Genomic DNA, 56,338 nt, shown 5'->3' on the forward strand with positions numbered 1-56,338 from the left:
TTACCAGCTTCACCGCCTCGATCTTGAACTCGCGGCTGAACTTCCGTCTCGTCATATCCACTCTCCAGTTCCTTGGTCACGATCTTATCTTCGTGTCCACGAAACCGGCAGCAGGCCATCATCGCATCATGGGCAACCATGCCATGCTGCTGGAGAAGCACACGGCTGTTCGCAAGGGCCGAATCCGCGACGGCAAGGTCATGGTCATGCGCTCCAATTTGCGCTGGTGCTCCGATGGGCTGGAGTTCACCTAGTGGAACGCCGAGGTCGTTCGCCTCGCTTTCACCATCGACGCCTTCGACCACGAGATCATCGCCTGGACGGTGGTCGTCAATGCAGGCATCTCCGGCTTCAATGTCCGCGACATGATGGTGGAGGCTGTCGAGAAACGCTTCGGCGCACCCCGTGCCCAAATGCTATCGAGCATCTCTCGGCCAATGGCTCGGCCTATACAGCGCGGGACACGAGGCTGTTTGCCAAGGCGCTCAATCTGACGCCCTGCTTCACGCCGGTCACCTAATCCTATGGCGCGAGTGCCGGAACGCGCATCGTGTCAAGGCGTCCCGGGCCGCCCCGGTGCCGCGCGAAGAAAGAAATACCCCACTCCATTATTGGAGCGGGGAAATGGTCAGAACAGGTTGAACTGACGATCGCCCGGGTTCTTGATCGTGTAGATGGCGCGAGCGGTTTCGATGGTGCGCCTGCCGGCAAAGAGCGGCGTCTCGGCGACATGATTGACGATGTGCCAGCCACCCCAGATACGGAGTCCTGACGCGGTATGAGCGACAGAAAGCCGAGAAAGGCTGCCGGAACCCCCGAAGATACCGAGCGCGATTTCAAGCGCGGCGGTGAGCTCCTCGTCGGTCATGCCATTTTCCATCTGTTTGGAATATCGTCTGACCAAAGAACGAGTGGCAATCCTGAACACCTCGATCCTGTCGGCCTCGGTGAGCGGCTTGTTGGACGGACGCCCTGACGGCTCCTGCGGTTGCGACTTGTCCCCGTCCCCAAGTGCCGCTCGCTCCGGCGACAAGCTGCGTTCAGGCAGCCCGGAGTCCTCCTGAGGATGGCCGGTGGCATCTGACGGTGTATTCCCCGCCTCCGGATATGCCATCAGTATTCCTCCGCCAGCATGATGGTCAGCACGCGAACGGTTTTCGTGATGTCGGCCGGATCCTCGGAGCCATGCAGCATGTCGGGCGCATAGGCATCGATCTTCCAGAACAGCTTCTGGCCGTCAAAGGCGAAAGCGCCCAAGTCATGCTCGCCATAGGGATCATTGTCAGCATCAAAGCGATCGTCGTCGGAAATCGCTTTCAGCAGGGCTGCCGTTTTCAGTTCATCGCCGTCGAGCAGGGCCTGAACTCCGACGGTCATCAGCATGCGTCCAGGAACCATCGGATCGCGCTTGCGCATCCGGTCGTTGAGGTCCCGGATTGTGGTAGTCCTGTTTTCGCCGGTTTCAGTCATGATGGATTGTCCTTTCCCGTTTGCCGCGTCCGAACCATTCGGGCGCGTCGGCCGGGAGGGGACAGGGAAGTGGCTCAGGGGATTCCCGACCAGCCGGAAACAGAAAAAGGATGCGCAATTCCAGCTGGAACAGCGCATCCATGTTGGACCTGGCATCGGAACTAGTGAACGGCACCGAGGCCCCATTCCGTCAATCCTGGGGATTCCAGATGATCACGAAATCGTCCTCGCTGTCGGATCCGGCGGGCCGGCCGAGATTGGCGTAGAGGGTCCGGTTGCCGAACTCCGGCACCGCGAAGGAGATCGACAGGTATTCGTTGCCGCTGGAAATGGCGGTCCGCCACCAGGCGGCCCCGATCTCGATATCGCCGGCCATGATCTGGAAGTCGGGCTGGTTTTCAGCGGACTTGCGCTTCGGGAGAAAGAGGATGTTGGCACGAATGGACAGCGTGGAGAGCTGGCCCTTGAAGGTACCGTCGGCTTGTCTTGTCACACGACCAATTGCAGGCATGGCTTTCGCCTCCTTTTGATGGAAGATCACGTGGGAAGGGAAGTGGTTGGGAACTGCCAAGGAACTGGCTGTTATCAGCCTACCATGCCCGCGAGGCCTGTTTCGGCTGCGCAATAGAAACGGCCAGCTGTCAAGTTTGCTGGAAATGATGATCGGACGCAGGCCTAAGGAAGGGAAGCGGCGCAGGAACGCGAGGCTTGCTGATGCTGCCGACGGCACAGCAACTGGATCGACCCATCGGCCGCATCGGCAACAACAATGCCGGCACGATGGTCCAGACTTGAAATCCAAACCAGCGAACAAAACGGAATCGTTCGCTTCACATCAGCCAAAGCGGCCGCCCAGAGCAGCAGCAAATTTTCAAGCCGGCAGGGAAGACGCAGCAGAGCTATGGTGATCAGCTCGGGAAGGACCGAGGCGCCAAGAAACGCGCCCTCCCCAAGGGTCGCACAAGATCTGTTTTGCGACCCAAACGCCAGGGAAGGGCTCAACAAAGCCAGATCCTTGTCTGGATCTCGACAAGATTCGGTCGGATCAGATCGCCTGGAACAGCGCCAGCAGCACGCCGATCGCGCCGACGGTCATGCCGGTCTGCGTGAGCGCAACGCGCCAAAGATCCGACTTGGTTGCCAGCGTCTCGCGCGCTTCGGTGCGCGTCAAAATCTCGCGTGCCAATGGCTCGGCCTTGTCGCGGTCGATACCGGCGTCGACCAGCATATTCAGGATGTCGATGGATGTCGTTTGCATGGATTGCAGTTTGAATTCTAGCACACATGCCTATATTCGGCGAATGCGGTGACCTGAAGCTTTGACTGGCATGGCGACGGCTTGATCGGATAACAATCAGACTCGAGCCCATCGGGTTCTCTGATATTGAGAAAGACCCGGATGGTCATCCGTCGACGCGGACCAAATACTAAAAAGCAAAAAACCCTCCGGATCCTGTCCGGAGGGTTTTGTCTGTCGAAGGGTCTCCCCTCCCCTACGCCATGTGCAGATGCTCGCAGCCAAGCGTATCCATCAGGCCGGAGAGCATTTCCAGTTGCTCCGGTCGGATGCTGTCGGTCAGAAAGCTGACGACATTCGTGATACCGTTCTCGGCAGCCAGCATGACTTCCAGCGGATCACGAGCGAGGAACAATTCCCCCTCTTCCCCGCTTGGGAGCGCTTCCAGCGCATGGGCGTTGAAGATGATGTCCCAGGGCTTGAAGCCATTGGGAAAGATCAGCGCCGGACTTTCAGCCTTTACGGTCTGACCGCAATAGGCCACCAGCGTTCCGCTGCGATCATGAACAGGGATGGTCAGCCGCCCGCGCATGATCCCCTTCGGCGCATAGCCGGCGCCAAAGTCCGTGCAGGTCTGCGGAGACAGGCCGAGTGCCTGCACCGCTTCGTGCTCGACCTCAAGATAGGTCAGAGGCTGGAGGCTTCTGACGGCCTCCTTCGTCCTCTCCCGGGGAACTGTCAAACCGCCAGCATTTCCGCCGTTCTCATCCTGCGAGCCGCTTCCCTCCCCCGTCCTGCGGGAAAGGTCTTCAGCTGCCGCTTTCATCGAAAGGCCGCGGATATGGGACACGAGCGCGATCACATCACCACCCGTCCGTCCACCGAAACAGTAGAAGGCCGATTTGGCTGGCGTGACCACCAGCGCTCTCGGGCCGCCGCTCCTGCAAGCCGGGCATGGCCCGCGCCATTGCCCGCCGGATTGTTTCATTTCCAGCCCGAGGTCGGGCAATACACCTTCAATCCGCACGCGCTGCTTGAGCGCGGCGAAGTCCACGAATGGCATGGTCGCCTCCTGCAATGATTGGATTTCAAGGAACCGGATTGGTCTGGGTTCAGTCTATCATGGCCATGGCTGCAAAGGTCGCCGGACCACGGATCCCCGCGATGTCAAATCAGAGGCGTTGAGACAAAACCGGCATAAATATCAATATGTAACGCAAATGTGATCAATGAACATGGCGTACCGCCGGGTGTCATCCGACACCATGGCTGCGTATAGCGCACGGTTACCGGAACAGTTCCTGCTGATAACTGGGATGTCCTTCATGGAAAGGAGGACAGCCATGGATCCGACCAAGCAAACCGACTGGACCTGGTACCAGACCCGCATTCTCGATCACGAACTGAACGTCGCAGCCATGATGATTGCCAACCGGCTCTTCCCTGCTGGTTTCGATGTCGCCGAGGATGCGCCCGATACCTACGAGAAGCTCAAGGCGCTGTTTGAATCGGGGAAGCGCTACGTCGTCTATTCCGGTGGATCTGACCGCACGATTTTCGGCGATCCGGAGGTCAACTTCCACTTCCGCGCCTGGCATGACTGGTGTCATTGGAAGGGAGCCCACGAATTCACCGTGCGCGGAGAATATGACACGTTCCGGATGCAGCACTGCCACCTCGTCGCGATCTACGGCGACAACGCCATGACAAAACGGTGGCGGCGTATCCTGTTCGCCGACATTGTCGGCCAGAAGCTCCATGAAAAGCGAACCGGGCAATTCCCGGAGGATCAGTTCAGCTTCGTGAAGGCATGTCTCGAAGGCGGCATCCATGGGGCCTCTTTCGGCGTGCCACGATAGAGCTGCGCAGAACCCTGACTACCGTGCCGATGCCCGACAGGATTGGGCGTCGGCATTCCATTTTCTGTAAGGCAGATTGTGAAACGGGCTGCAGGCAGTCGATCGGTACGCAATGGCGAATGCCTGAAAAGCGTCCAAACAGTGTCCTGGCAGGCATGACCCCTTAGCCCCAGGGTGCCTTGAAGCTGTCAGCAACCGAAGCCGCCACGAGGGCGTTTCTCTCGTCAGGTGTTCTGTCGAAAATGTTAGAGGCAACCGTCGTTGACGACCGGAACGAAGATGTGCGCGTCGAGCGCAACAGCATCACGCGCGAGAGACCCAGGTAGGGTCAACTTCATCAGAAAAACAAGGATGATGAAGATGAAGTCACGGTTCGATAGGCCGGCAAATGTTTCCCCCTGGTCAGCTATGTGTTTCGCTGTATGAGGATAGGCCATGGGGATACAGGCGGAACGATCGTATCCCCCTACCCTGTCCGCAGCGGATTCCACTTCAGATAAAAAACAAGCCCCCGGGTTCGAGGGCTTGGTAGTCTTCAATGAACGCGTTCGCAGATGCCGTCGATCAACTTGTGCAGTTGGGCGGCGGTTGCCGGGTTCTCGGCGATGCGGCCTTCAAGGGCATGGGTTGCCGCGTTGAAGAGCCGGTAGGCGGAGCGGTCTCCCCAATCGAAATCCGGGGTCTCCCACTGGGTTGCGACATCGGCGATCCTTTGGACGTTGATGATGCCGCTTCGGTACATTTCCATGATCCCGTGATCCGCCATCGCGTCGGTCAGAGGCGTGTTTCGATAGGTCGTGAAGCAGCGATGCTGCGCCTCCCTTTGATCGGCAAGCGGCTCGATGATCTGCATGATGAGTGATGGCAGGTCCCTGACAGCATTCACGGTATGCCGGCGCATGACCGTGTTCTCGCCGATGAAAGCGAGATTGTCACAGACGAAGACGCGACTGCCGAAGGAAATGCCGACCGGGAACTTCTTGTCGTTCGAGTTGCGCAAGCCAACCGTGTCTTCGTAGTCACCGTACTGGCTGCGCAGCGATAGCAGGCCGAAGAAACGCAGACCGTCGTCCGTCAGGCCGTAGTGCTCCTCGGTCACCTCGTGACCGTAGAAGGACAATGTGTGGCGGACCAGGTCAACGACGCGGTGATGCGGGATCGGGACATGCGACTTGGTGGCCGGTGGTGTTTCGACCATGCGGAGGTGTTCATAGGGAACCTCCTCCGCTCCGCAGTGGAGCATGAGTGTCATCGGATTCCTCCTGTTTCAAAGAACGGATTGGATACCCATTCATTCTACCGCGCCGGACAGAGCCGGCGCGGCTTCGAGGTGGATAAACCGGATGAAATCGACCGGCGGCTCGGTGTCCGGAACCCGTGCCCCTTTCCCCCATTCAATTTTGACAGAAGCCGGGATCGGTGGGTTAGGAAGTTGCCGTCGCAAACGCCAACGCAATGCAAGAGTTCGAATGTTATGTGGCCGCCGGGATGGTGCTGACCGCGGCCTTATGCTGCCAGCCATCGAACTAACGCAATGGCGTTGGGAACGGACAGTCAGATATCGGGATGCAACCTTGTGGAGGCAGCCATAGGTTAAATGCCGGTCGCGATGGGGGCTCCAAAGCCAGTGAAGATCCCGATGGCTTACGGGAAAACTATAGGAGGCTGCGGTTGAGATTATGTCCTGGAAGTAGCGATGAAGGGCTGTACACCTACCAGGTCCATTCGAGCTTGAGCGCCTGATGCGGTTTGGGCTTGGCGATATCCCACACGATCGACTTTTGACTGTACAGGTTGATGATGCGAGCCGACGTGTCGGCTGGTTTCTCAGTTGCGCCTTCGACGATCTTTGACGCAATCAATTTCGGGGGGCGCTCCGCTGGGAAGTGGACTTGAAGGATGAGGTGTCCAGTCGGATAGGTGAATTCCTGCGTCCAGTGCTCATGCGGGCGTGTGAACGAGCCAAGCAGGTCGGCCGAATACACATTCGCGAAATGCTCACCGCAGCTGACCGAGCTGCCAAGATTGATCTGCGAGACATAAAAGCCACGTTCCACAACGGTGTCGACGATCGTGCCGCACATCGTGACAAAGCCCGCCGCAACATGCTCCGCGGTCACCGCTTCCTGGTAAGTCGTCGTGGTGTGATGTGCGACGAAGAATGTCGTCTTTCGATATCGGGCTCGACAGCCTGAGGCGTCGAATAGAAACAACTGAACCAGGGTAAAGACCGAAGACAGCTCGCCAGACGAGTTCGGAGCATCTGATCCGCGATTCCAGGGTAGTTGTCGCGAGACGGGCTTGAGCGCCCAATAGGTGCCGGATCGGATTTGGTCGCCGGCGTAAGCGGCGATCGCAGCGGCAATCAGGGCGAAAAAGGCAACAAATGCCGCCAACGCATTTCCCGCGACGATTTCATAGACCCTTTCCCATCCATTGACCATTCCTACAATTATGGCGCACTTCCCGATTGGAAGTGCGCCACAATCCACAGCCCTCTGAAAGACGAGGGTTCGGCGACTTATCCTTTGCCGCCACCGCTAAATGCCAGAACAATGCTCATTGAAGTATCCTCTGTTCGAACGTCACGGGTGAATCCTAGTTGATATTCCACTAATGACGCAAGTCGGTTAGTTGATTTTCGACTAAACACCCAGTGAACGTATTGAGGCTGCCAACTACCAAATCGGAGGTCGGGCATGCCTCGAACACTTGGTCGGCCACGTCACGAAGCCTTGCGGAGCTTCATCGTCGAGCAGCGAGAGCGAGCGGGCCTCACACAGCACGAAATGTCGGCGAGACTCAAACGCCCCCAATCATTCATCGCCAGCATCGAGACTGGCCAGCGTCGGGTCGATGTGGTCGAGCTGCTTGATCTGGCTGAAGCCATTGGATTTGATCCGCACGATGCCGTGCGAAGGCTCTTGAGCGTAGCAGCCGATTAAGTCGGGTACCAACGACACGTTTAGATCGTTGCTTTGGAAAAGGCTGTTTCCGGTTGCTTTCTGGCGGCTTGCAAGCGTTGCAGGCCCAAGTGCACATTGATTGCGGCTCGCATAATCGAAGAACCCATCTGTCTTTGGCGATTCACGGGCTTGATCCTGCAATTGACCGAGACCAACAAAGGCAGAATTGAGAACGCATTTTCGCAGGGCAGCTTCGGGGCTGTGGGGAGACTAGCTGGTTTCGTCCAGCTTTCGAGAAAAGCGGCCATTCGAATTCATAAAATGCATTGGCGCTTTCGGCCCTATGCGGACTTCCGTCAGGTCGGTCATGTCGCGACGCACCTTTCGCATTCCTGCCATGCGTGCTTCTTGCAGCATTTCCAGGGAGCAATTGTCGGCAATGCGGACAAAGCGGACATTCGTTCCGAGAGCATCGACTTGCTGCCAGAGGCAAGCAACAGGCGGTGGCCACTATGGCCTCGCTTTGTGTCCTACTCTGCCGCCCGCCTCACCGCGACGCTGGTCGCGCCGACTACATCGGCGCCCGATCGGAAGTAGAGATGGGCGCGGTTAATGGCGGGGTCGTCGGCAATGGCACCGCCGGTGCCGATAGCGAGAATCTGGAAGAAGCGGGTCTCGCCATTGGTCGCCGTGATGTTTAACGAGGGGGCATAACTGGAGATGCACGCCCCGCTGCTGTTCGTTTCGCAGATGAGAAGGTTGGCTGCCATGTTCGGGTCCGGCCCGTTGTCGGCCTGTTCGGTGACCTGAACTGTAACAGCACCGGTAGCACCGATGTTTACGACGGCGGCAGCGGCGATGTTCTGGGCAGCCGTGCCCGAAGCTGGAATGGTGATGTAGCCGTCGTTGTTGAGCGTGGAGACAATCGCCACCATGTCAGGAAGGGGCAAAGACGATGCCGTGAAAGCAAACGTGTTGACACCCCAAAGTATTTGGACCGGGTCGGCGTTGGCGCAATCAAAAACTAGAGCCAAATTCTCGCTCACTGCTGCATTGGCATCGATGGCGAAATAGAAGCCTTGGGCTCCCGATGTTGGTATATCAACCGGTGTATTGGGCGACCCAGTCGGCGCATTGCTGATGTCGGTTGTTTGGTAAAGGAAGGAGGATATTCCCGCTGGCGCGCCGTCCGGCAGACCAAACGAACAATCGAGGGCTGTATTCGCACCGGCATTGAGGATAGTGGAAAAGGCGGTTACTGGCCCGGCGCCAGTCTGCATCGCCCTAGCGTTAGGCAAGACGGAAGCGACGATAAAGGTCTGCGGCAAACTCGAAAATACGTAAGCCGAACCCGCATCAATTCCACCTGTATTGTCATCATAAAACGCACCAACAATTGTCGTGCCGCCGAATATTGCGACCGAATAGCCAAACGTGTCAAATTGTTCGGCATCCGAAGCTAGCAGCTTATGCTTCTCCTCCCAGCTTGTGCTACTACGTTCGAAAACATATGCCGAGCCCGAATTGGTGCCAGCGTCACTATCCCCAAGCGCTCCTACAACCAGCCTGTCCCCGGAGATCCCTACCGACCAACCAAACTGATCCAATTCGGCAGCATCGGATGCTACTAGCTTGGTTTGCTGGCTCCAAGTTGTAACGTTTCGTGCAAAAACATAGGCTGACCCGGAACGATAGCCGCCGTCACCATCAGCCCACGCACCAACCACCACTGTATCGTCTGAGATCGCGACCGAAATCCCGAACTGGTCCTCTGTTGCCGCATCGGAAGCCCTCAGTTTGGCTTGCTGGCTCCAATTCGTTCCATCCCTTACGAAAACATAGGCAGAGCCTTCATCAAGGCTCAAAATGTCGTCTCCGTACGCGCCCACGACAACCGTATCGCCTGAGATCGCAACCGCAGAGCCAAAAAGATCTCCATATGTACCAACCAAAGGCGCAAGTTTCTGCTGCTCTGACCAGGTCGTTCCACTGCGCACAAACACATATGCAGAGCTTGCCGAGGTGGAATACGTGCCCACCACCGCCGTATTACCGGCGATCGCAACCGACCAACCAAACTGGTCATCTGTCGCCGCATCGGAAGCCCTCAGTTTGGCTTGCTGGCTCCAGCTAGTTCCGCTCCTGACGAACACATAGGCCGAGCCGGAACCGCTGCCGCCATCGTCGTCCGCATTAGCGCCAACCACCACCGTGTCGCCCGAGATCGCAACCGACCAACCGAACGTATCGTATGCCGTCGCATCGGAAGCCGTCAATTTGGCCTGCTGAGCCCAACTCGTCCCGCTGCGCACGAACACATAAGCCGAACCAGAATAGCTTCCGCCATCGCCATCCGCATGAGCCCCGACCACCACTGTATATCCCGAGATCGCCACAGAATAACCGAATAAATCATTCGCCCCCGCATCGGAAGCCGTCAGCTTCTGCTGCTCATTAGTGACCACCGGATCGATCGTGACCGGATAGACGGCGTTGGTGTCCTCGACCGAGAGGGTCAGTCTGGCATCGTCAAGCTGCATCTGCGACGGCAGTATGCGGCCCGTCGCATCCCAAACCTTCAACCCGCCATAAGTGAGCCGGACCGGCTTGCCGGTTTCGTTATCCGTGCCGGTCAGCGTCAGGATGTTGTTGGCGAGACTTGGCGTCAGCGCTCCGTTCAGCGCCAGTTCGACATTGAACGGCGCACCTTCATCGGAACCGGAAGACGCCGGCGGTTCGGCCAGCGTGAAGCCCTGTTCCAGCCCGGACTTGCGGTTGACATACCATTCCGTCACAGGCCCACGGACATATTCGACACGAATGCCGTCTTCCTTAGGACTCGCTGCTGGAAGCGGCTGAAGGTCTTCACCGTAACCCCACCCGGAAATCTTCATGCCAAAGGATGTCTGAAGCCCTCTTGGATGGATCGAAACGCCGTCCTGGCCGAACAGCGTCCGATAGCCCTGATCCGGGTTGTCGGCTTCAAATTCTCCTTCCGCTTCGGAAGGCAGGTCAACCGGCTTCGCTGTGTATCGATCCGCCTGGATGAGGTCTAGAAACGTGTTGCTCGTCTTTTCAGGCAGATCGGCAAGGGTCTTGGCGCCAGCCCCGCCAATTTCTGTGTCTTCCACTTTGTCCCATTCGGCAAGCGGTCCAGCCAATACGGCGCCGATGATATCGCCATCGGGCGGCGAAATGTTCGCGGCTCGGGATGAATTGGAAGGGAGGAAAGCTGCGAAAGCAAACAAGCCAGTCAGCACGACTGCGCTTAAGGACCATCTGAAATACGGCATGGTGGGCTTCCAGAACAACGGACCAACTCAACCCTCCCTGGCGAGAGGGAAACAAGAAGGTCTAACCCAAATAAACCGCCACAAAAAACGCGACGGCCAGCACCATCTTGAACGCAGACATCAGACCCAAACGAAATATTCGGTACCGTATAGAGCTTGTCAATAACAAAAGAGATCAGAGAGTTGGTGGCGCGTTGTGTCTGCAAATGAATGTCCGTCGCGGACTCAACGCTGAAGTTGCGCAGCAATGAAATTGGGCAGAAACCGAAATCGCTTAACTTCTGAGTGCTGTGGTTGAAACATGACAGGGCCAGTGCATTTGGACTGTGGGGAAATCATGGAACTGTAGCACGGTCTGTGGCAGCTTCATCTCATGTTTGAGTTCCGAACACTTGCCGATGACCATCCCGACCTCGCGTTTTCTCCGCTACTTCGGGGCGCGCTCCTGACCCTGCAATATGCGCAGAAACACGGATCAATCGGTCTGACCAAAACCAAAGCCTTCAAGCGCGTCTTCGTCCATTTTGCCGTCGAACATTTCGACTGGCCAGGGAAGAGCGCAGACGAGATGTTCCGCTACAACAAGGTGATCAATGAGTACGAGTTTCCCCCGATTGAGGTTCTTCATTTCCTGCTGATTTCGCTGCGCCTGGCACGTCACATCAAGGATGAGTTTCGGCTGACCAAGCGTGGCAAGGAGCTGGCACAAGCCCCTGGCCAGCTGTTTGCAGAGTTGATCCCCTACTTTGTGCTCCAGATTGATCACGCTTCCCATGCACGCTTCGAAGAACGACCCGTCGGAAAATGGGACGTGTGGATGAACGTGATCAACGTCGAGGCCGATCATGGTACGACCGAGGCTGCCTTGTTCAAAACCTTCTACGGCGAGCCACAAGATTGGCACACTGCAGGATGGCAAGAGTTGACAGTGTTTTCATCTTGCGTTCTTCGACCGCTCGAATGGGCGGGATTGCTAGTGGAGACGCGTGAAGACAACGTTGGCAACCAAGTGTGTCATGTGTTCAAGACCCCGCTCTGGCGTAGCGCGATCAAACTCGACACCGACGAAATGCTGCGACCAATGTCCGTTCAGTGAGAGAGCTCTTCGCTGCTCCCAAGACGCGACGCGGCTGGCCTATAAGGGGCCGTGAGGAGACGGTCTGCCCTCGGTGGCGATAACGGGTAAAGCGGACATTGAATCTTGCGATCCGCTTTTTCCCTAACGGCCCACAGGTGACGTTCATCGCCTCATCGATCAACGGCTGCAAGCGGACTGTTGGCAAACGAGGTGCAATTCCCGACATGTATGTTTTCCAGAACACAGCCGGGGAACGTTTTTATACGGCTACCGGTGCATTGCCTGGACTTCTTCCTCCAAAGGCGCGTGTGGCCGCGCTTGCGGCCGAGACGACAGCCTTGATGAGGTGGCCGTCATTGGCCTCATCCAAACGGCTTCTGACGCAGGCGAGGCCCATGGTTGCTATGACCTTGCCGTGCCAGTCGAACACCGGTGCCGCGAAGCCTGCCGTGTCAACCTCGAATCCGCCGAAGGACCGTGCATAGCCAAGTTTCCGCGCCTCTTGTATGCGCCGTCGCAACTCATCGCCGGAAGCCGTTTCATCAGTGTAGCGCCGATCTGAGGTCAGGGCGAGGAGAGACGCCGCTTCTTCCGGCGGCAGATGCGCCAGATAGACGATTCCTGAGGCAGTTGCGTGAAATGGCAGGACCTGCGTCGGGTCAATCCAGACACGGGTCGACCGGTTGGGTTCACACAAAGCGATTGTGGTCAGCCCCGCGTCAGAAGCCAGAGAGGCGTGACCGGACTCGCCCGTTTCTTCCGACAGCCGGTCGACGATGGGTTGCAGGGTCGATATCATCGGGAATGACGTCTCGCGGATCCGCGCCAGACGCAGAATTGCCGTTCCCAGACGGTATTTCCTTGTCTCGGGATGCTGCTCCAGCAGTCCGCCTGACGCGAGCGAATTGAGCACACGCATCGCAGTCACCTTATCAAGACCCGACGCCCTTGCGATGTCGACAAGGCGAAACTCCGGTGTCTCTGTCGTGAACAGATTCAGCAATTTCATGGCCTTGTCGATCGTCTTCATCGACTGGGCGCGCTTGGGCGCGGCGGCTTCCATGGCTTGACGTCCCCCCACAATGAATTCTTGACAGCGTCTAGCATCAAGGTAACAATAAAGTCAATACAGTTGATAATAATGAAACACAATGGGAGATCAAGATGAAGAAAATAATCGGTGCGGCCGTCCTCCTGATGGCCTCGGTAAGCACGTCCACCATGGCCATGGCGGAATATCCCGAGCGTCCGGTGTCGATCATCGAACCCTGGCCGGCAGGTGACGTGGATGACCAGCTCCTGCGCGTCATCGCTGAAGAATTCACCAAGGAAACCGGCGTTCCGGCCAAGGTGGTGAACCGTCCCGGTGGTTATGGTCTGGAAGGGGCGGCTTCGGTGCTGTCATCGCCCGCCGACGGCTATACGATCGGCAGCTTCCTGATCGACATTCCCACCAGCTATCCGGTGCTTGGCATTGCGCCCTATGCGCGCGAAGACATGGAAGTCATAGGGCTGAACTTGAACTTCCCCTTCATGCTGGCCGCCCGCAAGGACGCGCCCTACAACAATCTGGCCGAACTGGCTGCCTATGCCAAAGACAATCCGGTCAGCTTTGGGCATTTCGGGTTCGAGACGATCCCTGCCCAGCAGACGTTCGAGGCCGCCCGTCAGCTGGGCTTCGAATTCAGCACCGAAACAGGCTATGATATGACGGATTGCACCACGCTCGCCAACGGCGATGCTGACGTCATCAATACGACTGTAGCGCTAATCCTGGCTTGCAAGGACGATATCAAGGTTCTGGCCGCCTATACCGAAAAGCCGCTGTCGGTTTTCCCGGATGCGCCCTTGCTGAGCGACCAGATGACAGGTGCGACCTTTACCCTTTGGTCGGGCATTTTCGTACCCAAAGGCACCCCGCAAGAGGTGAAGGACAAGCTTGCCGGTATTATCGAACGTGCAATGCAATCCGATGGCGCTAAGCAGATTGCCGAAACCACCGGTGCAGAGGTCTATTGGCAGGGCGCTGCCGAAGCCCAGGCCCGGATCAACGCCGATTATGAGTCGGTGAAAGAGCTCTTTGCCAAGATGAAGAAGTGATCCCCTTTTTCAGAAAGAGCTGAAAGCCGTGCGGCCCGGTGCGGGCCGCACGCGGTTTCGTTCAACCTGGAGAGGCGCAGATGACCGATCACATCGACCACGTCCCGACAATTGCGGATGCAGATGCCGAGGCTTTTGAGGATGAGATCATCCCCGAAGCCAGCCACCTTGCCACCGCGCTTTTCTGGGGTTTTGCCCTTTTGGCGCTGGCCGCTCTGCCCCTTGCGACGTCTCCGGGCAAACGCGATCTGGGCTGGGTGCAAGAGCCATGGTCCTGGCCGTTTGTCACCCTTTTGACCGGTCTGATCGGGGGGCTTGGGCCGCTGCGTGCCTATCTGCGCGAACGCAGCAATCCGTCATTCTCGCAAAAAGCACGGCTGGCTTTCGATGGCATGGGCCGGGCGATGATCTATGCCGGCGGGTTCCTGCTCTACATCGGCGGCGTGTCTGTTGTCGGCTTCACCCTGGCCTCGCTGATTTTCATGCAGGCGCTGCTATATGTCTCGGGCCTGCGTGGGACCCGGTGGGTGCTGGTTGGCCTTGCCGTCGTCGCAGCCATTGTTCTGGCCTTCCGGGTTGGCCTTGGGATCTGGTTCCCGCTTCCGCCCGTCATGCAGCTCTTCCCCGACTGGGTCGGCAATAGCCTGGGAGAATATCTGTGATCGATGCTGTTCTACTGGGCTTTCAGGAAGTGGCCCAATGGCAGGTGATTGCCGCACTTCTGATCGGGGCCATGGCCGGAATTCTAGTGGGCGCGGTGCCGGGGATGGAGCCTGCGGGTGCCATGGCCATCGCGCTACCCTTTTCTCTGACGATGCAGCCTTTGCCGGGTATTATCTTGCTTCTGGGGTGTTATGGCGGGGCGTGGTATGGCGGAGCCATTCCGGCCATCCTGATCCGCGTTCCGGGTACGCCGGTCAATGTGCTGACCACCTATGACGGCTATCCGCTGGCGCAAAAGGGCCAGCCGATGCGGGCGTTGTCTCTGGCGTATTCCTCGTCCTTTGTCGGTGGCATCCTTTCGGTATTGGCGCTGGTGTTCCTTGCCCCCTTCATGGCCAATGTGGCCGCGAAATTCGGCCCGCCCGAATTTGCCATGGTCATGCTCCTGGCAACCGTCTCGGTCATCCTGGCGCATCATCAGAACATTCAAGGTGCGATCCTGACCTTTGCCATCGGGGCATTCCTGGGCACGGTCGGTTTTGAAAGTCCACACCACACCCTGCGTTATACCTTCGGGCAGGGTTGGCTGACTGGTGGCATTCCCATGGTTCCCATGGTCATCGGCCTTTTCGCCATCAGTCAGGCCTTTGTCCTTCTGGAAACCAAATCGCCGCCCAAGGTTCCCGAAGACCTGCGCAGCGCCGGCCGCTTCGCGGGGCTGTTCGAGGTATTCAAATACCGCGCCACCGTGATCCGCTCAAGCTTCCTCGGCCTGGTGATGGGCCTCTTGCCCGGCGTGGGAGAGTTCGGCGCGCAATTTCTGTCCTATTCGCTGGCGCGGCGCTTTTCGAAGAAGCCCGAGGAATTCGGCAAGGGTTCGCCCGAGGGTCTGGTTGCCTCGGAAGTGTCGATCAACGCCTGCACCTCGACCGTGCTGGTGCCGCTGTTGTCGCTGGGCATCCCCGCCGATCCCTTGATGGCGATGCTTCTGGCCGTGTTCATGATCCACAACATCATCCCCGGCCCGCAATTGTTCGCCGAACATGCGGACTTCATCTCGGGTCTCTATATCTCACTGTTTCTGCTCAATATTTTCGTGATGATCCTGCTTCTGATCTTCACGAAATATGTGGTCAAGCTGTCGTCCATCACCCCGCGGGTGATCGGGGCCTCGATCATGATCCTGGGCTTCATCGGCACCTATACCCAGAACTTCCGCGTGTCCGACGCCTTGTTCACGCTGGTCTTTGCCGTGATCGGGCGCTTCATGCTGAAAAACGGCATCCCGGCCTTTCCCATGGTTGTCGGGCTGGTGCTTGGTCCGATGCTGGAAGGGCGGGTGAAACAGTCGCTCAGCATCTCGTCGGGCGATCCGACGATCTTCCTCGCCCGTCCCATCGCCGCCACCTTCCTTGGCCTTGCCATCGCTGCCGTCGTGGTTTTCTCGTGGAACCATCTGCGCCAGGCAAAAGCCCGCTAACCCCATTGCAGGAGGCCGCATTGGCCAGCATAGCCGAAATTCTTGCCCGCCGCGCCCGTCTCCTGGGACCCAACGTCTCGACCTTTTATGATGAACCGGTGCATCTGGTGCGCGGTGAGGGGGTCTGGGTCTGGGACGCCGATGGGCGCAAGTATCTGGATTGCTACAACAATGTTCCACATGTCGGCCATTGCCACCCCCATGTGGTCGAGGCAATCTGCCGGCAGGCCGCAACACTGAACACTCATACGCGCTATCTGCACGAGGGCATTCTGGATTATGTCGAGCGGCTGACAGCCACATTTGAGGATGATCTTTCAACCGCGATCATGGTGTGCACCGGGTCCGAGGCCAATGATATCGCATTGCGGATGGCCGAGGCGGTGACGGGCAAGCGGGGTGTGATTGCCACCGACCACACCTATCATGGCAATACGACCGCCGTGTCGCAGCTTTCGCGCACCAACATCCCGGCCACCGGCGATGGCAGCCATGTCCGCCATGTGCCCGCACCCGACAGCTATCGCCCCTTGGGCGGTGAAGGGGGAGAGGCCCATGCACGGGCGTTTGCCGTCGCCGTGCGGGCGGAGATCGATGATCTGGAAGCCTCCGGCCACGGCTTTGCCGGGATCATACTCTGCCCCGCCTTCCTGAACGAAGGCTTCCCGGCACTGGAACCGGGTTGGCTGGAACCGGCCTTGGCCGAAGTGCGGGCGGCAGGGGGCATCTTCATTGCAGATGAGGTGCAACCTGGCTTTGGCCGCAATGGTGAACGGTTCTGGGGGCACCAGCGCATCGGGGCGGTGCCCGACGTGGTGACGATGGGCAAGCCCATGGGCAATGGCCACCCGGTCGCCGCCGTGGTGACGCGGCCGGACATCATGGCGGCCTTCCGCAAGTCTTTTCGCTATTTCAACACCTTTGGCGGCAACCCGGTCTCGGCTGCCGCGGCATCGGCTGTGCTGGATGTGATCGAGGCTGAAGGCCTGCAGGCCAATGCAAGGGTGGTTGGTGCCCATGCCAAGGCAGGGCTGGAAAAATTGGCCGGGAAATACGACTGGATCGGCGATGTGCGCGGCTATGGCTTGTTTTTCGGGGCCGAGATCGTGACTGACCGCGCCACCAAGGCCCCCGCGGCCGATTATGTTGCCCGTGTGGCCAACGAAATGCGGCGCCGCGGCGTCCTGCTGAACCGCTTGGGCATCCATTACAACACTCTGAAAATCCGCCCGCCCATGCCGTTTTCCATCGCCAACGCCGACCACCTTCTTGGCCTTCTGGACGAGGTTCTGGGCGAGTTGGGAGCCCCCGATGCCTGAGCTGGTTCGTCAGGCGTTGGCCGCATGGGGCCTGCAACACTGCCCCACCACCCTTATCGCCGAGCGGGAAAACCAGGTGTTCCGGGTGGAGACTCCTGATCGCCCGCTGGTGCTGCGCCTGCATCGGCTGGGCTATCGCAGTCAGGCAGAGCTGACTTCGGAACTTGACTGGATGGCAGAATTGACTCGCTCCGGGGTGCCGGTACCGCAGCCCATTCCGACCCGGGCGGGCGCGCGCTGCGTCGAGGTGAAGGGGCAGCTTGTGGACATGCTGACCTTTCTCGATGCCCAGCCCCTGATGGCGAATGGCCAGTGGAATGCGGCAGCTGATCCGACCGATTGCGCCCGCCATATCGGCGGGACCCTGGCGCATTTGCATGATCTGTCCGACAACTGGCAAAAGCCCGAGGGTTTCACCCGTCCGCATTGGGATGCTGCGGGCTTGATCGGCTCTTCGCCGCTGTGGGACCGGTTCTGGGAAAACCCGGACCTGACCGCCGAACAGGTCAAACTCTTTGTCGAGTTCAAAGACCGCGCTGCCCGTGATCTTGCCACCCTTGGTGCTGATCCCGACTATGGCCTGATCCATGCCGACGCGGTGCCGGAAAACGTCCTTGTGGCGAAAGATGCCGTCTATCTGATCGACTTTGACGACGGCGGCTTTGGCTATCGGCTGTTCGATCTTGCCACCACCACCAACCGATTTGACCGGCATGACCCGAGCGGTGCGACAAGCCAGACCTTTCTGAGCGGATATCTTTCGACACGTCCGCTCGACATCACGGCGCTGCCCCTGTTCCGGGCCTTGCGCGCCATGACCTATGTCGGCTGGGTCATTTCCCGCCTCAACGAACCCGGGTCCCCCGCCCGTTCAACCCGCTTTATCGCCGAGGCCGAAGCGCGCGCCCTGGCCTATCTGGATTCCATTCAAGGAAAACCCGCATGACCCAATCCGCTCCCCTCCCGGCCGTTCCCACAAGCGCCGATGTCGTCGTCATCGGGGGCGGGATCATCGGTGTTTCGACGCTTTATCACCTTGCGAAAAAGGGGGTGAATTCGGCCGTCCTTCTGGAACGCAAGACCATCGCTTCCGGCACAACATGGCATGCGGCGGGCATTGTCGGGCAGTTGCGGGAAAGTGCCGGGCAGACAGAGCTTTCGCGCTATACCGCGCGGTTGTTCACGGAATTGGAAATCGAAACCGGTCAGGGCACCGGTTACAAGCAAAACGGAACGCTGCATGTGGCCCTGTCTGGCCTGCGGCAGAAACAGCTAAGCCGCAACCATGACCACGCGGGCCGGATGGGCATTGAAAGCCATCTCTTGCGCCCTGAAGAGGTAGCAGAAATTTACCCCCATCTGCAGATCGATGATGTGCTGGGTGGTTTTTACGTACCCTCAAACGGGCAGGTGAACCCGCTGGATGTCACCCAGGCGTTGGCTAAAGGGGCGCGGTCGCGCGGCGCGCAGGTGCTGGAACATACGGCGGCCACGCGCATCCTGACCCGCAACGGCCGGGTCTGCGGCGTGGAGACCGACCGCGGCGTGATTGCCACCGAGAAAGTGCTGCTCGCTGGCGGCATGTGGACCTCGCGCTTTGCCGCCGCCCACGGCGTGACGGTGCCGCTGCACGCGACCGAACATTTCTACATCGTCACCGAGCCTTTAGAGGGCCTGTCGCGGGCAACTCCCGGCCTGGTCGTGGCGGAAGAACGGCTCTATACCAAGGAAGACGCGGGCAAGCTCCTGATCGGTGGGTTCGAGGCACAGGGCAAGGCCTGGGGCCGCGAGGGCATCCCCGAGAGCTTCGAGTTCGACGAATTGCCCTTCGACATGGACCATGTTTCGCCCATGCTCGAACGCGCCTTTGCGCGGTTCCCCTTCCTTGAGACGACCGGCATCCGTACCTTCTTCAACGGGCCGGAAAGCTTTACCCCAGATGGCCGCCCCTATCTGGGGCCGGCACCGGAAATGCCGGGGCTTTTCATCGCGGCGGGGATGAACTCGAACGGCATCCTGAACGGTGGCGGATTTGGCCTGACCATGGCCGCCTGGATGACCGACGGCATGCCGGTACGCGCCGTGGGTTCGATGCTGACCGCCCGCGCGCACCCCTTCCAGATGAACCGTGCCTATAATGCCGACAGGGCCGAGGAATCCATCGGCTTTCACTACGGGCTGCAATGGCCTGGCCGTCAGATCGCCTCGGCGCGCGGTATCCGGCGGGTGCCGCTGCATGACAAGCTGATCGCCGAAGGCGCGGTGATGGCGGAACGCATCGGCTGGGAAGTGCCGATGTATTTCGATCCGTCAGGCAAGGGCTGGCCTGACCGGCCCAGCATTGGCTGGCAGGATTGGTCGCTCTTTGTGGCCGCGGAATCCAGGGCTGCGGCCGAGGCGGCGGTGATCATCGACCAGTCGATGTATGCCAAGATCATCGTTCAGGGGCCGGATGCCGTTCATGCGCTGAACTTCGTTTCCGGGGCGGAGATGGATGTGGCCGTGGGCACCTCGGTCTATACCCAATTCCTGAACGAAAAGGGGGGGATCGAGGCCGATGTGACCGTGACCCGCCTTGCGCCCCAGCAATTTTTGGTCGTCACCGGCCACCCCAGCCAGATCCGCGATCAGGCGCTGATCCGCGACCATGCCAAACCCGAGTGGCAGTTCGAGATCTTTGATGCCACGTCGGCCTATGGCCTGATTACGATTCACGGGCCGAAATCGCGTGGGATTCTTCAGGCGATCTCCTCGGATGACCTGTCAAACGCCGCCTTCCCGTTTGGCGCGGCGCGCGAGATCGACCTTGGCCATGCGCGCGTCTGGGCGATCCGGCGATCCTTTCTTGGCGAATTGGGCTATGAACTGCTGATGCCGACCGAGTTCTCCGCCCATGTCTACGAGGCAATGATGGCGGTTGGCAAACCCGAAGGCCTGCGTCTTGCGGGCATGTTCGCACTAGGCGCCTGCCGGTTGGAAAAGGCCTTCCGCCACTTTGGCCATGACATCGGCGAAGAGGACACGCCCTATGAGACCGGGCTTGGCTTCGCGGTGAAGCTCGACAAGGGCGATTTCGTGGGTAAGGCCGTGCTGGCCAAGCAAAAGGCCGAACAAGGGGCTGCCACCCATCACCGGACCGTCGCGATACTGGTCGAAGGGGCCACGGCCGAGGCTGGTCCCTACCTCATCCATAACGAACCGATCTGGCGCGATGGCGAAATTGTCGGGCATGTCACGTCGGGCGGTTGGGGCTGGCGACTGGGGGCCATGGTGGGCCTTGCCTCGCTGCATCGCGATGCGGGGGTCACCAAAGCCTGGATCGAAGATGGCGGCTTTACCGCCCAGATCGCCGGGACGCACTATCCGATACGGGTGCAGCTAGGGCCCTTCCTTGACCCCGAAGGCCGGATCATGCGCGGCTAAACCTTGCAAGGCGGAGGAACCATGCAAAAAACCATCCTGATCATCGGGACCTATGACACCAAGGACCCGGAATTGAACTTCGTCGCCGAGACGATCCGTTCCATGGGCGGCTCGGTGATCGAGATGGATGTCAGCGTGCTTGGCGATCCCTCCCGCCCCGTCGCGATCTCGAAACACGATGTTGCGGCGGCGGCGGGCAAGACCATTCAGGACGCCATTGACGCAGGCGATGAAAACCATGCCATGCAGATCATGGCGGCGGGATCGGCAAGGCTGACGGCCCAGCTTCATGCGGAAGGACGGATCGACGGCATGATCGCGCTCGGCGGCACAATGGGCACCGACCTTGCGCTCGACTGTGCCCGCGCCCTGCCGATCGGCGTGCCGAAATATGTTGTTTCGACCGTGGCCTTTTCTCCGCTGATCCCGGCGGAGAGGCTGTCGGCGGATATCCAGATGATCCTCTGGGCCGGTGGGCTTTACGGGCTGAACGACATCTGCATGGCCACGCTCAGCCAAGCGGCGGGGGCGGTCTATGGCGCGGCGCTGGCGGTGGTTCCGCCCAAGCCCGACCAGCCAGTCATTGGCATGATGAGCTTTGGCTCCTCGGCACTGAAGTACATGGTCCACCTGCGCCAACCGCTTGTTGACCGGGGCTTTTCCGTGGCGGTGTTTCACGGCACGGGCATGGGCGGCATGGCGATGGAAAGCCTTGCGGAACAAGGGTATTTCGCCTGCATGCTGGAACTGGCCGTCGCCGAGATCGGCAATATCATGGTCGGATCGGTGGTGAATGCCGGGGCCAACCGCATGACGGCAGCGGGCAAGCGCGGCACGCCCATCATTGCCGCGCCGGGCTTTGGCGACATGATCGACTTTCCCACCTGGGCGCCGGTGCCCGAGCGTTTCCGCGACCGCCCCTATCACGCGCATAACCGGCTGATCGCGTCGGCCTCACTCACCGGGGCAGAGCGTCGGGATTTGGCGGCCGAGGTGGCGCGGCGGTTGAAAACCGCGACCGGCCCGGTTCATTTCGTGCTGCCGACCGAAGGCGTTCACGCCTGGGACACCGAAGGCATGCCCGCGCATGACCCGGCGGCCCTGGCCGAGATGGTCGAAGGCTACCGCGCTGAAATGACCGATCCGATCCAACTTTCGGTTCTGGATTGCCATATCAACGACGAGGCGTTTTCGGCCCGCGTGCTTGAGATCATCGACGGCTGGATCGCCGACGGTACCATCCAGATGACCAAAGGCTGACGGCGATGGATCCGCGTTATGCGCCACTGTTCGAACCTTTGAGGATCGGGCCGGTCACTACGCCCAACCGGCTGGTATCGATGCCGCACGCCATTGGTCACAGCTACCTCATGCCCAACGGCGCCATCGGCATCCGTGAAACGCGTGCCGAGGGCGGTTGGGGCATCGTTGCCATGCAGCTCAGCGAGATCGACCCCACGTCGGACCTGTCCGGCCTTCCCTATGAGCGGCTGTGGGATGAGGGCGACGTGCAGGCCCATGCCCGTTCGGTCGCGCGTATCCATGCCAATGGCGCGCTGGCTTCCATCGAGCTGGGCCATACCGGCATCCGGTCAAGGGGCCTCTCGAACGGCTATCCGGCGATGGGGCCTTCGGTGCTGCCGATCCTGAAACCCGACATGCCGCTGATGGCCAAGGCGATGGACAAATCCGACATCCGCACCCTGCGGCAGATGTTCCGGGCAGCAACACGGCGGGCCAAGCAAGCAGGATACGACATCGCCTATGTCTATGCCTCGCATGACGCCTCGATCCTGTGGCACTTCCTCTCGCCTGCCTACAATACCCGCACCGACGAATATGGCGGCAGCTTTGAAAACCGCCTGCGGCTGTTCCGCGAGGTGCTGGAGGAAACCAAGGAAGAGGCCGGAACTGACATGGCCGTCGCCGTCCGCTTTGCCGTGCATGAGCTTACCGGCCCCAAGCGCATACTGCACACAGGCGAAGGCCGTGCGGTGATCGAGGCTTTGGCCGATCTGCCGGACCTGTGGGATGTGAACGTTTCCAGCTGGAGTCGCGACAGCGGCACGGCGCGATACGATGCTGAGGGGTTTCAGGAAGAATTCACCGCATTCGTGAAACAGGTGACGGGCAAGCCGGTCCTGGGTGTGGGGCGGTTCACCTCGCCCGATGCGATGGTTTCCCAGATCAAACGCGGGGTGCTGGACCTGATCGGGGCCGCACGGCCGTCGATCGCTGACCCCTTCTTGCCGCGCAAGATCGCCGAGGGCCGTGTCGAGGACATCCGCGAATGTATCGGCTGCAACATATGCGTCTCGGTCGAAACCATCGGTGTCGAATTGCGCTGCACGCAAAATCCGACGATTTCCGAGGAATGGCGGCGGGGTTGGCACCCCGAACGCACCCCGCCCGCGGCCGAATCGCAAACCGTGCTGGTTGTCGGCTCTGGTCCCGCTGGACTTGAGGCCGCCCTTGTACTGGCCCGCGCCGGTCATCAGGTGACTGTGGCCGAGCGCGAGACCGAATTCGGGGGGCGCAGCAGATCGGAGGCGCAGCTCAAGGGCCTTGCCTCCTGGGCGCGGGTAAAGGATTACCGGCTGTTCCAGTTGCAACGCATGGCCAATGTCAGCCTTTTTGCGGACAGCGACATGGACGCCGCCATGATCGCGGAAATGGCGGCGGATCATGTGATCCTGGCCACCGGGGCCAGCTGGCGGGGTGACGGGGTGGGTCGGACGCGGCTGGACCCAATCCCCGGATTTGCAGGCCGGGCGCTGACGCCGGATGACATTCTGGCCGGAGCAAAGGTGACAGGCCCCGTGGTGATCTATGACGATGACCATTACTACATGGCCAACATTTTAGCCGCCGACCTGGCCGCCAGGGGACATGCGGTGCATATCGTTTCTCCCCAGCCGACGATCGCTCCATGGATGGGCCACACGCTCGAACAGCCCCGGATGATTGCGGAACTGATGGCCGCGGGGGTGCGCATGACACCCTACGCTGCGGCAAGCGGCTGGCAGGACGGCCGTCTGTCTCTCGTCCGCGCGGACACGGGCGAAGCCTCGCCCGGCATTGCGGCCCAGACTTTGGTGATGGTCGGCATCCGCCTGCCTGACCCCTCGCTTTCCCTTCAGCTTGAAGCGCTTGGTATCGCGCATCGGGTGATCGGTGACGCGGAATGTCCTGGTGCCATGCAGGGCGCGGTGTTTTCCGGACACCGCCATGCCCGCGAAATCCTTGGCACAGAGCCCGCCGACCGCATTTTCAAGCGCGAGAGGCCCTGCCTGTTCCTATAAAATCTTGTCATGAATTCCAATGCAAAGGACGCCTGACATGAGCCAGACAGATCGCCCGGTGGCCTTGGTGACAGGCGGGGGTACCGGAATTGGTGCGGCCGTCGCCCGCGCACTTGCCAAGGATTATCACGTCATCATTTGTGGCCGACGTTACGAACCCTTGCAGACCATTGCTGCCGAAACCGGGGGACATGCCATTCAGGCGGACCTCTCTGATGTCCAACCCTCTGTCGAGATCGTCCAGCAGGTGGTCGACCGCTTTGGGCGGCTGGACGCACTGGTCCTGAACGCGGGAATTGTAGAGCCTGCACCAGTAACAACGATGTCGCTGGATAGCTGGCAACGGCAGATCATGGTCAATCTGACCTCGCCCTTCCTGACGGTGCAGGCGGCCCTTCCGCATCTTGCCCGGCAGAAGGGGGCGATTGTCGGAATCGCCTCGGCCGCGGCAAAACACACCGGCGCCGGTCTATCGGCCTATGGCGTGTCCAAGGCCGGGATGGTGAGACTGATGCAATCTGTCGCTTTCGAAGCCGCTGCATCTGGGGTCCGTGCCAATGCTGTCTCTCCGGGCTGGGTGCGAACCGAAATGGGAGACATGGAGATGACAGCCCTTTTTGGATCTCCTGAGGCGGGGTATGCTCAAGTGAGCGAGCACGTTCCGCAACGCCGCGCCGCATCGCCAGACGAAATCGCCGCGGTCGTTGGGTTTCTCCTGTCACACGCCGCGTCCTACATGACCGGGGCGCATGTCGAAGTGGATGGCGGCAGTAGCATCGTTGATGCCGGAATGCTCGCCTTCAACGACGGCTAACGATTAGCAGGACAAGAACCACTTTGTTCAAAAGGCGGTCATCAGCGAGCCACATTGCAGCTGTCCGCTTTCCGCCCTTTCCGGGCATCCAATTTACTAGCGGCGATGGCAACGATCTCGATCGCCTCGCCGTCCACTTCCAGCGTACTGACATCGGAGGCTTCGGGGATCACCGCCTCTTCGAGCGATTGCGGCCGTTCTCGCCCAGCTGCGGCCCCCAGGCCTCAATCTTGCCGGGGAGCTTCTTCGTCAGCAACTCGACCGTCTCGGGGGCGGCGATGACGGACGCCTCGGGGAAGGCCGCCTTGATCGGGCCGAGGCTGAGATAGTAGTCCGGATCGTTGACGCTGAGATAGGTCGTGATGAGCGTCAGGCCGGTCGCCCTGTTCGCATCGGCCACGGCCTGACCGTCTGACAGGGTGAAGCCGCCGTCGACCCGCACCGGTGCACGAAGGAAGCCGGTGTCGTCGGCCGGTAATTACTCCCAGCTCAGACCGGATTGCGCCAGGTCCGGCAGCGGCAGGTTGGTGGCCGCGGCACCGGCGGCGAGCGACGTCTTGAGGATGGTTCTGCGAGTAATCATGAGGGTGCTCCTTGGTTTCGCGGGTATTTGAGGTTAGGCGGCGCGGAGTCCGGCGATCAGCTCGTCGGCCCCGCCGTAGAGCGCGCTGGAATTGACGACACGGGCGTCGGCGCCGGTGCCGGCTATGAGCGTCGGCACGCCGCGCGCGCCGAAGCGGTGCATCTCAGTCTGGGCTTCCTCGATCCGAGATCGGTTGACCTCCCTCAGCTCGTCGTCAGGCTCGGCAAAGCGTGCGGCGGCGGCATCAAGGCCCGCCTCGGCGAGGACCGAAGCAATCACCGCCGGATCGCCATTGTCGCGTCCGTCGACATAGCGGGCACTCTGGATCGCCTTCAGGGCTTCGAACTCCCGTTCCGGTGCGGTCAAATGCACGGCGCTCAACGCCAGAGTGGCCGGGCCGGAATCGACTTTGCCGGCGCCGCTTTCCAGAACCTGCCGGCGATAGGCTTCGCTGAATTGCTGCCCTGTAAGCTGGGCGATCCGCTGGTCGGCCTGCCAGGCATGGGCGGCAAAACCGGCGTTCATCGGAAAGGCGCCGGATCCGGCGAACAGGCCGGACGGCAGCGCGGTGACGGTGATGTCGTCCTGCTGCATCAGGGTCTCGATGGCGGGACCGGCGCCGTAGCACCATCCGCAGAGCGGGTCGAACAGATAGGTAAGATGGATAGTTTCGGACATGGAGAGGACTCTTCGTAACGAGTGAGGCCGGCTTCCGGTCGCGGCGCCGGCCATCGATCAGTATCCGACTGTGAAACGCTGACGGATGTTTTTGGGGTCTTCGATCTCGTCCACCATTGCGATGGCGTAATCCTCGTAGGAGATGCTCGACCCGTTCTCACCGGTCAAAAGCGCATCCTTGCCGAGCCGGAAGGTGCCGGTGCGCTCGCCGGGTACGAACATCGCCGACGGTGACAGGAAGGTCCAGTCGAGGTCGTCAAGCCTGCGCAGGTAATCCAGCAGTTTGGCGCCATTGCTGGCTTCCTGCTTGTAGGTTTCAGGGAAGTCAGACTGGTCGAGCAGGCGCTTGCCGGGTGCAACCTCGAGGCTGGCCGCGCCGCCGACAACCAGATAGCGCTTGACGTCCGCCTGACGCAGAGCCTCGACAATGATTGAGAAGTCGGTGCCGGTGAACCGGGTTGAACTGATGACGGCGTCGTGCCCCTTGACCAATCCGGCGAGAGCGTCTTTGTCCTGCGCATCCCCGGCAACCGCTTCTACGCCCGGAAGCGTTGCGATCTTTTCAGGATTGCGCGCGATGGCGGTCACCTGGTGGCCGCGATCGGAAAGTTCCTTGAGGATGCGCGATCCGACATTGCCGGATGCGCCGATGAGAGCAACTTTTACCATTGCAAGCTTCTTTCAGTTCGATTTCGTGATCAGGTCTATTAACTAGACCAGAGGGTGCGATCTATGATATCAGGATCGTCCCCGCAAGACGTCATCGCACGGTGATCAGGTCATCCCGGCGTGACCGTGAGCGTCATGGAGCCTAGTAGGATGAGCCAGGGTAACCTCATATCCATACCATTCGTGTTCGAACAACCTTGCCCGATCAGAGACGTTCTCGACAGGATCGGGGACCAGTGGAGCCTGCTCATTCTCGAAGTACTCGAGCACGGGACCATGCGCTTCAGCGAGATCGAGCGTGCGATCGCGGACATCTCCAAGCAGATGCTCGCCAAGACGCTGAGGCGCCTGGAGGAAGACGGCTTCATCAGGCGCACGCTCTATCCGCAAGTGCCGCCGCGGGTCGAATATGAACTGACGGAACTGGGCCGCTCCTTCCTGGTGCCATTGAAGAACCTCATTGCTTGGGCGAACGAAAACCATCAGGCAATCTGCGAGGCGCGTAGCGATTATGGCGTAAAGAACGGCGGCCGGTGAACATGGCGGCTGTCGAATACGATGGATGCCGACTTCTGTGTTGCAGCCGCCGAAGACGCGAACGCTCGCCACGGCCGGCCTGATATCTTCAACATGGATCAAGGCAGCCAGTTCACCAGCTTCGCCTTCACGAGCATACTGAAGGACGCCGGTATCCGCATCTCCGTGGACGAGCGCGGGCGCTGGATGGACAATGTCTTCATCGAGCGGCTGTTGCGAAGCCTCAAATACGAATGCGTCTTCCTTAGCGCGTTGAAAACCGGCAGTGAGGCCCGGGCTGGCATCGGTTCCTGGATAGATCAATACAACCAGCGACGCCCGCACTCGACCTTCGACGGCAAGACGCCCGATGAGGTTTATGCTACGGGGGAAATGACGGAGCAATTGGCGGCGTAGAAACGAACCCGATCCACCTTAGCCAAGCCGCAAATCTGTCTCACCGGACGGGACCACACCACATTCGCCATGACTGCACCTGAGATCGTCGAGAAGGTTCTGCATCTTCGCGAGACCTATTATCTGGGGCCGATGCTCATCGTCTGGTATCTGGCGCGTTACATAGCGCGCTTTGTGTTTTTTGACGCTTCGACTGAAAGTTTGGTGCGAAACGCTTCGGCGAGATGCTCGATATGCTCCCAAAGATGCGACACAGCCAACTCAGCATCTTTTGCACGCACCGCATTGATCACTGCAAAATGTTCGTTCATTGAGCGATCCGTATTTTCGCTCATGATCGTGAACAGGTGCGTTCTCAGCGCTTTAAGAGGAGAAATCGTGAGGTTGTATGACCTCTCGGTAGTTCGGTTTTCCGCACCCATGATGATTGCGTTGTGAAACCGGTGGTCCCCCGCTGTATATCCGTGAGGATCTTGCGCTGCCAAGGCACGTTCCATTTCAGCGGTGGCATTTTCCAGGTTTCGCAACAAACTGCCATGATTTCGCACGATGCCGAGACGAAGGACGGCGGTTTCAAGAATCGCGCGATGCTCACAAAGCTCGTCAACGACGCGCAGATTGGGCATAAAAACGAATGATCCTCGCTTTGGCGAGATCGTAACCAACCCTTCGGACTGCAGTGCCGCCAATGCATCACGAACGGGCGAGCGACTGACGCCCAAGGCGTCCGCAAGTCGTTGCTCGGACAATTTCGAACCCAGAGGCAATTCGCCGGAAACAATAGCGTGTCTGATACGCTCCGCGGTCACTTCCATAAGCGACTTGGGATAATCGACGCGTTGCATTGACGGCTGCTCCTCCTGTCTGAAACCGGATCATGATCAAGTCAACGGCCGGTGTCAAACTGACATGTTAGATAACGCTTGACAGCAAAACTACCATGTTAGATGTTAGTTTTTCTGATCCTCCCAGTGCTTCTCTGCGGATCTCAAGAGCTATTAAGGTGGAGCCACGACGTTGAGTGACGCGATCCGGAAACCCGACGCAGCTTGCATGGTCGATGCGTTTCGAGCCGTTGTGGGCGATGCGCATGTTCTGACCCGGCCCGAGAGTGTCGAGGGTTACCTGACGGACTGGACCGGACAATATCGCTCGAGCGCTCTAGCGGTTGTTCGCCCCGCCTCAACAGGCGAGGTCGCTGAACTGGTCAGGCTTTGCAACGCGCACGACATCGCGATTGTCCCTCAAGGTGGACGTACAGGTTTGTGTGGTGGCGGCGTCCCCGTCGCGGGGCGCGAGTCGGTCGTTGTATCAATGACCAGGATGAATGCGGTCCGATCCCTCGACGTGGGCGGGCGGACCGTAATCGCCGAAGCGGGTGTCATCCTGGAAACGCTGCACGAGGCAGCCTTGAAACACGATCTGGTCTTTCCACTGATGTTCGGCGCGAAGGGCAGTTGCACCATTGGTGGAAATTTGTCGACAAACGCCGGTGGATCAAATGTCCTGCGCTATGGCAACGCCCGCGAACTGTGCCTTGGGATTGAAGCTGTCATGCCTGATGGCTCGATCATCAATGCGTTGACGGGCCTTCGCAAGGACAACACCGGCTACGACCTCAAGGACCTGCTGATCGGTGCCGAAGGCACTTTGGGTATCATTACTGCCGCGGTTTTAAAGCTTGTCCCGACGCCAAAGGCTCGTTCGACGGCCTTCTTGTCTGTCGTTACGCTTGAAGCCGCGCTTGCTGTCTTGAACCGTCTGCAGGACCACACGGGCGGCGGCGTCGAAGCCTTCGAGTACATGCCCCAGGCTGCTGTGGATGTGATCTGCGAAGTGTTTCCTGCCATCAACCGTCCGTTGGAGGGCGCCGTGGCGACTGGCATTCTGGTCGAGGTTGCCTCAACACGATCCAGCGATGCTATCGAAATGCATGACGGCGTGATCCGCCTGGAGGCTGAGATCATTGAGCTTCTGGGAGAGCTGATGGACGAAGGGTTGGTGCTGGATGCCATGCTGGCACAGTCCGGTCAGCAGCGCACCGATCTATGGAAAATGCGCGAGTCGACCCTTGAGGCAATTACCGAAGCAGGGCCAGCCTATCATCTTGATATATCGCTTCCGCTGGCACGGATCGCCCGGTTCGTAGAGGAAATGGATGCCGAGATGGATGGGCTCGGCTTCCAGCCTTTGACCGTCGGCCATCTCGGTGATGGCAATCTGCATTACGCCTTGTCTGCTTCGGAAGGCCACAATTGGGATGCATTGCCACTGGAGATCGCCAAGGAGAAGGTGTTCGCGCTGCTGGCCGAACTGGGAGGCTCCTTTAGTGCTGAACACGGGATAGGACAGAGCAAACTGCCTGTCATGACCAGATTGAAAGAGCCCGCGCAATTGGCAGTCATGCGGTCGATCAAGCAGGCCTTGGATCCAAATAACATATTCAATCCCGGCAAACTGCTTCCCTAGCAGTAGTCCGACGCGCAGGCGGCTCGTTGTGTGAATACAAGCCATTTCAGGGAGGAAACGATATGGCTAGCTTCAAGAGAACATTCCACTGGGTCATGTGCGCAAGTGCGTTGATGAGTACGGGCATGCCAGCAGCCGCGGCGGCTGAATCCCTCTTCGACGGCTGCCCTTCGGGCCCTATCATTCAGCGTTTCATTGAATTCGGTAAAACCGGCGTTATGCCCAAGGATCTGGGCAAATGGCTGAACACACCCGCTGATCAATACATCGAGCCGTGGAAGCCTTTTGACAATGTCGACTTTGTCGGAGTTTGCTGGGTTTCGGCATGGCTCGTGCACACCGATGACGGCGTTGTCCTGATCGACACGCTCTATGGTCCCTTCAAAAAAATGATCGTAGAAAACATACAGAAGACGGGGACCGATCTCGCAGACATCAAATATGTTTTGATGACGCATGGCCATTTCGACCATGTCGGTGGTGCAGTCGCATTGAAGCCGCTATTGCCCAATGCGAAATTTGTGATGACGAAAGCGGGCTGGGACGAAGCAGTTGAATCATCAACTGCATCCCAAGGTGGCGCTCGAGCCTGGGATATGATTGCGCCCGAAATCACTGTTGCCGATGGCGACGAGATCAAGGTCGGCAACAACACGTTCAAGGTTATCGAAACGCCAGGCCATACATGGGGAACGGCGTCCTACATTTATGATGTGCACGACGGGGAAAACACCTATCGCGCAATCACGATTGGAGGCCTTGGCCTTAATGCCATTGAGGGGCCGCCGCAGGTCGAAGCATACATCGATAGCGTGGACCGCGTACGCCAACTTGTAGAGGCGGAAGAGATGCCGGTCGCAGTGCACCTCACCACGCATGGTTTTTCTGCAGATCTCGATGAAAACCGTCAAAAGCACGTGGCCCGCAAAGACGGTGAGCCGAATGTCTTCGTCGACCCTCAGGCCCTTCTCAAACAGATTGCAGCATTGCGGGAACGGGCCGTTAAGCGGCTTGAAATTGAAAAATCCAAGTAGTGCATGAACGTAGTCATACAGGGAGGAAACACAATGAAACTGTCAAAAAACCTCGTGGCTCTGGCGGCAAGTGCCGTCATGGCCCTTACCGCTCCATCATTCGCTGAAGACTGGGCGCCCGATGGGCCGTTGACCATCGAGATCGGTTTTGGTGCCGGCGGATCGACCGATACCATGGGACGTGTCCTGGCAGAGGTCATGAAGGAGAATACAGGCTGGAACATTGTGGTAGAAAACAAGCCAGGCGGTGGCGGTGTTGCCATGTTCACCGGTCTGTCGCAACGCCCGGCTGACGGCAAGACCATTGGCATGGGCGTCAGCATACCGGTGCTCGTACAACTCGTGCAGCGCGGTGATCAACTGCCGTTCAACGTCGACAGCTTCGATTATCTTGGCACTATCGCCAAGGCCGAGCTGGCGCTTGTGGCAAGCAAGGACGCTCCGTTTGACGATCTTGAAGGCATGATCGCCTATGCCAAGGAGAAAGGCACTTTGCCCGTGGCCACAATGGCACCGCCGCAGGTCTTGATGATGAAACAGACCAAGGCAACAACCGGAGCTGAGTTCAATCTTGTCACTGCCGATGGCGGTGCCGAGGTCATGAAGCTGATCCTGGGTGGGCAGGTTATGGCCGGCTTCGGATCGGGCGAGCAATTTCCCTATCTGGAATCCGGTGACATGAAAGTCATTGCAAGCGCCAACCAGTCCCGACTTAGCTACGCGCCCGAGGCCAAGACTTTCATCGAATCCGGCGTCAATGCCTATGTCGATCCAGTGTTCTTCCTGGCCATGAAAGCGGGCACTGACGCTGAAGCTCTCAAGGCGATTTCGGCAGCAATTGACGAGGCGACAAAGGCGCCTGCTTTTGCCGAGATTGTTCAGAATGCCGTGAAAGGTGCTCCGATCAACATGGGGCCTGAGGGCGCCAAGCAGATGATGGTGGATGGTTTGGCAAACGCCAAGATCCTGTTTGCAAAATAGCCATCCCAACCCACCCCGCCACAGCCCGTGGCGGGGTTTTTCAGTACTCGGGGGAGGTAAACATGGGCACCATGGCAGATCGCATTTCAGGGCTTTTCTTCATGGCCTTGGGTCTTGTGATGTACTTCTGGATAAACCCGACCTACATCGAAACCGTTGACGGTGGAAATTTATCTCCTGATTCACTCCCAAATATCTGTTCGCTGATCCTTGCCGTCGCGGGAGCGTTCGTCGCGATCAAGCCCACCAACCATCATGTCCGAAATCCGGTCCTGATGGCAAAGACAGGCCTTTACGTAGCACTGCTGGTCGCTGGAATTTGGGCAATGTCATGGCTCGGGTTTGAGTATGTCGCGCCTGTTCTTGCGCTGGCAATCATGTGGTTTGTCGGAGAGCGCCGCCTGCTTTGGCTTGGCCTTGGAGTCGTTGTAGTGCCTGCGGCCATTTGGTTCATCGTAACCCAATTGCTTGGCCGGGCCTTGCCGTAAGGACGTAAGATATGGTTGATTTTTCAACAATGCTTGCGGGTTTTGGAGACGCGCTGAGCTTCTTGAACCTTGCGTTCATTCTGTTTGGCGTTGTGCTCGGTCAGTTTGTCGGGGCGGTTCCCGGCATTGGTCCGATTATGGCAATGGCAATCGCCATCCCCTTTACTTTCGGGCTTGATCCGCTACCCGCCATCGCTTTCCTTGTGGGTGTAAACAAGGGCGGCCTGGTCGGTGGCGCGGTTCCTGCAGTTCTGATGAATACCCCCGGCACACCGGATGCGGCCGCCACCGCCATGGACGGTTACCCGTTGGCAAAGCAGGGCAAGCCCCTGAAAGCCACGAAAATGGCACTTTTTTCCTCAATTACCGGAGATACATTCAGCGATATTGTCCTGATTACCGTCTCCGCGCCGCTGGCCGTTCTGGCCCTGAAAATGGGGCCGATCGAGGTCGTTGCGCTGATGATCTTTGCCTTTTCGATCCTTGCTGGATTGATCGGCAATTCGCTTGCCAAAGGCATCATCTCTGCGGCGTTCGGATTGCTCGCGGCTTCCATAGGGCAAGACCCCGAAAACTTCACGCCGCGCCTGATCTTTGGCTACTGGGACCTCTTTGATGGTTTAGCGCTGCCGTCAGTCGCAATTGGCATGCTCGCCATCTCCGAAATACTCCACCGCCTATCCGAGGCCCACGGAAATTTGCGGCCGGCCATCATCGCAAAGAATACGGACAACCCGGATGACTCCCGTGTTACATGGGCGGAGTATTGGTCATGCCGCGTTACCATGCTGCGCGGCGCAATCATTGGCACAATTCTCGGAGCGCTTCCCGGGATCGGCTCAACGGCCGCCGCCTTCATGTCCTATGCAATGACAAAGGCAAGCTCCAAGGATCCAGGCAGCTTTGGCAAAGGAAACATTCACGGGATTGCCGCGTCCGAATCTGCCAACTCAGCCGTGGTCGGTGCCAATCTGATCCCGCTTCTGACTTTGGGCATTCCAGGTAGTGTCGGCGCAGCACTGATTATCAGCGCCTTCATGATTCACGGAATGCAGCCCGGACCGCTTCTGTTCGAAAATCAGGGAAGGCTTGTCTATGGTCTGTTTGGCGCGATGATCATGGCCAATTTCGTCAACCTTTGGGTCGGACAGCTTGGTTTACGGCTATGGGTCAAGGTCGTTTCTGCACCTGAATCCATCATCTTCTCATCAGCACTGCTCTTGTGTTTTGTCGGAGTTTCGATGGCAACCAGCGGGCTCTTTGGCGTGGCTATCATGCTTATCTTTGCCATCATCGGATACTTAATGACCAGCTTTGGCTATTCGTTGGTGATCTTCATCATCGCGTTTTTCCTTGGGCCACGGTTTGAGAAATCCATCGCCCAGTCTTTGGCGTTGACCAATGGCGACATGACACAGGTTCTGAAAAGCCCTGTGGCTGTGGCGCTGCTTATCCTGTCGGTTGTCTCGTTGGTCTGGTTCTTGCGCACGAACGCGCGAGTTGAGGACGAATGACGTGGATCATCTTCAACAGTTCCATTTGTTGAAATTTCAATTGGGGGCCGAATGTCGATCAAATCCATCCTGAGTGCCTATAGTGGCGATGCATCAAAGGGCAGCGGTTTGCGGCATGCACTGCATCTGGCCAAACACCATGATGCTTGGCTGACTGGCGTTTTGCGTCACAGCCAAAGCGATCTTGAGCGAACACTGCGCGGGACTGTACCGACGAGCTTCCTCAAGCCGTTCCTCGAGGCTGAAGAGGCGCGGTTTGCAGAGATCGCCGAAAGGTTTCGGGCGATAACCGCCGAAGCCGGACTTGAAGACCGATCAGACTTTGTCAAACTTGACGCCCAAAAAGGCCTCTCATTATCGGAATTCGCGCGATCATTTGATCTGGTTGTCACCGGTGCGCACTCTTATAGCGAAAACGAGGCGCATATGTCAGCCAACCCAGATCTGATCGCCCTACGCAGCGGCCGCCCGGTTCTTGTAGTGCCCGATGAGTACGAAGCTGAAGGGCTTGCAGACCACGCCCTTGTCGCCTGGGATGGCAAGAGATCATCGGCCCGTTCGCTTGGTGACGCCATGATCGGCCTTGAGGATAAGTCAAAAGTTACCCTTCTGACCGTCGGCACACAACAAGTGCCAGGAACGGAATACTTGCTGCGCAATCTCGAACGTCACGGGATAGACGCGAGTTTTGTTCTGAAATCTCAGCAAGGGTCGATTGCTGAAACCATTCTGTCAACCGCGCAGGAAATTTCAGCTCAACTGGTGGTCATGGGGGCGTTCGAACATAGTAAGTTCAGCCAAGATATGTTTGGAGGGGTCACGACAGATATCATCGCAAGGGCGGATGTCCCTGTGTTTCTGTCCCATTGAAGCCCAAGCGACCACCTTTCAATCAGTAATAGGACAAGACGGGGGCCATTGAGGCTCAGACCTTCTTTGAAGGACAGGACAAATGTCAGACCAGAAAAAATACATGCACCAATCCATTGCCCAAGCGGTGCGCGACCATGGCGTTGATACAATGTTTGGGTTGGTTGGGGACGCCAACCTGTTTATGGCCAATCACTTTGTCAGCGGTTGCGGCGGAACGATGGTTCCTGCCGTGCACGAAGGCGGCACTGTGCTGATGGCACAAGGCTACGCCCAAGTGACCGGGAAGGTCGGGGTCGCGACAGTAACCCAAGGCCCGGGTCTGACGAATTGCTTTACAGCCCTTCGGGAAGGTGTGGTTGCGCGCTGCCCTATAATCCTCTTGTGCGGTGATACACCCGTGACTGCACCGTTTCACCCGCAAAACATCGACCAACGCGCAGTCGTTAAGGCCACCGGTGCCGGATTCGAACAGGTGAAGGCGCCGGAAACAGCTACGCGGGATGTAGCGACGGCATTCTATCGCGCGCGCAAGGAACGACGTCCTATTGTCGTGAATATCCCCTCTGATTTCATGTGGGCAGAGGTCGAACATACCCCTGTTGTCTTTCCGCTGCCCGAAATCGAAAGCACCGTGACCGAAGGGCCTGTACATGAAGCGGCGATAGGTATGATAGCCTCCGCGAAAAGGCCTCTGATCTTGGCAGGGGCCGGGGCAGCCGGCGCGAAAGACAAGTTGATCGCATTGTCTGAACGGCTCGAAGCGCCGTTGGCAACCACCTTGAAAGGCACAGGACTGTTCGAGGGCCACCCAAACAATATCGGCTATTTCGGAACGCTCAGTACAGCACAAGCATATGATGTGATCGCTGCTGCCGACTGTATCATCGTCTTTGGCGCCTGGATGCATTTCCTGACGACGGATCGTGGCGAATTGCTGAAAGGCAAGCGGGTTGTGCAGGTCAACAACAGCCTCGCTGATGCCGGCGCGTTCTACCAGCCCGACGCTGTTCTGATAGCAGATGCGGGGAAGACTGCCGACAACATCCTCTACTGGCTGGATAAGGCCGAAATCGCGCCTTCTGGGTTCTCCAAGGAATTGCCCTCCCATGACATCTCGAAGCATCCAAAGGGCGACCCGAGCAAGTCCAAGGATGGCTGCATCAATCTTGAATACGCGCTGGACCGTTTGAATGAAACGCTCCCTGATAACCGCATCATGCTCACCGATGGCGGGCGCTATATCACCGAAGTCTGGTGCCGTGTTGGGGTGCCGGACCCCAATAGCTTTCACATGACTGACAATTTCGCGGCTATTGGGCAAGGCATGCAGCAGGCCGTTGGCGCGGCGCATGGAGATCCTACGCGCCCTGTCGTACTGTTCATCGGCGACGGCGGATTCATGATGGGCGGCGCTAACGAGTTCAATACCGCCGTTCGAACCAAACGTGATCTGATCGTGATCATCTGCAACGACTCGGCCTACGGGGCCGAGCATGTTCAAATGCTAGACCGGCAGATGGACCCATCATTGACCGAGTTTGACTGGCCCTCTTTCGCCGATATCGCAAAATCCATGGGGGGGATGGGCGTCGAGGTGACATCACCCGAAGAGCTGGAGACTGCGATTGAGGCGATCAATGCCCGAAAAGGTCCAATCATCGTCGAGCTGAAACTGGATCCGAAAAGCGTTCCACGTATGCGAATGTAACCTTTGGCAGTGGCAAACCGAGATGTCCGGCAACCGTGCCTCACTTGGCCTGGCACACTATGCCACCAAATGAGGCTGCGTGCTTGAAGGATTGCGTGGCGAGGAGGGGATTGCCGCTCTGTGCCCGCGCGAGGGAATAGCCCAGACCACCATGTTCGAAACCTTATCTCATCCGCATGTATTATTAGGCTGACGATCCGCGTTAAGGGCGGAAAGTCCGCTGTGGCGTCAAATGCTTGCCAAGATTTTGCTGCGACGTGTAGAAACGGCAGCCGTTTGCCAATTTCCGCACCTGAGATACTGCGCTGCCGCAAGTCTGCTTCCCGCCCGGCCAGGACCTTCAACCTCAGTAGGTCGAATGGCTGGTTTCGGGACATGGCTCTGAGACCGTGAACGACTGGATGGGCGGCGCATCGCCGACTGGCAGCTTCGGGGCCGATTCCAGACTGTCGGCTTACGATTCTCGATTTCGATGAAACAGACCTTCGCCTGTGTGCTTCGCTCTTGCTTTAACGGCCGAAGCAGCCATTTGGCGGGTAAAACTTACTTGTGGCGGATTAGGCGAAAGCCACCGTTCAATCCAGCGGCAACCGCATGTAACTACGCAGAGCCTCTTTGAGCCCAGCACGGAGCGTTTCGTCGCGCGTGGAGAACACGTGATAGTCGTTGACGAGATCGTTCTGCAGGGCGCCGACGATCAACTGGAAGCAGAAACTGAGCCGAGTTTTCGTTTCTTCCTCGCCGAACTGCGGAAACTGGCTGGCAAATGCCTTGCGGTAGTAGCGCATTATCTCGCGAGCCGAATCGCGCATGGGCGCCCAGGGATCATCCGGCTCGAGGATACGCAGCAGTGATTCCCGCAACACGCCCCGCATCGGGCCAGTAAACAGGTCAGCCATCAGATCGACGAGTTCATCGAGCGCAATTTCCGGCTCCAACTCATACAGGCGATCGATGTTGACGCGCGCCTGAATCTCCTCGTTGCAGGAAGCGATCGCCGCGGCGCGCAGAGCACGGAAGTAGGCCTCCTTGTCCTCGAAACGGTTGTAGAAACTGCCGACCGATCCACCACTGGCTTCCGCCAGATCGGAAACCTTCAGGTCGGCAAGCCGCATCGAGTTCAACATCTCGACACCCGAGTTGATGAAGGCGTCGCGGATACGCCTGCTGCGCTGCTGCTGTGCAGGATGGACGCCGGGAATGTCTTCTTCCAGCAATACAGCATTCAGGTCCATCTTATAGTCTCCTCGCGGTTGTCGGCTCGCGACCGGCGATACTATGCCAGACTATTGCTATCCGAAATCACCGCACAAAAACCAGAGCTGTTTGCGGCACGAAAGTCACGACCAGCAGAACAACCAGGATCAGTGCAATGAACGGCAGCACTGCGCGGCAGATTTCGAGGAAGCTCTCCCTGAACGCGGTCATTGCAACGATCAGGTTCAGGCCCAGAGGCGGCGTGAGAAAACCAATCTCCAGATTGATGACCATAATGACGCCGAAATGGACGGGGTCGATCCCGTAGGCCATCGCCGGGACCAGCAACAGCGGCGCCAGGATGAGGATCGCGGAAATGACATCGAACAGACATCCGACGATCAGCAGGAATACCGTCACCGCCAGCAGGAAAGTGACCTGATTGTCAGTCGCCGTGGTAATGAGATTGGCAAACTGGTCCGGGACTTCCTCGATCGTGAGGATCGTCTTGAGGCTGAGCGCCACGGCAACGATGGGAAAGAGCATGCCCAGAAGTTTGGCCGTATCGACTGCGATATGGAAAAAGTCGGCGAGCTTCAGCTCGCGATGGACAAGGATTTCCACGAAAAGCGCGTAGAGAAGCGCAACGGCGGCGGCCTCGGTTGCCGAGAAGTAACCCGAGTAGATGCCGCCCAGCAGAATAATCGGCAGCATAGCCGACCACCCGCCCCGGATTGCCGCGGTGCGCAGCTCTGCCAAATCCAGCGATTGCGCCGGCATCTTCCGGTTCACCCAATAGGAATAGAAAGCGAGGACACCGGCGATCATCAGACCCGGCACGATCCCGGCTATAAACAGTTCCGCGATCGACGTTTCGGTGACGATGCCGTACAGGATTAGCGGGATTGACGGCGGAATAATGATTCCGAGAGTGCCACCGGAGGTTAGTGCGCCAAGGGCAAAGCGCTTGGAATAGCCATGTTCCAGCAATGCCGGATACATGATGGTACCCACTGCCAGGAGCGTAACCGGCGAAGACCCCGAAATTGCCGCGAAGATGGCGCAGCTAAGAATGGTGGCCACGGCAAGACCGCCCGGCAGGGGACGGGTGACCGCAATCGCCATGTCGATCAAGCGTTTGGCGATCGATCCGCGTGTCATCACGTTTCCCGCCAGAAGAAACATCGGAATGGCCAGCAGAAGCGCGTTGTCGAGACTGATCCAAAGGTCTTCGGCGAGATATTCCAGATGGCCGTCGCCCCACACCACGTGAACATAGGCGGCGGAGCCCAGCAGAACCACGATGATGTTCTGCCGCAGAATGAGCATCACAAGCACGAGAAGAACAAGGAGGATGGCGGCCATCGTCAGTGGGTCCTGTCGGAGTTCAGCTGCTTCAACGATGGGTCAGCGCAGAATATCGCATGCTTGAGGCCCGCTGACGCGAACGCGTAGGGAATGACCAGCTGCAGCGGCCAAAGCAGGAAATAGAGAACCGGCGCCTTGTCGCCGCTCTCCATCGAAACCTGCACGAAATTCCAGCAGACGATTGTGGCCGCGAAGTAGAACAGGGCCGATACGGCGTCGCCAAGCCGAGCGACATGGGGGTCGAGCCTGGGCCCCGAAAGGAAGTCAAGAAACCCCGGACGCAGGTGGGAGTTGTCCGAGGTTGCCAGCGTCAGGCCGAGAAATCCGGCGATGATCGCACCGTAAACGGCAATCTGCTGCATGCCCAGAAATGCCGTCGAGAACAGTTCGCGACCAACGACGTCCACGATCAGCAGCGCGGCGACAATTGCGTAGGCAACCGTCGCCACGGCTGATTCAGTGGAAGCCAGGCCTTTGAGGATGGCGCGCAGCATGGTCTTGGCTTCAGCTGCAGGCGGCCTTGGCCTTTTGAATCGCATCCCACTTGGCTTTGGCCGCATCGCCAAGATCATTGAGGATGGCTTCCTGCGCGGCCGGCACGAGTGCCTTCCACTGCGCCAGTTCCTCATCGCTCAGATTGATCACGGTCGCCCCTTCGCTCTCAGCCTTGCCGAGGAGCGCCGTTTCCGCACCCCTGATAGCCTGGCGCAGTTCGAGGAAGATCGGCGCTGCCTCGTTCATCCAGCCCTGCTCCTGAGCGGTAAGGCTGTCCCAGGTCTTCTTCGAGATTATGATCCCTCCAACCTGATGCTGATGACGCGTCAGGACGATGTTGCTCGCGACCTTGTCGTAGCCCGTGGCGATGCCGAAGACGGAAAGCTGGGTCGCTGCCTCGACCTGGCCGGTTTTAAGGGCCGGGATCGCTTCATTGGGAGCGAGCGGCACGGCGGTTCCACCCGCCTGCTTGATGAACAGAGTGTCCGTCGCCGAAGGCGCGGTACGGATCTTCATTCCGGCGAGATCGCTCGGCACCCGAAGCGGCGATTTCGCGAAGATCGACTGGTATCCGACTTCCATCCAGCTCAGCGTCTTGATGTTGGCAGCGTCGAACTCTTCGCCGTAGGTGGCGAGCAGGTGATTGTCGGCGACACAGTCGAACTGCTCGGCGCTGTCGAACGCATAGGGCGAAGCCAGCAGGCCGAAGGTGGGTACGACGAGCGAGACTGCCGTGTTGGACATTACGCCCATGTCGATACGACCGCGCGCAATCTGCTTGACGACATCCTGCTCGCCGCCAAGCTTCCCGCCCATGAAGGCATTGATGGTCAGCGCCCCGCCGGACACCTCGGCTACCTTGTCGACGAATTTCTGGGTGATCTTGCCCCAGGGCGAGCCCGGAGGGGGCGCAGCACTCAGTCGTAATTCCTTCGCGCCCGCAGACAGGCTGGTCGCCATCAGAAGCGCGGCGGCAAGCGAAACGAGTCTCATCACATATCCTCCCTCTTTCGGGCTTGGAGCGCCCTGACTGCCCCTAATGTTAAGCGGAATGTCAGATTCTGTCAATAAATATGAATTGGAATTCATGTTAGCTTTTATATCGTTGTTTTTATTGTAATATATGTCCATATCAATAATCGTAATATGAATTTGTATTCGTTTTTGTTGACACTTCCGCCTGCGCGATGATAGCGTCTCTGCGCATGGGACGATTGATTTCAGGACTGCCCACGGAAGCGGAATCCGAATGAAGAAGCCGACGAAGACAACGGATGGGGCTGACAACCGGGCCACGATTGGCCGCGGCGCATTACCTGCCAAGCTGCGCGTTGTCGGCGCACCGGAAGCACAGGACATCGAGGAAATCGTCAGGTCCGAACCGCGCGAACCGTCAACTCCGCAGGTGCACGAAAACCAATCTGCGCAGAAGGTCGAGGAGATTGTCCAAAAGCCCTCCTCGACGAGAGAGTCGAACTCCCACCGTCTGGCAAACGGCTTTCGCGTCGTCGACAATCGGGCCTATCAGCGCGTCCAGAAAATCAGGCCGGTCGCCCTTGTCGTTCCGGCCGATGATGAGATCGGATACAAGAAACTCATCACCCGTTTCGAAGAGGCGTTCATCACGCGAGACATGAAAGCGATCGGCGACTGCCTGTCGCCTTCATTTCAATGGCATTTGCCCAACGGGCAGGTGGCCTACGGAAAGAAGGAAGCGCTCGAAGAGATGGAGCGCCGCTTCGCAATGCCCAACGCCCCCCGTTTCTCGGGCTCGGTGTGGCGGTTCAAGGACACCACAGTCATCCAAACCTATGACGTCGAGTACCTGGGCGCGGACGGCAAATGGCGGCAGTCCAAGGGCATGGATCTTTATGAAATCGGCGGCGGCCTGATCACTGTGAAGGACGCCTACTGGAAAATGATCCCTTGACGGGGAGCGGGAGGAAGAAGCCGTGAAGATTGAGTCGGCAGCTGGAGAGTTCGAATTCGAAATCGAGAAACTCGATCTCAAGAATGACGGGCTTGTGCTTGTCGGCAAAATGGGCGTCTGGGAAGCCGAGACCACCATGTCGGGCGCCGACCTGCGCCGGCTGTTGCGACTCGTCCTCTCCAAGCCACGTATCTGGGGCTATCTGACTCGCATGTTTTGGGGGCTGAGGTCACAGCCCTCAACCGGTCGGGAGGGTGCCTGAATGAGCTCGCTAAAACCGGCAGGATTGCCCAAACAGGCGGAAGCGGCGTGGGACTATCCGCTTTATGATGCGATCATGGGTCGACGTTCCCGCCGTTTCGGGCTCGGCATGGAGATGGCTTCGGGCCCGTTTCAGCACAAGTCGGACAAGCAGCCTGTTGGCTTGAACGACCTTGAGACCGCCATGCTGGTTGCAGCGGCGACCGCCACCACTGGACCGATCCTCGCCGAAACCGAATTCCCCGGCGGCATGGTCAAGACGATCGGCAAGCCCTACCCCTCGGCGATGGGGTCGCATCGTGCGCGGCTGTTCTTCACCAATGACACTGGCGTCTACGTCGTAAACGGCGACCAGGCCAAGATGACGAAGATGCGCGAGTACGAGGACAAGAGCGACCGGGAGAAGATCCTGGGCTTCTATGAAACCTATGTGCAAAAAATCAATGACGGCAGGATGGACCTGCCGCCAGCCGAGCCAGGCGTGTGGCCCCACAACCAATGGGTCACCAACATGCCGGGCACCACGATGTTCATGCCTGTGATCGACGTCACCAAGGACATGATCAAGCTGATCCTGAACCTGTGCGACAGCAAGGCCGGGCGCTATGCCAAGGCGACGGGCGGCTACTATATCGTGGACGACCGGAACGGTATGCGACCCTGCGGCAACGGAAAATGGGTGGAAAACGGCTTCCTTAACAAGAAGAAGGTGATGACCCTCTCGCGGCTGGAAAAGCTCCTGAGCGACGGCATGCTGGCCGAGGGTGCCTTTATGTCCCAGCTGATCGCGCTTGCCCTGCAGGCAACCGGCATAGGTGGCTGGGTCTATGGTGGTTTTTCATCCACCGTGGTTCTGGGCGGCACGCCGGCGTGTCGCGGCCTGGGTTTCCGCTTCATCCAGTCGAGAACGGATCCGTTTCCGATACCGGTCGGCCGCGACGGCGTGTTCGAGGCGTTTTGCCCGCCCTACTACCCTTCCATGCGGGAAGCGGTCGATGCCGCGATTGCCGGCGCCACCATGACGATGGACCAATGGGAGGCGAAAGGCATGGTCAAGCCGCATACCGCACCCAACGCGGAATTCGATGCGGCCACCGTACAGGCAAGCCCCGAAGGCGTGGAATGCGTCAAGGACATCTGCAGCTACATTCACGAGACGTTCGGCAAGTTCCCCGGAACGGTCGATCCGATTCAGCTGACGCTGTTCGCGCAGGCCCACCATCTCGATCTCGATTTTTACGACAAGCACATGAAGCCCGGCGCCTACTCGGAGACCCACAAGAACCATTTCCGGGACTGGTACGGAAACAAGATGCCGCAAGAACGCGACTGAGGACAGAACGATGGAACCTTTCCGCCTGGTTATCGATGGCAAGAAAGTGCCTACCAAGCAGTGTTTTGAAGTGCTGAACCCGGCGACGGAGAAAGTGGCGGGGTTGGCCCCGCTTGCCGGCAAAGCCGAACTGGAGGATGCGGTTCGCGCCGCGAAGGTGGCTTTCAAGAGCTGGCGCGAGGAGACCGAGAGAAAGCGACAGACGGCCTGCCGGAAGATCGCCGAAAAGATCGAACACCACGCCGAGGAACTGGCGCAATTACTTACAACGGAGCAGGGGAAACCGCTCAACGGCCTGGGTTCGCGCTGGGAGATCGGCGGTGCGGTGGCTTGGACACAATACACTGCCAGCCTGTCGCTTCCGATGCGCGTGCTGCAGGACAACAACGAAGGCCGTGTGGAGCTTTACCGCAAGCCGATCGGTGTCGTTGGCTCGATCACGCCCTGGAATTTCCCGGTACTGATCGCGATCTGGCACGTCATCCCGGCGGTGCTGGCGGGCAACACTGTTGTCATTAAGCCGTCGCCCTACACACCGCTGACAACGCTCAGGCTGGTTGAACTGATGAACGAGGTACTGCCGCGCGGGGTGGTCAACTGCGTCACCGGCGATGACGACCTCGGACCGATGATGACCAGCCACCCGGATATCGGCAAGATCGTTTTCACCGGTTCCAGCTCCACCGGGAAGAAGATATACGCCAATGCTGCCGAGACCATGAAGCGGATGACGCTGGAACTGGGCGGCAACGATGCCGGAATCGTCCTGCCCGATGTCGATCCCAAGCAGATCGCGGAAGGCATTTTCTGGGGCGCGTTCATCAATGGCGGCCAGACCTGCGCCGCGCTGAAGCGGCTCTATGTCCATGATGACGTCTATGAGGATGTATGCGAGGAACTGGTGAAGTTTGCTCGCAAGATGTCGATGGGCGTTGGCACCGACGAGGGCGTGGTGCTGGGGCCGGTTCAAAACGAGAGACAGTTTGGCATCGTCAGCGACCTTGTCGCGGATGCAGCTTCCAGGGGGCGCGTCCTGCTTGGCGGCGACATCCCGAAAAGAAATGGCAAGAAGACCGGTTACTTCTTTCCACTGACCATCATCGCCGACCTCGACAATGGCGACCGGCTGGTCGACGAAGAACAGTTCGGTCCTGCCCTGCCGATCATTCGCTATCGTGAGATCGATGACGTCATCGAGAAAGCCAACGACAACCCGAACGGCCTTGGCGGCTCGGTGTGGAGCCGCGACATCAACGCAGCGAAAAGGGTTGCGACGCGCCTGGAATGTGGTTCCGTGTGGATCAACAAGCACGGCATGATCCAGCCCAACGCACCCTTCGGCGGGGTCAAGCAATCCGGCATTGGCGTCGAATTCGGCGAGGAAGGATTGGCGGAATATACCGATCTGCAGGTTATATTCTCCTGAGACTGCGGCAGTATGAGCGCGTTTCTGGGGCTGTCGCAGTTTCCACCGGCGTTGATCGTCGCGGTCTTTGCCGCGTCACTGCTGCAATCGGTCACCGGGATCGGTTTCGGCGTCATCGCCGGGCCGTTGCTGCTCGCCTCTGTCGGCAGTGCCTCGGCGATACAGGCCTCTATCGTGCTGAGCCTGCTGATTGCCGTCATCCTCGCGCCCGGTACCCTGAGACTGGTCAGTGGCTCGCTACTTCGGCCGGTGTTTCTCGGCATCTGTATAGGCACGCCGGTCGGCGGAATTCTGTTTATGATTCTGTCGATCGACGCGCTGAAGACACTTGCGGCGATTACCGTTGGTACGATGACGGTGATCGCGTCAGGCGTATTGTCACGTTATCCGGTGTTTGAGATAGACACCCCACGACGGCGCATGGCGGCCGGAGCAATTAGCGGGGTGTTGAACACAACGTTGGCGATGCCCGGCCCTCCGATTGCTGCCTATGCAACGGCGATCAGAAGCGACAAGGCGATTATCCGCGCCACGACACTGGTTGCGTTTCTGCTTGCCTATCCGATCGCGTTTGGAATGCAGCACCTTGTTGCAGGCATTTCGGCCGACCTGTGGGCGATCGCCGCTCCGCTTTCACTGCCAACAATCGCCGGTGTATTGGCCGGAAGCGCGATTGCCAGGCATGTAAACGAACAGGCATTCAAATGGCTTACTGTTGGGTTCCTACTGGCGAGCGTTACAGCGTTGGTTGTGAGTTGACTTAGGTAAGTTATGCTCGAGTACTCCGAAATGTTTCTTGGAGCAAAAACGATATTGATTGGTGGAAAGTCCATTTGTTCGATGCCGTCCGCGTGTTCCACTAAAGTTTCGATGACCGTAATCCACCCTACCCAGATATTCGATCAAGTTACGGCGACGACAGCTTTCAGGATGAACGCTACCGACCGCCACCGACCGATATGAGGGCGCAAAGCGGTCATTTAAAAGAAGGCGGCCAATTGAAACTCAGAAAAGCGCAAAGGCATATGTTTTCCGGCAACTTGGCTACTCCGCCCCGATCTCGAATGGCTCATGCCCTGCCCTACTCCAGGGTTTTTCCATCAAAGCCGAGAGCAATTGCGGTGGTCGGAAAAAGCCGTGGAAGCCGGGGATTGTCTGGGTAAGGATGTAGGCGGATCGTGTGCCAAGCGTCGCCTGCACGGTCTCCAGAAAACGGCGTTCGTTGGCTTTGGATGAGAACACGTAGAGCAGCAGCATGCCAGCGGTAAGGCCGTAGTCTTTCTTGTAGAGCTTGTCGCCGATCAGGGTCGAATAATCCTCGATGGTTGAGCGGTAGCTTTTCCGGGCCGCCTTGCTGTCCTTGGGTTCGGTGCCGCGATCCGCTTCGAGGCAGTAGAAGCGATAGAGACCACCATAATCCATGCCAAAGAGCGCGTCGGGTGTGAGTGTCTTGCGCCCCAGATCAATGCTGATCGTGGTGCGGGCGCGTTCCAGGATCTTGTGAGCAGGAATATAGCCCATGCCCTGGCGTTGCAGCGCGATGTCGATGGAACTAGTGATGCAGCTGACCATGTACTGGTGAACCCAATGCCCGGTCGGGCGGACAGTGTTTTCCGCAAGCCCAAGCTCTTCCAGCCAATCGCGGGCCTTTGAGGTCAGCTCATAGATGTAGGGATTGAAACTGGCGTTCTCGGTGGCGCGTTGCTGACGAGGGCACATCAGGAAGCCGCCGGCGCGAAGCTTCTGCATCTGACGCAGAGAGGTGTCACGATCGCGGTGCGTGTCGCGGGTTAATTCATGAAGATAGATCGAACTTTGCGGCCCGTGACGCTGAATGAACCTGAGCCAGCGGATTTCGCGCTCCGTCGGACGTGTTCCGGGGCGGTAATCTATGTGATGGAATGTGGCCCGTCCAAGCGCATCGTGAGTTCTCATAACCCATTGATATTAGCATTCTTTTTTCCTACCAGGAACCCGACGGACCAAGATCCGGATCATCGTCCGGGCCCGGTTTCTTGGGCTTGGGCTTCCTTTTGCGTTTCCGCTTGGCGCCTTGGCCGTCTTGCGGGGCGTCGCTATCTCCGTCCGACACCACGGAATTCTCGTTGTTCTTCGCCTCGTCGGATGTGTCGGAGGGCACTTCGTTGTCTGGCGTCGTCGCATCCCATCCCCTCTCGGCGTTCGGATCATCGTCCTCACTGACCGACGGCTCCCCGGTCTCATGCACAGGCTCGACAAAGGGTTCTGCATAGCGGGCGCGACTGTATTCACGGACGGCGTCCTGCTCTTGCCGGCTCGAACGCGGCAAATTCTCAAGTGCAAAGAACGGAAAGGCGATCGGGATCCCTTTGCGTGTCAGGCCGCGGACATAGGTGACAAAGCTTCCCTTCGGTTGGCGATGCAACAAGTCAGGATCGCAATTAAACGGGCTGGCCAGGGCTCTGGCATCCTTCATCGAGATACCACCGGCCATCTTGATCGAGGTATTGGCCTCAAAGGCATCCTGCAGCTTTCCATCTAGCTGGCCCAGAAACTGATGCGCCATGACCAAGCCAACTTTGAACTTGCGCGCCTGGGCCAGGATCGTGGCGATGTTGGCATCAAAATATTCGTGCGCCTCATCGATGTAGCAAATGACCGGGGTACGCTCGTGCTCCGGGATCGTCGCGCGCTCCTGCGCGGCCTGGGCAACAAGCGCAATGAAGAACCGGCCGAAGATCTCGGTGCCCTCTTCCTTCAACAGCGACTTGGCCGTGTTGATGAGGATCAGCTTGCCGGCATTCATCTCCGAGAACATGTCAAACTTCGACTGCGGATGACTGAACATCCGCTCAAAGGTTCGGTTCTCCAAAACGGCATAGAGACGGCGCAAGACCTGGAGCTTGGTCGTTTTGAACTCCGTTCCATCAAACTCGTTGGCAAAGAAGCTCTTCGCGGTGCCGTCGAGTTTTTCGATATGGTCGGCAAAGGCCTTCATACCGCCAGGCTCAAGAACCTGTCGAAACGTATGGATCGTGGCATCGGGAATGTGAAAGAGCAGCCGCGTGACATAGCGAAAGACCACGGCCTGTTTCGGCGTCATGGCAGCCGAAAGTAGCGAGCCCAGCACAAAGTCATAGAGCTCGATAATCGAATTGGTCAGCCGCTCTCGGTCAAGCGCACTGTAGGCTGCCAGGCGCTCCTGGCCAACCGAGAACAGGTTGAGGCACACCGGATAGGCTATATCCTCCGGGTCGATCAGGACGATGCGCTCGGGCCGCAAAGTGCGAGCAGCTTTCAGGTTCTTGATCAGATCGCCCTGACTGTCGATGACGATCACTGTCTTCTCGCCGCGGGCGATGTCTTCAAGATCGCGCACGATGTGATACTGCAGCGTCTGCGTCTTGCCGTGGCCTGTCCCCGCGACGATGTGCGTATGCTCAAAGCGCATCGATTCCGGAATCCCGAATGGGGCCTTGAGAGCAAACAGATCGAAGAGCGCTGTGCCCTTCAGATAGACCTCGGCCGGATTGTCGCCCTTGTAGTCAAGCGGCCAGATCGGCTTCGTGCGATTGGTTTCGGCGAGATTGGCATCGAGGCGCTCGCGAAGCGCTTTGAAGTGATTGTAGTCGTTGAGCTCGAAGAAGGGCGCCACCACATCTTCGACGACCTGGTGCGGCCGGTCGAGAAAGTGTGTGATCGGCACCAGCAGTTCGCCGTCCATAGGTGGGACTTCGCGAGCGACAACGCCGAGGCTTTTCGAGATCGATGCGAGCGCCGTCATCGCCATCTTGCGATCCATGCCAGCCTGAGCCACGCGGGAGATCATGTCGCGATAGCGGGCACCTTCAATGGTGTTGTGAAGAGGCGGTGGCGGCGGAATAGCCGCATCCATGTGCTCGGCCTCGAACAGGCGCCGGCCGACCTCCACCAACTGATCCTGCACCACCCGGGGTGTCTTCGCGGGCACCTCGGCAAGAAGGGCGCGGCGGATCTCGTCTTCGCTCAGATGCGCATCGGCGTCGCGTACGGCCGCCAGCAAGGTTTCGGTTTGCTCGCGGGCGATACGTTCATGGCGCCGCGGGCTGTCGCGATAAAGGCGGTATCCCAGATATGCAGGGATGCCGACCAGAGCGACGGGAGCAACAAAGAAACCGATGAGGAGAATGACAACGACAAACACTGTCGCCATCATCGCGCCCTCAGCCATGTTGTCGGTCGGGCGCGGGATCAAAGCTCAATCACCTTGTCATCGCCCGGATCGGCATTGACGGCGAGCCAGGACTTCATCAGGCGAAGCGCGTCCATCAGGCGGGATTCATAGAGCTTTGCTTCAAAGGGATTGGCCGTGCGATGCCGATCGGGCTTGCGTTCCAGCAGGTGGCGCACTCTCAGGATATACCATTCCGGATCATCGTCCGGGGCGGTGCCGGCTGGCGAACGATCAAGAAGCACGTGGTCACCCAGATTGCGCTGGACGATGATCTGGCGTTCTTCATGGGTGAAGTCGACCCTGACACAGACATCATGCCAGGTGGTCTTGAACAGCAGCCCGTCGCGGACTTCCTCGTGGCGAATGGCAACGCGCACGCTTCTCTCTCCCCCACTCCTCCACGTCTATTGGGCTTGCAAGCGGCAGGGTCTGTCAAGTCGTGCTGGCGCCATAGTCTCGGAAGCGCTTGGCAACCAGCGCCTCGACACGCGCCCGCTTGATGGAATGATGGCGCCGTGAGTAGGCACGGATCCGGCGAGCCGTCTCCCGGTTGGCAGGAGCATCATCGCCAAAATCGATCAGTCGCAGCCGGCTGCGTCCATCGGGACTGGATATCTCCGCGACCAGCGGCGGGGTCTCGGCGACGGAGAAAGCCAACTGGTCAGGCGGAAACTCATGACGCAGCGCCTCAGCATCGGCCAGGCCGACACGGAAGACGATCTTGGTACCAACTGTTCCAAGGATTGCCTCGCGAAGCACCGGGGACAGCTGGGCCATGTATTGGTGGCATAGCGTCAGACTGACGCCGAACTTGCGGATCCCGGATAGCATCTCGGCCAGCGTACCTGGCGCGAAGTGATGGCACTCATCGAGGTAAAGGTGGAAAGGGTTGCGCCCTTCCCTGGCCAGGGCAGCCATGTGGAGGCGGGCCACCAACAGACTGCCCAGTATGCGGGTCTTGTGAAGGCCAAGGCGGCCCTGCGGCAAGCGGGCAATCAGGATCTTGCGGGTCTTCAGGACAGCGCCAAGATCGATCCGGCTTTTAGGATAGGCAATGACGCTACGCATGCGCGGGTCAGCGAGCAGCGCTCCAATCTTGTTCAATGTCGAGCGCGTCGTCTCGCGCCGCTCCCGTTCCGACATCGCGGCAAAGTCATCGGCCCAGAATGATCGGATGGCCGGATCCTGGATCAGCGATACGGTCTCGTCGCGGAACGACTGGCTGGTCAGCATGAAGTGAATGTCGATCAGGGTAGCGCCCGGTCGATCAAGTAGCGCGGCAATGGCATTGTGTAGATATTGATCCAGCACCGGTGTGGCGATCTGATCATATCCCCAGATGCTCTTGAAGGTGTCGACCAGTGACGAGGCCAGGAACGGTCGCCAGGGCGGCGCGATCTCTCCAATGAGATTGATCGGCTGGGCGTTGTCGTCATCACATGGATCGAACAGGATCACGTCTGTCCGCCGCTTCGGCGGAATGCGTTCCAGCAAACGGTCGGCGTCCTCGCCATGTGGATCGAGATAGAAAAGGCCGTCGCCGCGGGCGATGTCATCGAGCATCAAGGCCCGCATGCAGGTCGACTTGCCGGTGCCGGTTTTGCCGAGGATGGCGCGGTGCTGGAATCGATGGGTAGTTGGCAGTTCCATAAAGACACGGCCCCAAAGACCGGATCGATCCTCGTGTGGTGGCAAGGCAATCCGATGTGAGGACGTGTCGTCAAGGAACAATCCATGTTCATTGTACCAGTTTGTAGGACCGGGCGGGACCGCCGCCAAAAGGTCTCTTCCCTTGGCAAACTGTGTTTCGTCGGACCGGCTGGACGTTTCAAATAGTGATGAGGCCTTCCGAAGGAAGCTGTCCCCTCTCTGGGAAGAGTCAAAAAGTCCCGTCACCAGTCGTCTGGCCAAAGGCCATGACTTCACCCCGTCTTACGGTCTGCCCTGGTCGGTTCGGGATCCGTGTCGGATCAAGGCCGCCATAAGGGCAGCCGGGCGTGGCGTCGTCATGACGACAGGAATGACGGGGTGAAGTCATGGGCGTGCGCCCTGACGACTGGTGACGGAATGTGTTGCTATGTCTCGCGCTGGTTACCCATACGGAATACCCATAGAGGTTGGGTATTTCCTATGGGTACGGCGCATGGGTACCGAAAAAGCCACCCGGAAAACGGGCTGGCTTTAGAACAGGCCTCGTCCGCCCTGCTTGCGCAGGACGGCGTGGTGGCGGCCTTTTCGTTTGAGAAACTGCCCGGCGACAAACAGGCCAAAACCGATCATCAGGAAGATGATCCCAAAGATCGGAACCCAGATGGTCAACAGACCGATCAAGCCTAGCACACCGCCAAGCCCCATCATGACACTGCCGGCGATCTGCATCGCACGTCAACCTGATCCGTCGAGATGCTTTCGAGCCGCTTCCCCCGTCTCGAATTTCTGTCCGCCAACGACAGCGGTCCCATCGTCGCGCTTTTCGGTGACAGGCTGGAGGTCCGGTCGCGTCAAACCCATAAGGGAAGCATATTGGGCTTTACGTTCTTGCTGGATTGTCTGACGCGTCGGTTCGCCGGACGCTTCAGTTAAGCCGCTCGCGGTCGCCTGTACGTTGACGGATGTCTGCGCAACTGCATCCGCTCTTGTGGTGTTGTTTTCCGCCTGTCGGGACCGGCTTTGAGCCGCTCCAGGCCCAGCAGCAAGATCATCGTGCATGCGTTGAAAGCCAGAGCCTGCGGCAAGAGCCTGCGCAGCTTGCAGCTGCTTCTGAGAGAGATCGACCAAGGTGCGCGTCATCTCTGCGGTATCGACGCCAGCCCGCCCGACTTGTGCAATGACAACGCCGCCAAGGCCGAAAAAGATTAGAAGAAGTCCTAGGATCACACCGGCATATCCGGCGAAAAACCCAAAGCTGCCGAACCCTCGGGTCGCCTGACTCGAAATAAGGCCCACAAACAAGAGCGCAGCGCCTACGACGACAATAATTGATGCCATGAATTGAAGAAAGCCAAAGTAGGTTCGAGCTGTGGCATATGAATGCATGATCCCCTCCCAGGTTACAAACACCCCTGAATATGATCATGCTGGAATGGATGAAGAGTCAAATCTACACTTCAGTAACAGTTGGTCAGCAATGATTGCTAACGGGACGCCGTATCACGCGATTACCATTCTATGACCGGAAGCTGACGAACCGGCGACGGCAAAATACTCAGATCCCCAGCACCATTGACGTAAAATTGGTAGCCGTTATCCGGGCTGATAGAATTACCATTTTCCGGCAGCGGTTCGATGATTATGTCTTCGGATTTCATCAAAACATTATACCAGAAAAATGGGTGGCCCGCCTGGCCAGGCGAACCACCCGACTCCTCGAAGGGAGCGTCCCGCAAACGGCTATCGATTGTCGATGCGTTCCTGGATCCACGCCTTCACTTCGTCCTCAAGCCAGCCAACCCGGTTCGGGCCCAGCTTTATCCGCTGAGGGAATTTACCTGCCTTCTCCAGACGGGCGATGTGCTGAGACGAGTACGGAATGAGATCCTTCAACTGCTTCTTCGATAAAATCCGTTTCATCGCGAATACTCCTTTGATAAGGAGCATCGCGATGCTCCGGGTTGGGGTTTTGTCCCGGAACTTTAATAGTGTGCCTCAAGAACCCCACGATGACCAGCATGGCGGATGTTTTTCTCGGACCCGCCTCCCTTTTGATTGCTGCCTTTTCTTTCAATATCTAATAATTTCATATATATATCATACTATTATAGAGGAGTGTCACTCTGGCACTAAGGCAGTGACAGAATGACACTTTGGCAGTGCCAGAGTGTCACCATCCCAGTGCCAGCATGACACTGGCTGACGCCAGGCTTGAACGACCTAGAGCAAAGAACCCGTCGAACAGCATCGGCAGTTGGAGGGTCACAAAAGGGTCATGGCACTGTCAGTGCCAATTTGGCACTCACCGGTTTCCTCAGGCATCGATCGCGTAGATTTCGACCGACCGAATCCATTTGTCCGTTGCGCGAAGCCCGTGCTCGGTGCGTTCGATCAGGCCCATTTCGTGGGCTTCATCAATTGAGCGAAAGACTGTTCGGCGACTCAAGTGCAGGAACTCCGCCATGTCGTCCTTCGACATGACGCAGTACGGAAAACGGTAGTCACTGGACGAGAGTTTGTGGATGCTGTCGACCACCGCATAGGTGTTGAATGAGATGCCGAGTTTTTCCCGGACTTCGTGCAGCACGACCGTGTAGCGCGGTCGCTTCTTGAACCGCGTCTGGTCGATCATGCTGCCGATTGGTTTGGCTCCCCCCATATCAGATTATTATACCCCATCGATCCAATCCGCGCTGCTTGGACTTCTCCACAGGCGCGCTCAGAGGTTTCGATAGTGATCGTCTTCATCAGGCCGATTGCCTGGATCCGGCCAGTCATCGCGTTGTTTCCGGCCCGACACCAACAGGCCAAACGCCTCACCTATTCGATCCTGCAGTCCCCGGATCAGGATGTTGGTTTCCCGGTCGCGTTCCAGCATCGCTGCGATCTGTTCATCCTTGACCTTGATCTGGTCGTCCTTCACCCGCAGTTGCTCTTTCAGAAAGTCCAGCATGTCTGGATCAGCCATTCTGCCTGGCTCGGGCATCCGATGGTATCGTGACACGGCGTGACGTTCGTCGCCTTCGTGATCTGCCTTGACCTGGCCTTCGACCTCTGTCGGTTTTGTTCGGACGTCCACCCCATCCGGAAGGCTTTTTGGGAAGCCAGAACCAGTCACTCCTGCATCCGAGCTGCCCGCCGCGGCATTCGCCGTCATGCTGGTGCCTGCAGCGGTATCAACCTGCATGCGGTTGGTTGCAGGTTGATAAAGGTCTCGATCTAGCGCCGCGGCCTGGTTCTGTGAAGCTGCATGCACCTGCAAATCTGGCTGCGTGCGCCTTTGTTCACCTGCACGCAGCTGCATGCCGCTGTCTGCAGCCGCATCGCTCTGTAACGTCGCCAGCAGGGAGGCGACGGATGCCTCGGTGGCAAAGTAGCGTCGGAACATACCGAGCTTCACACAGTCGAGCACACCTTCGCGGCAATAGCGCTGTACCGTATCCTTTGACTTGGAGATGCCCAGCGCAAAGAGCCGGGATCTGATGTCATCGACCGACAGGGGATAGACCGCATGCGGATCGCCAGAGATGCGCTGACTGGTTGCGTCGGCATCAGCAACGGACGTTTCCGGCACGAACGGCAGATCTGCATCCTCCAGCTCGCCTCGATCCTCGCCTGACATAACCTTGCCGACTTCGGAGATGTCCGGATCCAAATTGGACGGTTCGTCGTTGGCCGTCGTTTCGGTCGGCGGCTCCACAGAGGAGGCGGCAATCGGCGACTTGGAATCGTCATGACCCGTCAACGCGCCTTTTCCGATCGCGTGCCTAGCTGCGTCCGGCAGTGCGCTGCATGCAGCTGCATCCGCCTGCAGCTTGCTACTCTCATCAGATCGCACCTCGGAAACTTCATTTTCCTGCGGGCTGGGCGATCCAAATCTTGGAACTGCGCGCCGAAAAGGCTCGCTGTTCAGGTGGTATGAGTTCGTCATCCATGAATTCTACCACGGCGAAACCGGCTCAGCGCAGCACATTACGGAACAGGGAAGCGCGCTAGAAAAGGTGGGCCAAAGGGTGGTCTAAGATTTCCGCCACGTCAATTAACTCAAGAAAATCAAAAATTTAATTGAAATAAATGGTGCCCAGGGGCGGAATCGAACCACCGACACGCGGATTTTCAATCCGCTGCTCTACCAACTGAGCTACCTGGGCACATCATGACGAAGCGGGCTTCGTCGGGCCGGCGGCGTTGGCATTCCGTCGGCGATGGCGGGCGTTATATCACGTGTTTTTGCGCTGGCAAGCGCCTGCCCGCGCATTTTTCGGCGCCCGCGTGTTTTTGGTGACCGGTGGCCTGCCAAACCCGCGTCAAGGCCTTGTTCCCGTGCGCTTTCAGGCACCAGGCAAGGGCGCCCGGGAACCCGGCAGGGCGGCCTGCAGCCGGCAGACAGACGCCTATTCGCCGCCGTCGGGATCCGGGTCGGTGTTTTCCTCGGCCTCGGTCACCGGAATGGCATAGGAGCCGGACAGCCAGCGATTGAGATCGATGTCCTTGCAGCGCGCCGAACAGAAGGGATAGGTCTCGCGCGCCGACGGCTTGCCGCATTCCGGACAGGCACGTTTCGGACGCAGGGGCGTCACCTTTTCACCGGTTCTCGCCACGATCACACCTGCTGGCTGCCGGACAGCCAGTTGAAATGCACCTTGAAGCCTTCACCGGTCAGCAGGGCGACGGTCTCGTAGAGGGGAAGGCCGACCACGTTGGTGTAGGAGCCGACCAGCTTGACGACGAAGGTGCCGGCCAGGCCCTGCACCGCATAGCCGCCGGCCTTGCCGCGCCATTCGCCGGAGGCCAGGTAGCTTTCCAGTTCCTCGCGGGTGATGCGCTTGAAGCGGACCCGCGTCTCCACCAGCCGGGTGCGGACCTTGCCCTGGGGGGTGACGAGGCAGATGCCCGTGTAGACGCGATGGGACCGGCCGGAGAGCAGGCGCAGGCTGTTGGCCGCCTCGTCCAGCATCTCCGCCTTGGGCAGGATGCGCCGCCCGACCGACACAACCGTATCGGCGGCCAGGATGTAGGGATGCTCGAAATCCGGCTCCGCGCGGAGCATGGCCAGCGCCTTCTCCGCCTTCTCACGGCACAGGCGCTTGGCCAGCGACCGGGGATGCTCGGCGCGCTGCGGCTCTTCGTCGATGTCGGCAGGCACGAGCCGGTCCGGTTCGATTCCGGCCTGCTGGAGCAGTTCCACCCGCCGCGGCGACCCGGAGGCCAGGACAAGCTTCTGGAATACGCTCATGACGGGTCTTGTTCCTGTCGGCGGCCGGCCGGGCAGACCCCGGCGGCGTTACTTGAAGCGGTAGGTGATACGGCCCTTGGTCAGGTCGTAGGGCGTCATCTCGACCAGCACCTTGTCGCCGGTCAGAACGCGGATGCGGTTCTTGCGCATCCGGCCAGCCGTGTGGGCAATGATCTCATGCTCGTTTTCAAGCTTCACGCGAAACATCGCGTTGGGCAACAGTTCCGTCACCACCCCGGGAAATTCCAGGACTTCTTCCTTCGCCATGCGTAGCCTTTTCTCGTCGAATTCATATCGGCGTCAAATTTCGGGCGGAACCTATATGATTGCCGCCGGATTGTGAACACGCTTATTTGCCGCTGTTTTGCGGACCCGG

General features: G+C 58.7%; 57 protein-coding genes, 1 tRNA gene and 3 pseudogenes (1 of these 61 cut by a window edge). 28 read left to right on the forward strand and 33 right to left on the reverse strand.

The features are described from left to right. Nucleotides 1-119: 119 nt before the first annotated feature. Nucleotides 120-514 (forward strand): annotated as a pseudogene (locus CSC94_RS18740) (DDE-type integrase/transposase/recombinase); the annotation flags it as partial. 114 nt (nt 515-628) lie between these two features. Here the strand turns inward: CSC94_RS18740 and CSC94_RS24290 are convergent. The 6 genes from CSC94_RS24290 to CSC94_RS18765 all read right to left on the reverse strand — a co-directional run bounded on the left by CSC94_RS24290 (nt 629) and on the right by CSC94_RS18765 (nt 3,770). After that, complete coding sequence (locus tag CSC94_RS24290; RefSeq protein ID WP_133122928.1) at nt 629-1,114, reverse strand: hypothetical protein; 486 nt, start codon at nt 1,112-1,114, stop codon at nt 629-631. Then, nucleotides 1,114-1,470 carry a DUF3768 domain-containing protein gene (locus tag CSC94_RS18750; RefSeq protein ID WP_099307913.1) on the reverse strand — a complete coding sequence of 119 codons (357 nt, stop codon included), beginning with the start codon at nt 1,468-1,470 and terminating at the stop codon, nt 1,114-1,116. Before CSC94_RS18750 ends, CSC94_RS24290 begins: the two co-directional genes overlap by 1 nt. 190 nt (nt 1,471-1,660) lie before the next feature. Continuing rightward, nucleotides 1,661-1,981, reverse strand: a complete 321-nt coding sequence (locus tag CSC94_RS18755; protein WP_099307914.1) for a DUF736 domain-containing protein — start codon at nt 1,979-1,981, stop codon at nt 1,661-1,663. Between the two features lie 164 nt (nt 1,982-2,145). Next, nucleotides 2,146-2,472 carry a hypothetical protein gene (locus CSC94_RS24295; protein WP_133122929.1) on the reverse strand — a complete coding sequence of 109 codons (327 nt, stop codon included), beginning with the start codon at nt 2,470-2,472 and terminating at the stop codon, nt 2,146-2,148. A 43-nt stretch (nt 2,473-2,515) separates the two neighbouring features. Next, on the reverse strand, nt 2,516-2,728 hold the full coding sequence (locus CSC94_RS18760; protein ID WP_099307915.1) for a hypothetical protein: 213 nt from the start codon (nt 2,726-2,728) through the stop codon (nt 2,516-2,518). Nucleotides 2,729-2,963: 235 nt separating this feature from the next. After that, a complete protein-coding gene (locus CSC94_RS18765; protein ID WP_133122930.1) occupies nt 2,964-3,770 on the reverse strand; it encodes a CHC2 zinc finger domain-containing protein in 807 nt (268 codons plus the stop codon). Between the two features lie 280 nt (nt 3,771-4,050). Here CSC94_RS18765 and CSC94_RS18770 point away from each other — a divergent pair, with 280 nt between their 5' ends. Continuing rightward, nucleotides 4,051-4,566 (forward strand): hypothetical protein, encoded by a 516-nt coding sequence (locus CSC94_RS18770; RefSeq protein WP_099307917.1) that lies wholly within the window; start codon nt 4,051-4,053, stop codon nt 4,564-4,566. A 535-nt stretch (nt 4,567-5,101) separates the two neighbouring features. Here the strand turns inward: CSC94_RS18770 and CSC94_RS18780 are convergent. Together CSC94_RS18780 and CSC94_RS18785 are read right to left on the reverse strand one after the other, a co-directional pair. Further along, nucleotides 5,102-5,818 (reverse strand): DUF932 domain-containing protein, encoded by a 717-nt coding sequence (locus CSC94_RS18780; RefSeq protein WP_099307919.1) that lies wholly within the window; start codon nt 5,816-5,818, stop codon nt 5,102-5,104. A 460-nt stretch (nt 5,819-6,278) separates the two neighbouring features. Next, nucleotides 6,279-7,010, reverse strand: coding sequence for a hypothetical protein (locus tag CSC94_RS18785; protein ID WP_099307920.1), 732 nt, complete (start codon nt 7,008-7,010; stop codon nt 6,279-6,281). Between the two features lie 345 nt (nt 7,011-7,355). Here CSC94_RS18785 and CSC94_RS25070 point away from each other — a divergent pair, with 345 nt between their 5' ends. Beyond that, a complete protein-coding gene (locus tag CSC94_RS25070; RefSeq protein WP_245408414.1) occupies nt 7,356-7,511 on the forward strand; it encodes a hypothetical protein in 156 nt (51 codons plus the stop codon). A gap of 491 nt (nt 7,512-8,002) precedes the next feature. On the opposite strand, the gene CSC94_RS18795 is transcribed toward CSC94_RS25070, so the two are convergent. Then, complete coding sequence (locus CSC94_RS18795) at nt 8,003-10,765, reverse strand: FG-GAP repeat protein (protein WP_099307922.1); 2,763 nt, start codon at nt 10,763-10,765, stop codon at nt 8,003-8,005. A 373-nt stretch (nt 10,766-11,138) separates the two neighbouring features. On the opposite strand from CSC94_RS18795, the gene CSC94_RS18800 reads away from it, so the two are divergent. Continuing rightward, complete coding sequence (locus CSC94_RS18800) at nt 11,139-11,861, forward strand: hypothetical protein (protein ID WP_099307923.1); 723 nt, start codon at nt 11,139-11,141, stop codon at nt 11,859-11,861. 241 nt (nt 11,862-12,102) lie between these two features. Here the strand turns inward: CSC94_RS18800 and CSC94_RS18805 are convergent, their stop codons facing one another. Next, entirely contained in the window at nt 12,103-12,906 is an 804-nt protein-coding gene (locus CSC94_RS18805; protein ID WP_099307924.1) for an IclR family transcriptional regulator, read from the reverse strand. A 101-nt stretch (nt 12,907-13,007) separates the two neighbouring features. Between CSC94_RS18805 and CSC94_RS18810 the strand changes: the two genes are divergently transcribed. The 9 genes from CSC94_RS18810 (at nt 13,008) to CSC94_RS18850 (ending at nt 24,944) form a co-directional block, all read left to right on the forward strand. Then, entirely contained in the window at nt 13,008-13,943 is a 936-nt protein-coding gene (locus CSC94_RS18810) for a tripartite tricarboxylate transporter substrate binding protein (protein ID WP_099307925.1), read from the forward strand. 80 nt (nt 13,944-14,023) lie between these two features. Continuing rightward, nucleotides 14,024-14,605, forward strand: coding sequence for a tripartite tricarboxylate transporter TctB family protein (locus CSC94_RS18815; protein ID WP_099307926.1), 582 nt, complete (start codon nt 14,024-14,026; stop codon nt 14,603-14,605). Beyond that, nucleotides 14,602-16,086 (forward strand): tripartite tricarboxylate transporter permease, encoded by a 1,485-nt coding sequence (locus CSC94_RS18820; RefSeq protein ID WP_099307927.1) that lies wholly within the window; start codon nt 14,602-14,604, stop codon nt 16,084-16,086. Before CSC94_RS18815 ends, CSC94_RS18820 begins: the two co-directional genes overlap by 4 nt. 20 nt (nt 16,087-16,106) lie before the next feature. After that, nucleotides 16,107-17,405 (forward strand): aminotransferase class III-fold pyridoxal phosphate-dependent enzyme, encoded by a 1,299-nt coding sequence (locus CSC94_RS18825; protein ID WP_099307928.1) that lies wholly within the window; start codon nt 16,107-16,109, stop codon nt 17,403-17,405. Beyond that, on the forward strand, nt 17,398-18,351 hold the full coding sequence (locus CSC94_RS18830) for a phosphotransferase enzyme family protein (RefSeq protein ID WP_099307929.1): 954 nt from the start codon (nt 17,398-17,400) through the stop codon (nt 18,349-18,351). Before CSC94_RS18825 ends, CSC94_RS18830 begins: the two co-directional genes overlap by 8 nt. After that, nucleotides 18,348-20,828 carry an FAD-dependent oxidoreductase gene (locus tag CSC94_RS18835; protein ID WP_099307930.1) on the forward strand — a complete coding sequence of 827 codons (2,481 nt, stop codon included), beginning with the start codon at nt 18,348-18,350 and terminating at the stop codon, nt 20,826-20,828. Before CSC94_RS18830 ends, CSC94_RS18835 begins: the two co-directional genes overlap by 4 nt. A 21-nt stretch (nt 20,829-20,849) precedes the next feature. Further along, nucleotides 20,850-22,088: a Tm-1-like ATP-binding domain-containing protein gene (locus CSC94_RS18840; RefSeq protein ID WP_099307931.1), complete on the forward strand. Its 1,239-nt coding sequence runs from the start codon at nt 20,850-20,852 to the stop codon at nt 22,086-22,088. Nucleotides 22,089-22,093: 5 nt separating this feature from the next. Further along, entirely contained in the window at nt 22,094-24,130 is a 2,037-nt protein-coding gene (locus tag CSC94_RS18845; protein WP_099307932.1) for an oxidoreductase, read from the forward strand. Between the two features lie 37 nt (nt 24,131-24,167). Beyond that, entirely contained in the window at nt 24,168-24,944 is a 777-nt protein-coding gene (locus CSC94_RS18850) for an SDR family NAD(P)-dependent oxidoreductase (RefSeq protein WP_099307933.1), read from the forward strand. A 169-nt stretch (nt 24,945-25,113) separates the two neighbouring features. Here CSC94_RS18850 and CSC94_RS18855 read toward each other — a convergent pair whose 3' ends face one another. From CSC94_RS18855 to CSC94_RS18870, 4 genes are all read right to left on the reverse strand, one after another. Continuing rightward, nucleotides 25,114-25,344: an MBL fold metallo-hydrolase gene (locus tag CSC94_RS18855; protein ID WP_133122931.1), complete on the reverse strand. Its 231-nt coding sequence runs from the start codon at nt 25,342-25,344 to the stop codon at nt 25,114-25,116. 78 nt (nt 25,345-25,422) lie between these two features. Next, nucleotides 25,423-25,527: a twin-arginine translocation signal domain-containing protein gene (locus CSC94_RS18860; protein ID WP_099307935.1), complete on the reverse strand. Its 105-nt coding sequence runs from the start codon at nt 25,525-25,527 to the stop codon at nt 25,423-25,425. Between the two features lie 33 nt (nt 25,528-25,560). Then, nucleotides 25,561-26,193 (reverse strand): DsbA family protein, encoded by a 633-nt coding sequence (locus tag CSC94_RS18865; RefSeq protein WP_165784512.1) that lies wholly within the window; start codon nt 26,191-26,193, stop codon nt 25,561-25,563. A 69-nt stretch (nt 26,194-26,262) separates the two neighbouring features. Then, nucleotides 26,263-26,874, reverse strand: a complete 612-nt coding sequence (locus CSC94_RS18870; protein WP_099307937.1) for an NAD(P)-dependent oxidoreductase — start codon at nt 26,872-26,874, stop codon at nt 26,263-26,265. Nucleotides 26,875-27,024: 150 nt separating this feature from the next. On the opposite strand from CSC94_RS18870, the gene CSC94_RS18875 reads away from it, so the two are divergent. From CSC94_RS18875 to CSC94_RS18885, 3 genes and pseudogenes are all read left to right on the forward strand, one after another. After that, nucleotides 27,025-27,411 carry a winged helix-turn-helix transcriptional regulator gene (locus tag CSC94_RS18875; RefSeq protein WP_099307938.1) on the forward strand — a complete coding sequence of 129 codons (387 nt, stop codon included), beginning with the start codon at nt 27,025-27,027 and terminating at the stop codon, nt 27,409-27,411. Further along, a pseudogene (locus CSC94_RS18880) lies at nt 27,412-27,807 on the forward strand (transposase); the annotation flags it as partial. It abuts the gene before it with no gap. 72 nt (nt 27,808-27,879) lie between these two features. Then, a pseudogene (locus CSC94_RS18885) lies at nt 27,880-27,969 on the forward strand (IS481 family transposase); the annotation flags it as partial. On the opposite strand, the gene CSC94_RS18890 reads toward CSC94_RS18885, so the two are convergent. After that, a complete protein-coding gene (locus tag CSC94_RS18890) occupies nt 27,966-28,652 on the reverse strand; it encodes a GntR family transcriptional regulator (RefSeq protein ID WP_133122932.1) in 687 nt (228 codons plus the stop codon). The pseudogene CSC94_RS18885 and the gene CSC94_RS18890 overlap by 4 nt on opposite strands. A 172-nt stretch (nt 28,653-28,824) precedes the next feature. Between CSC94_RS18890 and CSC94_RS18900 the strand changes: the two genes are divergently transcribed. From CSC94_RS18900 to CSC94_RS18930, 7 genes are all read left to right on the forward strand, one after another. Continuing rightward, nucleotides 28,825-30,276 carry an FAD-binding oxidoreductase gene (locus tag CSC94_RS18900; protein ID WP_133122933.1) on the forward strand — a complete coding sequence of 484 codons (1,452 nt, stop codon included), beginning with the start codon at nt 28,825-28,827 and terminating at the stop codon, nt 30,274-30,276. Between the two features lie 62 nt (nt 30,277-30,338). Further along, on the forward strand, nt 30,339-31,310 hold the full coding sequence (locus CSC94_RS18905; RefSeq protein WP_099307940.1) for an MBL fold metallo-hydrolase: 972 nt from the start codon (nt 30,339-30,341) through the stop codon (nt 31,308-31,310). A gap of 33 nt (nt 31,311-31,343) precedes the next feature. Beyond that, on the forward strand, nt 31,344-32,291 hold the full coding sequence (locus CSC94_RS18910) for a Bug family tripartite tricarboxylate transporter substrate binding protein (protein WP_165784507.1): 948 nt from the start codon (nt 31,344-31,346) through the stop codon (nt 32,289-32,291). A 62-nt stretch (nt 32,292-32,353) separates the two neighbouring features. After that, entirely contained in the window at nt 32,354-32,779 is a 426-nt protein-coding gene (locus CSC94_RS18915; protein WP_099307942.1) for a tripartite tricarboxylate transporter TctB family protein, read from the forward strand. Nucleotides 32,780-32,790: 11 nt separating this feature from the next. Further along, nucleotides 32,791-34,293 (forward strand): tripartite tricarboxylate transporter permease, encoded by a 1,503-nt coding sequence (locus tag CSC94_RS18920; protein WP_099307943.1) that lies wholly within the window; start codon nt 32,791-32,793, stop codon nt 34,291-34,293. A gap of 51 nt (nt 34,294-34,344) precedes the next feature. Beyond that, complete coding sequence (locus CSC94_RS18925; protein ID WP_099307944.1) at nt 34,345-35,163, forward strand: universal stress protein; 819 nt, start codon at nt 34,345-34,347, stop codon at nt 35,161-35,163. A gap of 82 nt (nt 35,164-35,245) precedes the next feature. Then, the gene (locus tag CSC94_RS18930) at nt 35,246-36,874 is read left to right on the forward strand and encodes a thiamine pyrophosphate-binding protein (RefSeq protein ID WP_099307945.1); all 1,629 of its coding nucleotides are present in this window, start codon (nt 35,246-35,248) and stop codon (nt 36,872-36,874) included. 575 nt (nt 36,875-37,449) lie between these two features. On the opposite strand, the gene CSC94_RS18935 is transcribed toward CSC94_RS18930, so the two are convergent. The 4 genes from CSC94_RS18935 to CSC94_RS18950 form a co-directional block, all read right to left on the reverse strand. Continuing rightward, nucleotides 37,450-38,109, reverse strand: coding sequence for a TetR/AcrR family transcriptional regulator (locus tag CSC94_RS18935; protein ID WP_099307946.1), 660 nt, complete (start codon nt 38,107-38,109; stop codon nt 37,450-37,452). Nucleotides 38,110-38,176: 67 nt separating this feature from the next. Then, nucleotides 38,177-39,436 (reverse strand): TRAP transporter large permease, encoded by a 1,260-nt coding sequence (locus CSC94_RS18940; protein ID WP_099307947.1) that lies wholly within the window; start codon nt 39,434-39,436, stop codon nt 38,177-38,179. A gap of 2 nt (nt 39,437-39,438) precedes the next feature. Continuing rightward, nucleotides 39,439-39,933 (reverse strand): TRAP transporter small permease, encoded by a 495-nt coding sequence (locus CSC94_RS18945; protein WP_165784508.1) that lies wholly within the window; start codon nt 39,931-39,933, stop codon nt 39,439-39,441. Nucleotides 39,934-39,943: 10 nt separating this feature from the next. After that, nucleotides 39,944-40,927 carry a TRAP transporter substrate-binding protein gene (locus CSC94_RS18950; RefSeq protein ID WP_165784509.1) on the reverse strand — a complete coding sequence of 328 codons (984 nt, stop codon included), beginning with the start codon at nt 40,925-40,927 and terminating at the stop codon, nt 39,944-39,946. A 256-nt stretch (nt 40,928-41,183) separates the two neighbouring features. Between CSC94_RS18950 and CSC94_RS18955 the strand changes: the two genes are divergently transcribed. Genes CSC94_RS18955 through CSC94_RS18975 form a run of 5 tightly spaced genes read left to right on the forward strand, consistent with a single transcriptional unit; the run spans nt 41,184 to nt 45,643 of the window. Beyond that, nucleotides 41,184-41,864: a nuclear transport factor 2 family protein gene (locus tag CSC94_RS18955; RefSeq protein WP_099307949.1), complete on the forward strand. Its 681-nt coding sequence runs from the start codon at nt 41,184-41,186 to the stop codon at nt 41,862-41,864. Nucleotides 41,865-41,886: 22 nt separating this feature from the next. Continuing rightward, nucleotides 41,887-42,126 (forward strand): hypothetical protein, encoded by a 240-nt coding sequence (locus tag CSC94_RS18960; RefSeq protein ID WP_099307950.1) that lies wholly within the window; start codon nt 41,887-41,889, stop codon nt 42,124-42,126. Then, complete coding sequence (locus CSC94_RS18965; RefSeq protein ID WP_133122934.1) at nt 42,127-43,458, forward strand: hypothetical protein; 1,332 nt, start codon at nt 42,127-42,129, stop codon at nt 43,456-43,458. A 10-nt stretch (nt 43,459-43,468) separates the two neighbouring features. Further along, a complete protein-coding gene (locus CSC94_RS18970) occupies nt 43,469-44,884 on the forward strand; it encodes an aldehyde dehydrogenase family protein (RefSeq protein WP_099307952.1) in 1,416 nt (471 codons plus the stop codon). Between the two features lie 12 nt (nt 44,885-44,896). Then, nucleotides 44,897-45,643, forward strand: a complete 747-nt coding sequence (locus CSC94_RS18975) for a sulfite exporter TauE/SafE family protein (protein WP_099307953.1) — start codon at nt 44,897-44,899, stop codon at nt 45,641-45,643. Nucleotides 45,644-45,928: 285 nt separating this feature from the next. Here CSC94_RS18975 and CSC94_RS18980 read toward each other — a convergent pair whose 3' ends face one another. From CSC94_RS18980 to CSC94_RS19045, 14 genes are all read right to left on the reverse strand, one after another. Further along, complete coding sequence (locus CSC94_RS18980; RefSeq protein ID WP_099307954.1) at nt 45,929-46,819, reverse strand: replication-relaxation family protein; 891 nt, start codon at nt 46,817-46,819, stop codon at nt 45,929-45,931. Nucleotides 46,820-46,847: 28 nt separating this feature from the next. Next, nucleotides 46,848-49,097, reverse strand: a complete 2,250-nt coding sequence (locus tag CSC94_RS18985) for a type IV secretory system conjugative DNA transfer family protein (protein ID WP_099307955.1) — start codon at nt 49,095-49,097, stop codon at nt 46,848-46,850. Then, complete coding sequence (locus CSC94_RS18990) at nt 49,094-49,453, reverse strand: hypothetical protein (protein WP_099307956.1); 360 nt, start codon at nt 49,451-49,453, stop codon at nt 49,094-49,096. The genes CSC94_RS18985 and CSC94_RS18990 overlap by 4 nt, the downstream gene beginning before the upstream one ends. A gap of 55 nt (nt 49,454-49,508) precedes the next feature. Beyond that, on the reverse strand, nt 49,509-50,726 hold the full coding sequence (locus CSC94_RS18995) for a type IV secretory system conjugative DNA transfer family protein (RefSeq protein ID WP_099307957.1): 1,218 nt from the start codon (nt 50,724-50,726) through the stop codon (nt 49,509-49,511). A 531-nt stretch (nt 50,727-51,257) separates the two neighbouring features. Continuing rightward, nucleotides 51,258-51,455 (reverse strand): hypothetical protein, encoded by a 198-nt coding sequence (locus CSC94_RS19000; protein WP_099307958.1) that lies wholly within the window; start codon nt 51,453-51,455, stop codon nt 51,258-51,260. A 6-nt stretch (nt 51,456-51,461) separates the two neighbouring features. Beyond that, a complete protein-coding gene (locus CSC94_RS19005) occupies nt 51,462-52,112 on the reverse strand; it encodes a hypothetical protein (protein ID WP_099307959.1) in 651 nt (216 codons plus the stop codon). Between the two features lie 354 nt (nt 52,113-52,466). Further along, nucleotides 52,467-52,673, reverse strand: coding sequence for a helix-turn-helix transcriptional regulator (locus CSC94_RS19010; RefSeq protein ID WP_205853361.1), 207 nt, complete (start codon nt 52,671-52,673; stop codon nt 52,467-52,469). Nucleotides 52,674-53,040: 367 nt separating this feature from the next. Further along, nucleotides 53,041-53,358 (reverse strand): sugar-binding transcriptional regulator, encoded by a 318-nt coding sequence (locus CSC94_RS19015; RefSeq protein WP_099307960.1) that lies wholly within the window; start codon nt 53,356-53,358, stop codon nt 53,041-53,043. 87 nt (nt 53,359-53,445) lie between these two features. Beyond that, entirely contained in the window at nt 53,446-54,657 is a 1,212-nt protein-coding gene (locus tag CSC94_RS19020) for a MerR family transcriptional regulator (RefSeq protein WP_133122935.1), read from the reverse strand. A 144-nt stretch (nt 54,658-54,801) separates the two neighbouring features. Beyond that, a tRNA-Phe gene (locus CSC94_RS19025) sits at nt 54,802-54,877 on the reverse strand. Between the two features lie 243 nt (nt 54,878-55,120). Next, nucleotides 55,121-55,327 (reverse strand): DNA gyrase inhibitor YacG, encoded by a 207-nt coding sequence (gene yacG, locus CSC94_RS19030; RefSeq protein WP_099308021.1) that lies wholly within the window; start codon nt 55,325-55,327, stop codon nt 55,121-55,123. Between the two features lie 2 nt (nt 55,328-55,329). Then, on the reverse strand, nt 55,330-55,962 hold the full coding sequence (locus CSC94_RS19035) for a Maf-like protein (protein WP_099307962.1): 633 nt from the start codon (nt 55,960-55,962) through the stop codon (nt 55,330-55,332). 48 nt (nt 55,963-56,010) lie between these two features. Beyond that, nucleotides 56,011-56,229 carry a translation initiation factor IF-1 gene (gene infA, locus CSC94_RS19040; RefSeq protein WP_099307963.1) on the reverse strand — a complete coding sequence of 73 codons (219 nt, stop codon included), beginning with the start codon at nt 56,227-56,229 and terminating at the stop codon, nt 56,011-56,013. A gap of 82 nt (nt 56,230-56,311) precedes the next feature. Then, on the reverse strand, nt 56,312-56,338 hold the 3' end of the coding sequence (locus CSC94_RS19045; protein WP_099307964.1) for an arsenate-mycothiol transferase ArsC. It continues 423 nt past the right edge of the window; 27 of the gene's 450 nt are visible here — the last part of the coding sequence; its start codon lies beyond the right edge, outside the window; the stop codon is at nt 56,312-56,314.

Origin of the sequence: Zhengella mangrovi, assembly GCF_002727065.1 — a bacterium.
GTDB lineage: Bacteria > Pseudomonadota > Alphaproteobacteria > Rhizobiales > Rhizobiaceae > Zhengella > Zhengella mangrovi.

Bases quoted from the DNA above. Each gene is read 5' to 3' on its own strand.
- CSC94_RS24290 (WP_133122928.1), bottom strand. From the start codon at position 1,114: ATGGCATATCCGGAGGCGGGGAATACACCGTCAGATGCCACCGGCCAT.
- CSC94_RS18750 (WP_099307913.1), bottom strand. From the start codon at position 1,470: ATGACTGAAACCGGCGAAAACAGGACTACCACAATCCGGGACCTCAAC.
- CSC94_RS18755 (WP_099307914.1), bottom strand. From the start codon at position 1,981: ATGCCTGCAATTGGTCGTGTGACAAGACAAGCCGACGGTACCTTCAAG.
- CSC94_RS18760 (WP_099307915.1), bottom strand. From the start codon at position 2,728: ATGCAAACGACATCCATCGACATCCTGAATATGCTGGTCGACGCCGGT.
- CSC94_RS18765 (WP_133122930.1), bottom strand. From the start codon at position 3,770: ATGCCATTCGTGGACTTCGCCGCGCTCAAGCAGCGCGTGCGGATTGAA.
- CSC94_RS18770 (WP_099307917.1), top strand. From the start codon at position 4,051: ATGGATCCGACCAAGCAAACCGACTGGACCTGGTACCAGACCCGCATT.
- CSC94_RS18780 (WP_099307919.1), bottom strand. From the start codon at position 5,818: ATGACACTCATGCTCCACTGCGGAGCGGAGGAGGTTCCCTATGAACAC.
- CSC94_RS18785 (WP_099307920.1), bottom strand. From the start codon at position 7,010: ATGGTCAATGGATGGGAAAGGGTCTATGAAATCGTCGCGGGAAATGCG.
- CSC94_RS25070 (WP_245408414.1), top strand. From the start codon at position 7,356: ATGTCGGCGAGACTCAAACGCCCCCAATCATTCATCGCCAGCATCGAG.
- CSC94_RS18795 (WP_099307922.1), bottom strand. From the start codon at position 10,765: ATGCCGTATTTCAGATGGTCCTTAAGCGCAGTCGTGCTGACTGGCTTG.
- CSC94_RS18800 (WP_099307923.1), top strand. From the start codon at position 11,139: ATGTTTGAGTTCCGAACACTTGCCGATGACCATCCCGACCTCGCGTTT.
- CSC94_RS18805 (WP_099307924.1), bottom strand. From the start codon at position 12,906: ATGGAAGCCGCCGCGCCCAAGCGCGCCCAGTCGATGAAGACGATCGAC.
- CSC94_RS18810 (WP_099307925.1), top strand. From the start codon at position 13,008: ATGAAGAAAATAATCGGTGCGGCCGTCCTCCTGATGGCCTCGGTAAGC.
- CSC94_RS18815 (WP_099307926.1), top strand. From the start codon at position 14,024: ATGACCGATCACATCGACCACGTCCCGACAATTGCGGATGCAGATGCC.
- CSC94_RS18830 (WP_099307929.1), top strand. From the start codon at position 17,398: ATGCCTGAGCTGGTTCGTCAGGCGTTGGCCGCATGGGGCCTGCAACAC.
- CSC94_RS18835 (WP_099307930.1), top strand. From the start codon at position 18,348: ATGACCCAATCCGCTCCCCTCCCGGCCGTTCCCACAAGCGCCGATGTC.
- CSC94_RS18840 (WP_099307931.1), top strand. From the start codon at position 20,850: ATGCAAAAAACCATCCTGATCATCGGGACCTATGACACCAAGGACCCG.
- CSC94_RS18845 (WP_099307932.1), top strand. From the start codon at position 22,094: ATGGATCCGCGTTATGCGCCACTGTTCGAACCTTTGAGGATCGGGCCG.
- CSC94_RS18850 (WP_099307933.1), top strand. From the start codon at position 24,168: ATGAGCCAGACAGATCGCCCGGTGGCCTTGGTGACAGGCGGGGGTACC.
- CSC94_RS18860 (WP_099307935.1), bottom strand. From the start codon at position 25,527: ATGATTACTCGCAGAACCATCCTCAAGACGTCGCTCGCCGCCGGTGCC.
- CSC94_RS18870 (WP_099307937.1), bottom strand. From the start codon at position 26,874: ATGGTAAAAGTTGCTCTCATCGGCGCATCCGGCAATGTCGGATCGCGC.
- CSC94_RS18875 (WP_099307938.1), top strand. From the start codon at position 27,025: ATGAGCCAGGGTAACCTCATATCCATACCATTCGTGTTCGAACAACCT.
- CSC94_RS18890 (WP_133122932.1), bottom strand. From the start codon at position 28,652: ATGCAACGCGTCGATTATCCCAAGTCGCTTATGGAAGTGACCGCGGAG.
- CSC94_RS18905 (WP_099307940.1), top strand. From the start codon at position 30,339: ATGGCTAGCTTCAAGAGAACATTCCACTGGGTCATGTGCGCAAGTGCG.
- CSC94_RS18910 (WP_165784507.1), top strand. From the start codon at position 31,344: ATGAAACTGTCAAAAAACCTCGTGGCTCTGGCGGCAAGTGCCGTCATG.
- CSC94_RS18915 (WP_099307942.1), top strand. From the start codon at position 32,354: ATGGGCACCATGGCAGATCGCATTTCAGGGCTTTTCTTCATGGCCTTG.
- CSC94_RS18920 (WP_099307943.1), top strand. From the start codon at position 32,791: ATGGTTGATTTTTCAACAATGCTTGCGGGTTTTGGAGACGCGCTGAGC.
- CSC94_RS18925 (WP_099307944.1), top strand. From the start codon at position 34,345: ATGTCGATCAAATCCATCCTGAGTGCCTATAGTGGCGATGCATCAAAG.
- CSC94_RS18930 (WP_099307945.1), top strand. From the start codon at position 35,246: ATGTCAGACCAGAAAAAATACATGCACCAATCCATTGCCCAAGCGGTG.
- CSC94_RS18935 (WP_099307946.1), bottom strand. From the start codon at position 38,109: ATGGACCTGAATGCTGTATTGCTGGAAGAAGACATTCCCGGCGTCCAT.
- CSC94_RS18940 (WP_099307947.1), bottom strand. From the start codon at position 39,436: ATGGCCGCCATCCTCCTTGTTCTTCTCGTGCTTGTGATGCTCATTCTG.
- CSC94_RS18945 (WP_165784508.1), bottom strand. From the start codon at position 39,933: ATGCTGCGCGCCATCCTCAAAGGCCTGGCTTCCACTGAATCAGCCGTG.
- CSC94_RS18950 (WP_165784509.1), bottom strand. From the start codon at position 40,927: ATGAGACTCGTTTCGCTTGCCGCCGCGCTTCTGATGGCGACCAGCCTG.
- CSC94_RS18955 (WP_099307949.1), top strand. From the start codon at position 41,184: ATGAAGAAGCCGACGAAGACAACGGATGGGGCTGACAACCGGGCCACG.
- CSC94_RS18965 (WP_133122934.1), top strand. From the start codon at position 42,127: ATGAGCTCGCTAAAACCGGCAGGATTGCCCAAACAGGCGGAAGCGGCG.
- CSC94_RS18970 (WP_099307952.1), top strand. From the start codon at position 43,469: ATGGAACCTTTCCGCCTGGTTATCGATGGCAAGAAAGTGCCTACCAAG.
- CSC94_RS18975 (WP_099307953.1), top strand. From the start codon at position 44,897: ATGAGCGCGTTTCTGGGGCTGTCGCAGTTTCCACCGGCGTTGATCGTC.
- CSC94_RS18980 (WP_099307954.1), bottom strand. From the start codon at position 46,819: ATGAGAACTCACGATGCGCTTGGACGGGCCACATTCCATCACATAGAT.
- CSC94_RS18995 (WP_099307957.1), bottom strand. From the start codon at position 50,726: ATGGAACTGCCAACTACCCATCGATTCCAGCACCGCGCCATCCTCGGC.
- CSC94_RS19000 (WP_099307958.1), bottom strand. From the start codon at position 51,455: ATGCAGATCGCCGGCAGTGTCATGATGGGGCTTGGCGGTGTGCTAGGC.
- CSC94_RS19005 (WP_099307959.1), bottom strand. From the start codon at position 52,112: ATGCATTCATATGCCACAGCTCGAACCTACTTTGGCTTTCTTCAATTC.
- CSC94_RS19010 (WP_205853361.1), bottom strand. From the start codon at position 52,673: ATGCTCCTTATCAAAGGAGTATTCGCGATGAAACGGATTTTATCGAAG.
- CSC94_RS19015 (WP_099307960.1), bottom strand. From the start codon at position 53,358: ATGATCGACCAGACGCGGTTCAAGAAGCGACCGCGCTACACGGTCGTG.
- CSC94_RS19020 (WP_133122935.1), bottom strand. From the start codon at position 54,657: ATGACGAACTCATACCACCTGAACAGCGAGCCTTTTCGGCGCGCAGTT.
- CSC94_RS19035 (WP_099307962.1), bottom strand. From the start codon at position 55,962: ATGAGCGTATTCCAGAAGCTTGTCCTGGCCTCCGGGTCGCCGCGGCGG.
- infA (WP_099307963.1), bottom strand. From the start codon at position 56,229: ATGGCGAAGGAAGAAGTCCTGGAATTTCCCGGGGTGGTGACGGAACTG.